This window comes from Palleniella muris (genome assembly GCF_004792655.1).
Taxonomy (GTDB): Bacteria; Bacteroidota; Bacteroidia; order Bacteroidales; family Bacteroidaceae; genus Prevotella; species Prevotella muris_A.
In genome coordinates this window covers 57,672-101,074 of record NZ_SRZC01000014.1, presented here as the reverse complement: position 1 = coordinate 101,074, position 43,403 = coordinate 57,672, and the positions used below count along the sequence as shown (strand labels likewise).

Genomic DNA, 43,403 nt, shown 5'->3' with positions numbered 1-43,403 from the left:
GAAACTGTCAGATACAATCAGAATGGCTCGCCACTCACAATTATGCGCAATGGCAAAAACGATAGCGGGCTGTACAAAACAATTGACAACCTTTCATTGCTGTATAATGGCAACAGGCTTAGAAAAGTCACCGACAAAGGAGAGCTATGCACAGCCAATGGAACAACTGATTTCAATGATGGCGCAGATGTTGCAACAGAATACACCTACGATGCCTGTGGCTCACTGACAAGTGACGCTAACAAAGGAATTGCAAAGATAAGCTACAATTATTGGGGCACACCAACACTTATACAGTTCACAAACGGCAGTCAGACTAAATACGTTTACGATGCTAATGGCGTAAAGTTAAGGAGAATCCATCTTACCGCAGTGGACAACATAGTAGTGCCTATCAATACAACCGTAAAACTTTCCGAAAACCAAATCCTGACAAGCGACACAACAGATTATCTTGGGGATTTGATATTCGAAAACGGGAAATTAGACAAGATTCTGTTCTCAGGCGGTTATGTCTCCTGCGACGACAATAATTCAAACAAATTCACGTTCCATTATTATGCGAAAGACCATTTGGGAAACAACCGTGCCGTGGTCAGCGAAAGCGGAGCCATAGAGCAGACAACCAACTACTATCCTTTCGGAAACAGCTTCGCGGATGTGGGAAAGAATCCTTCCTTGCAGCAGTACAAATACAACGGCAAGGAGCTTGACCGTATGCACGGGCTGGACCGGTATGACTATGGTGCGAGAAACTATGACCCGGTACTGTTACAATGGAACGGTGTTGACCAGTTGTGTGAGGACTATTACCCTGTCAGTCCGTATGTGTATTGCGCAAACAATCCTATAAGCAATATTGACCCTGATGGGAAAAAGATTGTATTAACAGGCAATCACGTTCAGAACTTAGCAGTATTGACAGAACTGCAAAAACTGACAAACGACCAATTGACCGTAAAACGCAACAGTGGTGTCGTTTTTATTCGCAAACATGGAAACTATTATAATACTAATTTAAATCTTGAGAAAGGCACAGAACTTATTTCTGAGTTGGTGAACCATGAGAGAACAATGGAGGTTGAACCTGGTGAATCAAATAAGGAAACTGACAAATATCGTATGGATGCCATAAATGGAAAGGGCACGGATGTGAAAGTTCTGTATAATTTTCAAATTCTTCCCACACTTCTTACAAGAGATGGGCGAACAGGCAAAAGATTCTATGAGAAAATTCCATTTCATATCGCACTGGGGCATGAACTGATTCATGGCCACAGGGCGATGAATGGAGTAGCAAAGAACCTTAATAAAACAGCAACGTATCAATACATGGATACTGATGGGGAACTTTACCAAACAACGGCACCAATGGAAGAGTTAGAGACTGTGGGTATTATAGGTGGCTATAAATTCACAGAGGATCTACTGCGTGAAGACCATGAAATAAAAGAGAGATTAAAGCATGAAAGTGAAATCCATTTTCAATTTAAAAACAAATGAATTATGAAAAATACAGTTTTATTTGCGGTGCTACTCTTTGTGGCATGTTGTTACATATCATGTAAGAAACATGAACCTTCCGAGAATGGTATCCTATGTCGTTACATATTAATAGACGAAAGATTAGGTGATAGGTATAGGCATTTTTTGATTGAGGTAACTGATAGCGGATTAATGAAAGTATCAATGGGGCTATTGCGAGATGAATTCTATAGCGAAATTTTATACGAAGATAGTGTAATGAATGGAACGTTATCTAAATATGATGTTTTTTCAGAGGTTGGAGATTGCAAGCAGAGGCAATTGACGGAAACAGAATTGGAACAAGTGAAAGTATGTGTTGCTAAAACTGCAAATTTAGAACCGTGCAATGTCTTTATTGAAATGGGGTTTAAAGATGCATTTGAAATTGTAGCTATTATAGGAGAAAAGAAATATGCTTATGTTGATGTTCCTTACGAGGAACTTACAACTTTACTTAATATCCTTTTGGATTTATCTCCTATAGATATAAGGAAAAAGTATAGTTTACCATTAGAATTTACAACAGTAGAAGAAGCACTAAAGCGTGGTGATTTTTTTCATGAGTCTTATCTTAATAACGTAAGGCGGAAATCTTGGTGGGAAAGAACAAAAGGGTGGTTTGAGTAATCAATTCCAAGATATGACAAATCAATGTAACAGTATTATGAGCAACTATGTATTCAAATGTGACTAATGCCGTTTATGATAATCCCAACGTAGGTGAAGGGCACTATAATGAGGTTGTAGGCTACAATTCTAACGGTGCATATACATTGAATTCACCAGCATGCCATCTGCTGTCGTTGGTGTCAGGCGTTCCCGAAAACTATATAAGGAATGCTCAAATAATGCAACGTGGCCTTGGACACTATTATCCATTATATAGTTCAAATGATGGAGGAGGCGCAATTATATTATATAGAATCAATCAAGGAAGGCTCTAAATTAAAGTACGAGGGCATGACAGAAAACGAGGCATTAGGAAGCGTTTTGTCGCACGAAGCTGTTCATTGTACTGATATTAATGAAATAGATGCTGATTTAAAGTATGAGTCAAAACATGGCAGGCATCCACGTCCTAATCGTGAAGATAAAACAAAAGAAATCGAAGACAAAATAAAGGAAGAACTAAAACGTCTTTGTGGAATGTAACAAATACGTTTTAATGCCAGCAATCGCAAGCATTTTAATAATTAAAATCACAAAATATGATTAAGTCCATTACAATAAAAATAACAGTCATTGTTCTGTTCATGACATGGTTTAATTCCCCGATAAACGCACAACGCTATTGGTTCCAGTGGATGAATGTCCCTGACAGTATTTCTGAAAAGCTGGTATCTGCATATGGAAGTTACGATGTGGGAGCTGGTCGTAATGTCTCTCGTTTAGGAAGCTATGATGATTTCGAATTTGAAAACGGAATATATGCCTATAAGGGTATGGGGCCTCATTACCCTGTTAAGAATTATCTTTACTACGACAAACAACTATTTTTTTTCATGCATCGTCATATCGTGACCCGTTGTCTTTCATGAAGGAGTGGAATACATATATTCGAAAACATGATATGCCAAGAGAAGACATTGCGTATTTATCGGCAACAATATTAGCTCATATTGGTCATGACAGTTACTCAGACACATTCAAAGATTCCATCGCATATTATGTAAATATCATGCTTGATTCTTGCAATATTAGCGAGATTAAGGCAACAATAGACTCTATTTCTTTAGAAAAAGTGTTTGCATATAACAACTTGGAAAGCATTGAGTATAAAGAGATTAAAATAGTCCCTGAGTTTTTGCGTGGCAAATGGTATGTCCAGACTCGGCTGCTGAAAAAGAGAGAAGATGGCGAAATTCGTTATAGTCAAAGGCCAGATGGTGATATGCCTGAAATAGAACTGTATAGCAATGGTGACGGAAAGATATGCAATGACGAATTGGATAATCATTTCAGATGGTCGTATAGAGGTGATGATATTAGATTTATGGATATAGGGCAAGGTCTTTTCCTCGAAAGAAACATCTCATTACGCTTAAACACCGCATTCCGGCATAACAACAAGCTATTCATAGAATTGAAGGGAAAAAACATTGTGTATGTGCTTTCTAAAAAAGATGGGGATGGTGTAGCTCCGGAAACAAAAGAGCCGACATATAGAATTAACAGAAAATTATCATCAAAAAGAGCGTGGCGCAAACGAATAAAAGAATGGTTTGATTAATTTTAGTCTGTCATTAAATACATCCATGGGAAGACATTCTGCATCATGTGACATGGTGATAAGTAGCTATTCAAATTATTTTCCAACAGTTACTTATTGAGGAGGAAAAACATTGATTTTTATACAGATACATTTCTGACACGATGAACATGTACACATAGAACGGAAGAACAAAAACCGGCGTTTTGTATCACAATCCTTGATACAAAACGCCGGCAAATCGTTCAGAAAGAGTAGTTGAATCCGAGGGAAAGATACTCCTTCAACTGGAAATATCCGTAATCTTCATCACGCTTTGTACTATCATCAAACCTTGGGTAGACAAAGAGCTTCGTGGAGATGAATCGTGAAACCTGCAACGTGAGAGTGTTCTCCCACTCCACCTGACTGCGCTTGTAAGACGTGAAACCATAAAGGCGTGTCTGCCATTTCACCATTTTCGAGAACTGCCATGTCAAGTCTGCAGTAAGCGTGGAACCGTAGTCCCATTGCGAGTGCTTGCCCACCTTCACGTCATCCACCAAATCGTGAACTCCATTTCTCAATGCACAGTCAAGACGGTCATAATATTTCAGATTGGCAGATACAGGAGAAATATTGAAAGTTCCCGTCAGCTTGTTGTTGCACCATGAGACTTTGTAGTCCATACCGAGAGAGAGGTTAAGATTCAACGGTGAAAGGAAATCTGAATACACCGTCTCATCATTGTTCTTGAATCCACGCGTGAACTGTGTCTGCGCTATCATCTGCAATGTATAGTACCAGCGTTTCGTTGCCTGCACGCCAAGTTTTGAGGTAAGACGGATAAGGTCTTCGCTACTCTTGTATTTATGTACAGAGTCCTCACGGGATGACTGCATACCAAGCTTCATTTCCAAATTGTTGTCCCACTTGACTTTGTCCTTGTCGTTATAATTAGCCTGCAATGTCACGGCTCCAATCATGGCATAGTTCGACTCTCCGCCTTTATGCCAGTTGTCTGAGACATAATTCTGGAGGAATTGCAACGAGTAATCACCAAAGAAAGTCCAGAAATTTGGCCTTACGACAAACAAGTCGACATTTCCGGCACCAACTGATGGCTCGGAATTGTCATTCTCTGTAGGTTTGAACACTTCGTCATCCTCAGCCTGATGCGTGAAATCAACATCCTTGTGCACAGGAACTGTCGGCGAGAAAACTATCCCACCATCCTTGCGCAACTTGCCTTCACTGTCCCTGACAAGTTCCGGATGTTCCAGGTATGTCCTCATCATCAGAGTGTCATAGGACATTGCAAGAGAGTCTTTGCTGTCCAAGGCAAAAATACGGTGGGCGACATCATAATAGTATGTCACCGGAAAGAGCTTCCTTTGGGCACATACATCGGCACAAAGAAGCATCAGCAGCAGGAAAAGGAATTGTTTTTTATACATTTATTCAAAATTATGAGTGCAAAGGTACTAATTTTAATTAATATTAGAGAATTAAGAATTGAGTTTTTTGGATAATTAGTTCTATTTTTGTAAATTTGCACGAATTTTATCTTATAGATAATAAAAGGCAGCATGCCGTAACGTTAAAATGACAATGCTGTGCACAGACAACGGTTTTCGTGGTGAACGGCATGGATATTTTCTGAAACAATAAAAAACAATCAAAAATAACAATGGACAAAAACACTATCACAGGATTTGTGCTTATTGCAGTTGTGCTCATCGGTTTCGGGTGGTACAACCAGCCTTCGGCGAAACAGATTGCCGAGGCGGCACGACAAGATTCTATCGCAAAGGTTGAGAAACTGAAAGCCGAGAACCTTAAGAAAGCGGCTGACGCTGCGGCACTGAAAGCAAAGGAGATTGCGGACAGCGACACTACAGCTCTGTTCTACAAGGCTCTCCGTGGCACTGCCAAGAATGTCACTCTCAAGAACAGCAAGCTCGAACTTACTTTCTCTACACAAGGGGCGGTGGTCAAGAAAGCTGTCATAAAGAACTTCAAGGATAAGGACGGCAACAAGGATGTCACCCTCTTTGAGGGCAAGGACCAGCAGCTGAAATACATGTTTGAGGGCAAAGAGCAAAACATCAACACTGCAGAATTGTTCTTCACACCTTCACAAGTGACAGACAGCACTGTGACATTCACTGCCGAAGCAGCTCCGGGCAAAGAGATTGTCATAGCTTACCAGCTTGGCAAAGACTATCTGCTCCACTCGCAGCTCCGTGTCATCGGCATGTCAGGAATGTTCTCGCCTTCAACGAAATATATGGACATCGAATGGACAGAACGCTGCAAGCAGCAGGAGAAAGGCTTTATTTTTGAGAACCGCTATGCTTCTCTGACATATCATTTCACAGACGGCGGCACTGACTATCTCAACGAGACCAGCCAAAAAGTCGATGAACCTATCGAGGAGGCTACAGACTGGGTGGCATTCAAGAACCAGTTCTTCTCTGCTGTGATGATTGCACGTGACAATTATCAGGAGAACGCACTCATGACAAGCATTCCACACGAAAAGGGCGGCGGTTATCTCAAGGATTATACAGCACGCCTGAAGACACAGTTTGACCCAACCGGAACACGCGCTTCTGAATTTGAGTTCTACTACGGACCAAATGATTTCCGACTGCTTCAGGATGTTGAGAAGGAGTCCACTTTCGGCAAAGACCTCGAACTGGAACGACTTGTCTACCTCGGATGGCCGCTCTTCCGCATCATCAACCGCTGGTTCACCCTCTATGTCTTTGACTGGCTCACAGCACTCAACATACCGATGGGCATTGTGATTATCCTTATCACTCTGATTCTCAAAGCCATCACTTATCCGATGGTGAAGAAGAGCTACATGTCCTCTGCAAAGATGCGTGTGCTGCGCCCTATCCTGAATGAAAAGACAAAGCACCTCAACAAGCCTGAGGACCAGATGAAGAAGCAGCAGGAAATGATGCTCCTCCAGCAGAAATACGGAGTAAGCATGATGTCAGGCTGCCTCCCAATGCTCATACAGATGCCTATCTGGATTGCGATGTTCAATTTCGTCCCTAACGCCATACAGCTCCGCGGACAGTCATTCCTGTGGATAGACGACCTTTCCACATACGACCCTATCATTGAATGGCACACAAACCTGTGGCTTATCGGTGATCACCTCTCACTGACATGTATCCTCTTCTGTATCGCAAACCTTGTCTACTCTTGGTTTACAATGCAGCAGCAGAAGGATCAGATGATTGGCACTCCGGAACAGCAGCAGTCAATGAAGATGATGCAGTACATGATGTTCCTCATGCCGCTGATGTTCTTCTTCATGTTCAACGACTACTCTTCAGGCTTGAACTTCTACTATTTCGTGTCATTGTTCTGCTCCGCTACGATTATGTTCGTGCTCCGCAAGACAACCGATGACGAGAAACTTCTTGCAAAACTTCAGGCTGTCTACAAAGAGAACGAGGCCAACCCTAAGAAACTCGGCGGACTTGCAGGCAGACTGCAGAAGATGCAGGAACAGCAGGCAGAACTTGAGCGCAAGCGTCAGGAAATAAGAAACAAACGCATGGGAAAATGATAAAGACATTAATCACAGCAGCATTGTTTGCCATGACAGCGACAACAGCAAACGCAGACATCATAGGAAAGGTGGACGCCAAGACTTTGGGAACAAAGGTCATGACACCTGAGGCATTGTGGGCAATGGGCAGAATCTCAGCCTCTGCTCCCTCTCCTGACGGCAAATGGGTTGTCTATCAAGTGGGCTACTATTCCGTAAAGGAGAACAAAAGCCACCATGTGCTGTACATCATCAGCACAGACGGTGGCAATGCAACTCTCCTTACACTATCTGCCGACAACGAGACCGACCCGTCATGGATTGAGGGAGGAAAGCGGATTGCATTCCTTTCCAACAACGGTGGCAGTTCACAGCTTTGGTCAATGAATCCTGACGGCACTGACCGCAAGAAACTGACAAACGACAAACTTGATATTGAGGGCTACAAGTTCTCCCCTGACGGAAGCAAGGTGATATTTGTAAAGTCTTTGCCTTACAACGACATCATACAACCTAAGCACAAGGATTTGCCAAAGGCTTCCGGCATGGTTATCGACGACCTCAACTATCGTCACTGGGACCATTATGTGACTTCCAATGCACATCCGTTTGTTGCAGATGTCAATGCCCGGCAGACTATCGGCGAAGGCAAGGACATTCTTGAAGGAGAACCTTACGAATGCCCTATGGCACCATTCGGAGGTGTGGAGCAACTCAACTGGAGCCCTGACTCAAAATCCATCGCATATACATGCAGGAAAAAGACAGGACGCGACTATGCTATCTCCACAGACTCTGACATCTACCTCTATGACACAACCACAGGCACAACAAAGAACCTGTGCAAGTCTGCGGGATTCAAGCAACCGGAGGTTGATGCCACAAAGACAATGGCAACGCAGGAGATAAACTCTGAGAAATATGCCGATGAGAACATGGGATATGACACAAACCCTGCATTCTCTCCTAACGGCAAATACGTTGCATGGCAGTCTATGGCACGCGACGGATATGAGTCCGACCGCAACCGTCTTTGCATCCTTGACCTTGCCACCGGCAAGAAAAGCTATGTCACAGAGTCATTTGACTCTAACGTGGATGATTTCTGCTGGAACACAGACTCACGCACATTATATTATATAGGTGTATGGCACGGATGCGTGAACCTGTATAAGACTGACCTCAATGGCAAAGTTGTGCAGCTAACAGATGACAAGATGGACTTCGGTTCTGTCAAGATGATGAAGTCAAAACTTCTCATGAGCCGTCACAGCATGTCACAAGGTGACGAGCTTTACATCGTCACTCCGGGCAAAAACATCAAGTCAACGGCTATCTGCCAGTTGACACACGAGAACACTGATTTCTACAAACAGCTGGAGTTCGGTGAGGTTGAGCCACGCTGGTCAAAGACGACCGACGGAAAGGACATGCTCTCATGGATTATCCTTCCTCCGAACTTTGACCCGAACAAGAAGTACCCAACACTGCTGTTCTGCGAGGGTGGTCCTCAAAGCCCTGTCAGCCAGTTCTGGTCTTACCGTTGGAATTTCCAGATTATGGCAGCAAACGGCTATATCATCGTAGCTCCAAACCGTCGCGGACTGCCGGGATTCGGTCAGGAATGGCTGGAGGAAATCTCAGGCGACTGGACAGGTCAGTGCATGAAGGACTATCTCACTGCCATTGATGACGCCTGCACGCTGCCGTACGTTGACAAAGACCGTCTCGGCTGTGTGGGAGCAAGTTTCGGAGGATTCTCTGTCTATTGGCTTGCAGGTCATCATGACAAGCGTTTCAAAGCGTTCATTTCACATGACGGAGCTTTCAACCTTGAGTCCATGTACACTGACACAGAGGAAGCCTGGTTCTCAAACTGGGAGTATGACGACGCACCTTGGAACCGCGACATGACAGCACGCGCAAAAAGGACTTACGACAATTCCCCTCACAAGTTTGTAGACAAATGGGACACACCTATCCTCTGCATACAAGGCGAGATGGACTATCGCATCAACACAAATCAGGGACTTGGCGCATTCAACGCTGCACGCATGCGCGGCATTCCTGCCCAATTGCTTGTTTTCCCTGACGAGAATCACTGGGTACTTAAACCACAGAACGGCATTCTTTGGCAGAGAACATTCTTTGGTTGGTTAAACAAATGGTTAAAAGATTAATTAAACAATGGAAAATACAGAAGAGAAAAAGGAGTCATTGAACTTCATCGAACAGATTGTAAAGAAAGACCTTGCCGAAGGAAAGAACGGCGGACGCTTGCAGACTCGCTTCCCACCGGAGCCAAACGGCTATCTGCACATCGGTCACGCCAAAGCAATTGCCATGGATTTCGGTGTGGCACAGAAATTCGGCGGTGTATGCAATCTTCGTATGGACGATACCAATCCACAGAAAGAGGATACCGAATACGTTGAGGCTATAAAGAGAGACATAGAATGGCTCGGCTTCAAATGGGGCAAACTTGTTTATGCTTCTGATTATTTTCAGGAGCTATGGGACTTCGCCGTATGGTGCATAAAGACCGGCAAGGCTTATGTTGACGAGCAGTCCGCTGAGACTATCGCAGCGCAGAAAGGCACACCTACAACTCCGGGCACAAACTCTCCTTTCCGTGACCGCCCTGTGGAAGAAAGCCTGAAACTCTTTGAAGAGATGAACAGCGGCAATATGGAACCGGGCAAAATGGTGCTGCGTGCAAAAATTGACATGACATCGCCAAACATGCACTTCCGCGACCCGTTCATGTACCGTGTGCTTAACATGGAACACTGGCGCACCGGCAACAAGTGGAACGCCTACCCTATGTATGACTTCACTCACGGACAGTCAGACTATCTTGAAGGCGTAACCCACTCAATCTGCACACTTGAGTTTGTTCCTCACCGCGACCTCTACGACCTCTTCGTCACTTGGATTAAGGAATGGAAAGGCGAGACCGACAACATCGAGGACAACCGCCCACGCCAGTTTGAGTTCAACAAACTGAATCTCAACTACACTCTGATGTCAAAGCGCAACCTCCTTATCCTTACAAAAGAAGGTGTTGTGAACGGTTGGGACGACCCTCGCATGCCGACCATCTGCGGCATACGTCGTCGTGGCTACTCTCCTGAATCAATACTTAAGTTCATTGACTCCATCGGATATACAACATTCGATGCTCTCAATGACATAAAACTTATGGAAGCAGCCGCACGTGCAGACCTTAACGAGCGTGCAACACGAGTGTCATGCGTACTCGACCCGGTGAAAGTTATCATCGAAAACTATCCTGAAGGACAGTCCGAGGAGCTGGAAGTCGTAAACAATCCGGAGCGTCCTGAGGACGGCACACACACAATAACATTCTCACGCGAGCTTTGGATAGAGCGCGACGACTTCAAGGCTGAGCCGGACAAGAAGTTCTTCCGTATGTACCCTGGCAAGGAAACACGACTGAAAGGTGCGTATATCCTCAACTGCACAGGTTTCAAGGCAAACGAGAACGGCGATGTTGAAGAGATTTACTGCACTTATGACCCTGATTCCAAGGCAGGCACTCCGGGTGCAGACCGTAAGGTAAAAGGTACGATCCACTGGGTAAGCTGCGCACATTGCGTACCGGCAGAGGTTCGCAACTATGAGTGCCTTTGGACATGCGAGAATCCGCGTGACGCTATCAAGCTGTATGAGAAAGAGAACGGTGTTCGTGGCATCGATGCTATGCGTCCGTTCATCAATCCGAACTCACTCAGCATCAACAAGAATGCTTACATCGAAAAGTTCGCACAGGGTCTACCTGCACTGTCATACTTGCAGTTCAACCGTATCGGCTACTTTAACGTCGACACAGACTCCACAGCAGAGCATCTTGTGTTCAACTCTACAGTAGGACTTAAGGAGAACAAGAGAAAGTAATCCATAACGCATACTGATTTGCATAGACTTAGAAACGTTTCATAACATGACTGAAATATTCGGATTTCTTTTAGACCAGTTGAACTATCTCAATGTGTTCATACTGATGACCATCGAGAGCACGTTCATCCCATTCCCTTCCGAGATTGTCCTCCCTCCGGCAGCATACAACGCCCATGCGACAGGTGAGCAGAATGTCTTTCTGCTCATCCTCGCAGCCACGGCAGGTGCTGACGCAGGTGCAGCTATCAACTATTTCCTGTCACTCTATCTTGGCAGACCGATGATTTATGCCTTTGCCAACAGCAAATGGGGACATCGGTGTCTGCTCAACGAAGAGAAAATACAGAAAGCAGAAAGATATTTTGACGAACATGGAGTGTTCGCCACACTTACAGGACGCCTCGTGCCGGTAGTGCGCCAACTCATCTCCATTCCTGCGGGATTGGCAAGGATGAACTTCTTCAAGTTTATCCTCTTCACCACCATCGGAGCCGGAATATGGAACTGCATTCTCGCCGCTATAGGCTGGTACTTGCAGACTATCGTACCAAAGGAACAACTGATGGACAAAGTCAACGAGTACAGCGAGTATATTAAAATAGCAATCCTCGGCATCATTGTCATCGCTGCCGGCTACTTTTTAATAAAGAAACTGCTCAAAAAGACAAAATAAAAGAAACTTAAACCTATAACTTATGAACAACCTGTCAAACCTCAACCCGAAAGATTTCAAGACAGAAATCAACGGAAAGAAAACCGAGCTGTATATCCTGCGCAATATCAAAGGATATGAGTGTGCCATAGCAAATTATGGCGGAGCCATCGTTTCACTCATGGTTCCTGACAAGGACGGTCAGATAGCAGATGTCATACAGGGACACGACAACATCAAGGATGTCATCAACTCTGCCGAGCCTTATCTCTCGACACTCATCGGACGCTTTGGCAACCGCATCTGCAAAGGTCGTTTCACTCTCAACGGCAAGGATTACCAGCTTGCCATAAACAACGGACCAAACGCCCTCCACGGCGGACCGACCGGCTACCATGCACAAGTGTGGGACGCCATACAGATGAACGAGCAGACTCTTGTCCTCAAACTCAATTCTCCATACGGAGACGAGGGATTCACAGGAGAAATGAGCATCACCGTCGAGTACACATGGACTGACGACAATGAGCTGATATTGGATTACATGGCGACAACAAACAAGAAGACCATCGTCAATCTCACGCATCACGCTTTCTTCTCCCTTGCCGGTGTCGCAAACCCTACACCGACAATCGACGACCTTCTCTGTGAGGTGAACGCTGATTTCTATCTCCCTACCGACGAGACATCCATCCCTACCGGAGAGATTCTCAAGGTCGAGGGCACACCGTTCGACTTCCGCACACAGAAGCCTATCGGACAGGACATTGACGCTGACGATGAGCAGATAAAGAACGGCAACGGCTACGACCACTGCTTCGTCCTCAACAAGAAGGAAGTCGGCGAGCTCTCTTTTGCTGCACGCATCGTAGAACCTAACAGCGGAAGAACCATGGAGTGCTGGACAACAGAACCGGGAGTGCAGATGTACACCGACAACTATGCCACAGGCTACGCCATACAGCACGGATGCACAGCACCGCGCCGTTCTGCTATCTGCTTCGAGGCACAGCATTTCCCTGACTCACCAAACCGCCCGTATTTCCCGCCGGTGGTACTCAACCCGGGTGAGGAATACACACAGCGTACCGTCTACAAGTTCGGCACACTGTAAGAGCAAGCATAAGTGGACAAAAGATGCCAAAGAAACTCATGGTACCTTTTGTCCATTTCAAGAACCACAATATTCACTAACAAAACATCACCTAACTTTTGAAACTTATGGAAACAGATTACATCAGAAGCCGCTTCATCAAGCATTTTGACGGAAAGACAGGCAACATCTACGCATCACCGGGACGCATCAACCTCATCGGTGAGCATACAGACTATAACGGAGGCTTCGTATTCCCGGGTGCAGTAAACTACTGCATCATGGCGGAAGTTCGTCCAAACGGCACAAACAAGGTACTCGCCTACTCCATCGACCTGAAGGACCGCGTGGAGTTTGACATCGACGACCCTAAAGGACCAAGCGCAACTTGGGCACGATTCATCTACGGCATGTGCCGTGAGATGAAAGCACTCGGCGTTGACGTGAAAGGCTTCAACACAGCCTTCGCAGGCGACATCCCACTCGGTGCCGGCATGTCATCTTCTGCAGCCCTTGAAAGCTGCTTTGCCTATGCACTCAATGATTTGTTCGGCGACAACAAAGTATCCAAGTGGGACATGGTACTTGCAGGACAGGCAACAGAGCACAAGTACATCGGATGCAACTGTGGCATCATGGACCAGTTTGCCAGTATGTTCGGGCAGGAAGGCAAGCTCATGCGCCTTGACTGCGACAGCCGTGAGTTTGAATATTTCCCATTCAACCCTGAAAAGGCAGGCTACAAGGTTGTGCTTCTAAACTCACGCGTAAAGCACGAACTCAGTGGCAGCCCATACAACGACCGACGCAACTCTTGCGAGAATGTAGTGAAAGCCGTAAACGAGAAATTCCCGGAGCTCAATGCAAAGACTCTCCGCAACTGCACATGGGAGCATCTTGAAGCTGTCCGCGACACCGTCTCTGCCGAGGACATCAAGCGCGCTACCTTCGTGCTCGGTGAGAAAGACCGTGTACTCGGAGTGTGCAATGCTTTGGAGAAAGGCGACTACGAGGAAGTGGGACGCCTCATGTACCTCACACACGACGGACTGTCCAAAGATTACGAGGTCAGTTGCGAGGAACTCGACTATCTCAACGACATAGCACGTGAGTGTGGCGTGACCGGCAGCCGCATCATGGGCGGTGGCTTCGGAGGCTGCACAATAAACCTCTTGAAGACAGACCTTTATGACAATTTCATAAAGACAGCAAAAGAGAAATTCTCCGCAAAATACGGCCACGAACCGATTGTCATCGATGTTGTCATTGGCAACGGCTCACGGAAAGTATGCTAACCCGCAACACAACGGATTCTGCTTAATAACACAAGCAACCATATCCACTAATCATACAATGCTCCGTCTGCAGCTGTAATGGCATTGCAGAGGGAGCATTGTTTTTTACCGGACAACAATAATAAAGTTACTTCCAAAGTCTGTAGAGTATCAATCTGTTTTTGTCAATATGCAAGCAAAACAGCATTATAGCGTGCAAAACGACAGGAATATTTGCACTTTTGGCAAACATAAAATCCAACAAACGTTAAAATACTATTTGTATAAGGAAAGATAAGACTTTGTATGGTCAAGCGTTACCTTTCACTAAGCCAAACGTTACCTTTTATCATGCAAAAGACAACCGTTCATTGTGTCACTGTTTACATTTTGCATTTGCAACCAAACTATTTTCAATAAACATCCTTTATTTCCCATAGCATTTAGTTAAGAAACCATAATTATGACCGTATAAATTCGTGGATATTATTATTTCTTATTACCTTTGCAATCGCTTTTGAGAAAGCAACGTATGGCAAGCTATCACGGCAAGTCATTTCCACACGGGCGAGTCTCATACGACCAGCTCCCTCGGAACTCCCCCAGGGCTTGATCGCAGCAAGGGTACTTGGTTGTAGCGGTGCGATGTGAGTAGCTCGTCCACCCGCCTCTTTAGCTCAGTTGGCCAGAGCACGTGATTTGTAATCTCGGGGTCGTTGGTTCGAATCCGACAAGAGGCTCACAAAAAGGAATCATCTCTGCGAGGTGATTCCTTTTTTAGTTAAAGATACACCACTTATTTACACAAAAAAGAGAAACATTTTGCTCACAAAGCCAGAATACATACAACTTAAGGCATACGCGCGCCTGCACGGTACAATTATGGGACTGCTATGGATTGCCGGTTTTGCATGCTTCGTTGGAAGCATCTCCGAGCCGGTTCTGTCCTTCTTCTTCAATTTCACAATCATCTTCATCCCATTCCTCGCAGCTTCCTTCGTACGCTACTACCGCGACAGAGTGTTGGGAGGAATGCTCAGTTTCCGGCGCGCCTACTGCTACTCACTGCTGATTTTCTTCTACGCAACGCTACTGCTTGCCATAGCACAGTGGGCATACTTTGAGTTCCTTGACCAAGGCAGGATGCTCGGAAGCATGACAAGAATGATAAGCACACCGGAATTCGCACCGGTTCTGGAAGCCTACAAAGTGTCCAAAGAGGAAGTCCTTGCACAGCTGAACATCCTCTCCGAGACACGCCCGATAGACTTTGCATTCACATTCATGTGGATGAACATCTTTTTCGGTGTAATCCTCAGCTGGTTCATCGCACTTTTCACCAAAAGAAGTGTGGCAAGAACCGGCAAACAGTAACACAGCCTTTGCCGTGAACAAGAGTGAATCTCGCTTCTTGAAGATGCGGCACAAAAACATAACAAAGAAATGAATCTTTCCGTCATCATACCACTCTTCAACGAGGAAGAGTCACTACCGGAACTGCATGCGTGGATAGCCCGTGTATGCAACGAAAACAAATTGTCCTATGAAGTGATATTCGTCAACGACGGTTCAACAGACCACTCATGGGATGTCATAGAGCAACTTGCCGCCAACAATCCTGAGGTGCGTGGCATAAAGTTCCGCCGCAACTACGGCAAGTCCCCTGCCCTCTTCTGCGGATTCGACCAGGCTGAGGGCGATGTAGTCATCACCATGGATGCCGACTTGCAGGATTCCCCTGACGAGATTCCGGGGCTCTACCGCATGATCAAGGAGGAAGGCTACGACCTTGTCAGCGGCTACAAGATGAACCGCTCCAAGGGTGACCCGCTATCCAAAACCATTCCTACCAAACTCTTCAACGCCACCGCACGGAAAGTGTCGGGCATACACAACCTCCACGACTTCAACTGCGGACTGAAGGCCTACCGCAAGGAGGTGGTGAAGAATATTGAGGTTTACGGAGAAATGCACCGCTACATCCCTTATCTTGCCAAGAATGCCGGATTCACAAAGATAGGCGAAAAGCTCGTGCATCATCAGGCGCGCAAATACGGCACATCGAAGTTCATGGGCTGGAACCGCTTTGTCAACGGCTACCTCGACCTCATGACACTGTGGTTTCTCTCAGCGTTCGGCCGCAAGCCGATGCATGTGTTCGGATTTCTCGGCTCACTGATGTTCTTTATCGGGTTTGTAGCTGTTGTACTGCTTGGCGCAGACAAGCTTTACTGCCTCTCGGCAGGCATTCCGCAGCGACTCATCACCGACTCGCCTTATTTCTTCATCTCCCTGACAATGATGATTATCGGCACACAACTTTTCCTTGCCGGATTCTTAGGCGACCTCATCTCCCGCACATCGCAGGGACGCAATGACTACCTGATAGAGAAAACCGTATAAGCACAAGCGGCAAGCGACCTTGCCATACAGCGGAACTTTCATACACAAAACCAGACACGTGAAAAGGAAACTTCTCATATTCTTGACAGCATTCTCTGCGCTCACAGCCACAGCACAGACAACGGAAGAGACACCGGACAATAAAGTGCCTTTCCTCGAAAGCATTTCCGTGGGCATAGACCTCATGGGACCGATAAGGCGCGCGATGAGTGACCGAGGTGAATACCAAGCCACCGTACAAGCCCACATAAAGGGATTGTTCCTGCCTACAGTAGAGGTGGGCTACGGCACAGCGGACAGATATGACGCCGATACGTACACTTCCTACAAGACAAAAGCACCATTCGGGCGCATTGGATGTGACTTCAACATCCTCAAAAACCGCCACGATGACTATCGGCTGACTGTCGGCATGCGCTACGGCATAACATCCTTTGACTACGATACGACAGCTCCCGTCCTTGAAGAGACGCCGCCAACCGGTGGAGAGACAGAACCCGGCGAAGACACCCCGGCACCTGCCAACAATGTAATAAAAGACTACCAAACGACCTCGGAGAAATGCACACTGCAATGGGTGGAAATAGTATTCGGTGCCGATGCGAAAGTCTGGGGACCGCTACACATGGGATGGTCACTGCGCTACCGCCGCAAGCTGAGTTGCTCCGACTACACAAACATTCCACTCTACGCACCGGGCTACGGAAGAGGTACGGAATCATCACGTTGGATGGCATTGTACAACATAAGCATCCAATTCTGACATAACAGAACACAAAACCTAAGCAAAACATTGGACAAGAACAAAAGACTCCTATGGCAGCTGCCGGCACTTGCACTCCTCATCGTCGGCACAGTCATCATCATACGCCAGCAGCAAACCATGCCTTATCAGCACGATGAAGGTATGGTTTTCGGCACATTCTACAGCATAACCTACCAGCACGACAAGAATCTGAAGAAAGAGATTGAGGCAGAGCTTCAGAAAGTGGACAACTCACTTTCAACATTCAACAAACGCTCCGTAATCTCAGCCATAAACCGCAACGAACGCGTGGAAATCGACCAAATGTTCCTCAATGTGTTTGACCTTGCGAAACAAATAAGCAAGGACACCGATGGTGCATTCGACATAACCGTTGCACCATTGGTCAATGCGTGGGGATTCGGATTCAAGAACGACTGCCCGCCGACAAAAGAAACGATTGACTCACTGCGCCAGTTTGTAGGATTCGGGAAAGTCTCACTCATCGGGAAAAGCATCAGGAAAAGCAACCCGGACATCATGCTCGACTGCTCCGCCATAGCGAAAGGCTACGGCTCGGATGTCGTGGCACGCTATCTGACCGCCATGGGAATAAAGAACTTCATGGTGGAAATCGGCGGAGAGATTGTCACAAAGGGAATCTCGCCTAAACGACTGCCTTGGAAAATCGGTGTGGAGAAACCTGTCGACGACTCACTCGCACAGAAGAAAGAACTGCAAACAGTGCTTGACATAACCGACATTGCCATGGCAACATCCGGCAATTACCGCAATTTCTACTACAAGGACGGAAAGAAATATGCACACACCATCGACCCAAAGACGGGCTATCCCGTACAACACAGCATCCTCTCTGCCACCGTCCTATGCAAGGAATGCGCACGCGCCGATGCCTACGCGACATCATTCATGGTCATGGGGCTGGAAAAAGCAAAAGAGGTGCTTGCACGCCATAGCGACATGAAGGCATACATCATCTATGACGATAACGGAAAATACAAGGTGTGGAAATCAGAAGGTCTTTGACTTGACTTAGTTAGCAGCGTAACATGCCGACAGCACTGACAATATATGACAAACTAATCGAACTGCCACTCTTCCAAGGAATGAGTGGCAGCGACTTTCAGGACATAGTGGCACGTGTCCGTTTTGACTTCCGGCGTTACTCGAGAAACACGACAGTGGCAAACAGTGGCGACCGTTGCGACGGCTTACTCTTCCTGCTTGACGGGGAATTGGAAATGGTCTCTACCTCCGCCGACCGCTCCTACCGTGTGACAGAGTTCATCATAATGCCCGGGGTTCTCGAACCGGAGCGCGCCTTCGGATTGCAGCAACGTTACCTGCACACATACAGGACACACTCAATATGTAATTTTCTGCACATCGGCAAGGATGATACGCTGCTTCTGTCATCAGAATTCATGGTTTTCCGCCTGAACCTTTTGAACATTATCTCCACACAGTCACAACGGTTCCAAAAAGAATTATGGCGGCATCATCCTGAAAATGACAGAGAAAAAATCCTAAGATTCCTCTCCACACATTGCACAAAGCAAACCGGAAAGAAAATCTTCCACATAAAAATGAGGCAGCTGGCTGCTGAGACCGGGTTAACACGAAACGAAGTCTCCAAAGTTCTCAATGAACTTGAATCAACTGGAAAGATTCAACTGCAGCGTGGAATCATCAATGTCCCCAAAATGGAAACCCTTTGGTTATGAAAGCAACGGTTTTTCTTTTGGTGACACTTTACCACATGAAACGCCGCCATAAAGAAAGCACACGGTCACGATTCGCATAATGAACCGTGACCGTGTGTTTTTTTGAAAATAAGGACGCCAATTTATCTCATTGCCCAATAGGTGCCGCCATTGACTGCCATGCGAACTTCATGGACTCCCTGGTCATTGAGGGACACATCCATTTGGTTGCCATTAGGTAATGTAGCCTTTATCGTGCCATCCGCATTGAAACGGAAAATCTCTGTACGCTTTCCGTCCTCCACTTGTGACCATGAGTCTTCTGCCTTGTCATAGACAAACAGGACAACACCGCCATCAGGTTTTGTTATCTCATACCCGTCCTTCAATGTCTTCACGGCATAGTACCTTCCGTCCTCGCCCATCACCTTCTTTGTCTTGCCGACATTGCTTGCAAGCGGATTGCTGCCGGACCAAAACTCTATGGTGTTGAAAAGCAGCACATCGGCAACTCCGGCAATGACATAGACTGGAGAGGTCAAGATGAAAATCACCTCATTAAGGAACTTGTTCTTCGTGGCACGTTGATTCCATGAAGAATACTTGTTGAACAGTGTGAACGAGCCCAGACAGGAATTCATGAGCAACATTGAAATCATGGCTACGGAAGCCAATTTTAGGGTCTTTTTTCTCATGTCTTCAAAATTTTAATTGTCATATATGGAAAATGAATTACAAGCGTGATACCCTGGATATTAGTTTCTGTAATATTCAGCCTTATTGCATCATTATAGGTGCAAAGATAGCAAAATACAATCAATCTCCAAAGGAATATGCCGTTTTTTTTAATAAAACTCCACTTTTTGCAACAAAATATCATATAGACAATATTTGCCCTTTATAATATAATGCGCGTACATTATATTATAAAGGGCAAACCAGACCCTACAAAGCAAGAAAGCGTGCAAGCACAAAGAAGAAGTCCGACAGGCGGTTGATGTATGCGAGGACATTCTCATCCAGTTCCACACCACTGTCGGCAAGGCGCAGTATGCTGCGCTCTGCACGGCGGCAGACTGTACGGCAGATGTGCGCTTGTGCCGAAAGAACCGTGCCGCCGGGGATTATGAATGAACGTAATGGTGGCAGCTGCTTGTCCATGTCATCAATGGCTTTTTCAACCGCGAGAACCATTTCCGCTGTAACGATGCACGAAAGATGCAGCGCGGTGGTGCTTGTGTCGGTGGCAAGATAGCCGCCAACAGCGAACAGTTCCTGCTGCACAGTGGCAAGTATATCAGTAATATTTTCTCCTTCCGGCTTGTCCTTGCACAAGGCGGCAAGCATGCCGATGTGTGAGTTCAGTTCGTCGATAGTGCCGTAGCTTTCCAGTCTGTCGCAGCATTTAGGCACTCTTTTGCCTCCGACAAGCGATGTTGTACCCTTGTCTCCTGTTTTTGTATAAATCATAAGCGTTTTGTTATAGATAAGAAACAGGGATGCAGACCGTAAACGGATGCACCCCTTGTAATCAGTTGCCGTTAAAGAATATGTACAGCCCTATCATTACCACCACAAGAGCTATCCATGAAACGATGACACCATAGGATGTTTTCTCGTCCACAGCCTTCATGGCATGTCCTTTCACTGCAGTCTTGTCGAAAATGCTGACCACAATCATCATGATGATGAGCACGCAGAAAAGGATGAAAGAGAGCATCATGAAGTGCATGGCCTCTGTCGCACCGGGGATAATCCAAAGATAGCAAACGCCTGTGGAGATGCAGAAGATCGTGCCGAGGGAGAGCACAAGGTTTGCCGCAAGAGTTGTGCAGCGTTTCCAGAAGACGCCCATGACGAACACTGCTGCCATTGGAGGTGCGATGAATGAGAGGACGGACTGGAACACGTTGAAAAGGTCCATGCCCTTGATGTTGTCGACAGCTATGGTTATGACAATGGAAATCAGCGCGCCAAGGATTGTCACGATGTGACCTGTGCGGGAAATCTCTGCCTGTGTGGCATTCGGGTTTACATTCTTGACGTAAATGTCCATTGTGAACACAGTGGAGAGGGCGTTCAACGAGCTGCCTATCGTTGAGACGAGAGCAGCTGTCAGCACTGCCATGACGAGTCCTACCATTCCCATAGGGAAAAGGTGGAGCACAAGTGTCATGTAGGCGTTGTCAGGCTCTATCGTAGCTGCTCCGAAGAATCCTGTGCGTGCGAGCGCAAAGCAGACTATGCCGGGGACGATATAGATTGCGACGTCGAGAATCTTGAGCCATCCTGTGAGGTTTGTACCCTTCTGGCCTTCGTTCAGATTTTTTGCCGCGAGCACCGGCTGCACCATCGACTGGTCTGTGCACCAGAACCAAAGTCCAGAGATTGGGTAACCTAAGAGAATCGGCAGCCAATAGTAGCCTGGCAGCTCTTCCTCTGAGCGGAAGAGATTCCAATACTCTGAAGGGACGATGTTCGGGTCGGCAAGTTTGCTTATGCCGTTCATGAAGCCGCCGTCGCCAAGTGTGCATACACCGACAATGGTGAGTGTTGCGGAGACGACGATGAGCAGCACCATCTGATAAACATTGGTGTATGCCACGGCTTTAAGACCGCCGAGTATGGTGAAGAATGCGGAGATTGCGAGGAGAATGAGTGCGGAGAGATACATCGGGATGCCGAACACCTGGCGTATAAGGACTCCGCCGGCGAAAAGGGTGAGTGCCAGCCATGAGATGAGGACTGTCACTATGGTGTACCATGCCAGAATGCTGCGTGTGGACTGGCCGAAACGGCGTCCCATGAACTCCGGCAAGGTGTTTATCTTCTCACCAAGGTAGCGTGGAGCAAAGACAAAGGCGAGAAGACCAATGAATATAAAGGCGTACCAAGCGTAGTTACCTGACACTATACCTGTTGTGAAGCCTGCAGAAGCTGAAGCAATGAGCATTGAAGGTCCGACGTTGGTTCCCCACATGGAAAAGCCTATGTGGTACCATTTCAGGGAACGTGAGGCAAGAAACTTGCCTTGTCCGTCACCGGACTTGCGGCTTGCCCACAGTCCGATAGCGATTAGGACAACGAAATATCCAATAAGGATAGCCCAATCAAGAAATTGTAAAGATTCGGAAATCATTTGATAGTGATTTTATTAGATTTGGTTATTAGGTTTTCAAATGCTTTTATAAACAGAAACAAGATGCAGGCAGGTTTCATGTTATAAATAACGAAACCGACCTGCAACATGCACTGTATCATAAGTTTGCATTGTAATCGTCCAACGCCTTGAAGAAGCAGTCGACATTGGCAAGAGGAGTGTGTGGCGGAGTGTCGCATCCTGACGACAGCACCACATGAGGGAACTCGCGTGTGCTCTCCAGCAGCTCCATTGTCTGACGGTACATCTCTTCCGGTGTTGACATTTTGAATGCTGACACCGGGTCAAGATTACCCATGACGAGTATGTCCTCTGGAGTCTCACGCGCCACTTGCGCAAGGTCGCACTTGTTACCAAGATGCAGACCGTGTGCGCCTGTCATGACCATGGCTTCTGTGCACTGCCCTGTGTTGCCACAGTTGTGCAGCACGATCATGAAATGCTCGTCCTGTAGCCGGTCGATGATGCGCTTGACGTAATTGGAGGAGAATGTTTTGCAGTCGTCGTTGGACATCAGCCCCGCTGCCGGCTCTGCCATCAGAACGCCCTCAACACCGGTGGCTTTCAATGCCGCCACATATTTGAGAATGAACAGTGTACATTTCTCCAACAGTTCGTGGGCAGCCTCCGGGTCGCTGTAAATCAGCATCATGATTTCTGACATGTCATACAGACGTCCGGCAAGCGAGAACGGTCCGATACATCCGGCAAAGACTGGACGATCGGAAATCTCACGGTGGGCGATGACATTGGCTTTGATGTACTCAGGCACACGTGCTGTGTTCAGTGACGGAACTTCAAGGTGATGTATGTCCTCCACACTGTTGAGCATGTGGCCTGTGACAGAAGGGATTTCATCCTCAGGAAATATCACCTCCGCACCGAAAGCCTCAGCCTCAACGGTAAGATCCATGATTACGGAAGCTGCATGTGTGGCATAACGGTCTGCAAGATAGCTCACCGCCTTGCCATGAATCTCTCCGTTGACCACAGCCTCCTTGACAGTATATCCAAGTTCTTCAATGCCGGGATGTGTCATCACCGGTATCGCAACACGGTCAGGACGTGCGATGATGTCCTGCCGCCATTTTATCATATCTATCATAATCTGTTTTTCTTTCTAACAAAAATGAAATCATCAGGACATGAGGCGTTTTGCAAGAGCAACAGCCTCATTGGCATTAGCGCTGTAGCCGTCAGCCCCTATCTCTCGCGCAAACTCCTCGGTGACAGGCGCACCACCTACCATAATTTTCACCTTTTTGCGGACTCCTGCAGCTTCAAGCGCCGCAAGACAGTCTTCCATGTAAGTCATTGTAGTTGTGAGCAATGCGGAAAGACAGAGAATGTCTGCTTCATTGTCAACCACCGCCTTGACGAATGTCTCAGCGTCCACATCGATACCGACATTGATGACCTCGAAGCCCGAGCCTTCAAGCATCGACGCCACAAGGTTCTTGCCAATGTCGTGAAGGTCGCCCTTGACTGTGCCGATGACAATCTTGCCGGCAGACTGCACGCCTTCCCCACTCGCTTCCATGATTGGTTTCAGGATGCCAAGAGCTGCTTTCATTGCACGACCTGCCATGAGGAGGTTAGGCACGAAGGCTTTACCCTCGGAGAAGCGTTGCCCCACAACGGACATCGCCTCAATCATCTGTGTGTTGATGAGTTCTGCCGGATTGGCGCCTGCTTCAATCGCTTTCTTCGTGGCTTCCACGGCAACAGCTTCCTTTCCTGCGATGATAGCGTCTTTCAGTCCCATCTCCGAAGACTCAGAAGCGGCAGGCTTCTCCTTGGCAGGAGTTTCCACTACCGGTTTTGCGGCAACCTGCGGCTTGTGTCCTCCTGTCACAGAGACTTCACCGGGACGATATCCGCTGACAAAGCAGCCTTCAGCCGGATTGACAAGTTCTGCAATCTTGCGGATATGCTCATGCGTCGTGCCACAGCAACCACCGATAAGGTTGACAAGATGCCCATCAATCATTTTCCACATCTGGCGCCGGAACTCCTGCGGTGTCGTAGGATAGTTTCCTTTTGCGTCAGGAAGCCCGGCGTTAGGGAATGCTATAATATAGTAAGGTGTAGCAGCACCGAGTTCAGCTATGACCTTCGCTGTCATTTCGATATCCGGATTGCAGTTGACTCCCACAGCTATGACATTGTCGTTCTTCAGCTTGCTGAAATATTCGATGATGTTCTGCCCTATCATGTTTGTGCCGTCGGCTGTGGAGAAATTGGCGCTGATAAGTATTGGCACTGTGACCTCAGATTCTTCCATGGCTTTGCCTGCTGCCTCAAGACCGATTTCAAGGTTGACAAGGTCGAACACCGTCTCAAAGATAATGCCGTCGACACCGGCCTTTATGAGTGCAGCCGCCTGCTCTTTGTACGAATCGAAAAGCTCTTGCCGCGTTATCTTCGCACTTTCAGGCATTGACAACGTCTCTCTTGTCGGCCCTATCTCACCAAGAACATAGCGTGGCTTCTCAGGATTGACAACTGTGAACGTGTCAGCCAAACTGCAAGCAAGGCTCACAGCTGCGGTGTTGATTTCCACAACTTTGCCTTCCAGTCCGCACGCCTTCAGGGAAACGCTCTGCGCATTGAATGTGTTTGCCGTTATGACATCTGCACCGGCAAGCAGGAACTTGCGGTAAATGTCAGAAATAATTTCCGGATGTTCTACGCACAGATACTCGTTGCTTTTGACATTCTCCAAACCATATTTCTGTATGGAAGTTCCCATGGCGCCGTCAAACACAAGCATGCGGCTTTCCATTGCCTCTGCAAGTGCAGGTTTGCTTATGGCTGAGGATGCAAGAGTCTTGTCGCTTGGCATTACAATCTGCTTTCCACCAATATGGAGAGGACGAAAACGTGCTGCAGGCTTTTTCTCGGCAAAAGTTGTCATGTCGCCTATATGCAGACACTCATCGGCCTTGCGCTCAACCTCTTTTGTTTGGTATTCCTCAACAATACGCAGTGCCTGCTCCACCTCATCCTCATTATGGAAATCCATTTCAAGATGTATGCCGTCACCACCGACATTGTCAAGCAACGGACGAAGCTGTTCCAAAGTCACCCAGCAAGCCATGATGCTCTTGCCTCCGGCGATAATCTTCTTGTAAAGGTCATACCATTTTGGATCTCCGCCCTGAGGCTCACCGACACCAGGAGTCCACTGGATAGCATTGAGTTCCTCGATTTCAAGCAGTGCAGGCAGATGGTGCATAGCGCCCACTCCGTCAAGATGATACAGAGTGTAAGGAATCTTTTGACACTGCTCACGCAGATAAGGCTGCACAAAGCGACGGTAATCATCCTCGGAAATCATTGTGGAGATGTCGCTCTGTATCTTTGTCATCTTGCCCGGTGCCCAAGAAGAGAAATAGCAGAAAGCCATTTCGTCACCTTCACGGATTATGTCGTACAGCTCGTCAAACACTTTGAAATACACATCGTTGATAAACTGCAACTGTTCTTCCACGACTTCCGGTTGCATCACCGTATCAAGCAACACCTTGTCAGTACCCTTCAGTGCTGCAAGCACATCAAGTCCCTCCATGAGGTCAGGCATTCCCACATAATAATTGCCGTTTGCCTTGCGTTTGCAGGCTTTCAGCAATTCCTTGTGGATACGCAACTGTTCATTGTTCGGGTCAAATGTCAGTTTGTCACTGAAATTCGGGTTTGGATGAATCCATATTGTGTCCTCACCACCCTCTACACGAGAGCCAAGGATTGATGCCAAGGAACCGGGACCAAGCTGGGTGTTGGCAACAGGCAGCATATCAGCCTTGAGACATGAATGCCCGACATACCAATCAAGGAAGCCTGCGCGCCACTCCGGGTCAAACCAACGCTGGTTGCCGTCCTTTGCCTTTGGTGCTCCGGGAAGTCCGAAAGCACCTGTACCATAATTGTTTCGGGCAGCCTCCGTCAGGTGGATTGGCTGTTCCCCCGAATACGGACCATGTGGGGCAACTCCTTCCTGGAAATGCTCCCACATGTTCACAACTATACCCTTATGATTCCACCAATTAACATAATGTTTTTTGGTTTCCTCAAGATTCTCTTTCCAAGTCTTCATTCTTTATGAAAAATATTTTCTAAAAAGATGGGTATGAAAAATCATTTGCTTAATTTCCCTACCCATCTTTTATTTATCATTATAAATATTTCAACAAACAGTCTACATCATTTATGAATATAGACTATTCATGACATTATTATCTTCATATTTACTTATACAGAGGACCGAAGTTCTCACATGCACGGTAGTCCGCACCTTCCTTATCCATGCCGAAAGCATTCCAACAAGCCGGACGGAAAATGTCCTTATCAGCAATATTGTGCATACATACAGGGATGCGAAGCATTGAACAGAGTGTGATAAGGTCAGCACCGACATGACCATAAACAATGGCACCATGATTTGCTCCCCAGTTGTTCATGACTGAATATACATCCTTGAAAGCATCCTTTGAAGGGTCAAGGCGTGGCGCGAACCATGTTGTCGGCCATGTCGGGTCAGTACGCTTGTCAAGCATGTCATTGACATCCTTGTCAAGTTCCACTGTCCATCCCTCTGCAAGCTGAAGGACAGGACCGAGACCTGCCACGATGTTTACGCGGAGCATGGTCATTGGCATGCCACCCTTGGTAAGGAAATGTGAAGAATAACCGCCGCCACGGAAATAGTCACGGTCAGCAGGCATCCAACTTGTAGCGTTCAGACAGTTCTCCATATCCTGCTCCGTAATCTCCCAATGTGGCTTCATTGTAGGATTACCCTCCGCATCTGTCATCGCACCTGTTGCGTCAAGAGTTGTAGCACCAGAGTTAATAAGATGAATAAAGCCATCAGCTGCAGCACCCTCAGGACGCTTTCCGCTCACACGCTCTACTGCTTCCGGGCTCCAATATGTACGGATGTCAGAGAACATTGCTCCCTTGTTTGTAAGGAGATGTCCGAAAAGCATTGACATACCGTTCAGGAAATCATTCTCCGTTGCAAGAATCTTTGACTCACGCGGACCGTTCCAGTCGAAACTTGTGCAGAGCATTGACTCCGGGAAATCGAAGTTCGGCTTGTAGTCTGTCCACTGGCGCTGTCCCTGCACACCTGCAGCAATAGCATTATGACCAAGAGCCTCTTCCAAATATCCCATTTCCTTCAGTTTGGCAGAGCCGCACATAAGGTCGCGGATAATCATCATGCACTTTACGGTAAACTCCCAGTCAGCATCCTTTTCCTCACGGTTCTTGCCTTTTCCCTTTCCATTGAAAGTTGTCATCGGTGTGCCCGGGAAGAGAGCACGGTCCTCATTATAGTCATGTCCCTCATTGGTCTTGCAGAATTTCTCAACCCACTGCATGGCTTTCTCAAACTCTTCATGGTCATAAATTCCGTAGTCCACACGACGCAGTATCTCTACAAGTGACACATACTCAGTGCGCATGCCAAAATAATTCTGGAGGAAATCTGCATCAACGATTGAACCGGCAATACCCATACATGTGTTGCCAAGGCTCAGGTAAGATTTTCCACGCATTGTTGCCACAGCCTGTGCTGCACGTGCAAAACGCAGAATCTTCTCTGCCACATCAGCAGGAATAGTATTGTCAGACAAATCCTGGACATCATGCCCATAGATTCCATAAGCAGGAAGCCCCTTCTGTGCATGTGCAGCAAGTACGGCAGCGAGATATACAGCTCCCGGACGCTCTGTTCCGTTAAAGCCCCAGACAGCCTTTGGGTGTGTAGGATCCATGTCCATTGTCTCAGAGCCATAGCACCAGCATGATGTCACAGTGATTGTTGAGCCGACATTCTCACGCTCAAACTTCTCCTGACAAGCTGCAGCCTCTGCGACACGCCCGATAGTTGTGTCAGAAATGACACACTCCACCGGCGAGCCATCACCGTTCTTAAGATTCTCACTTATAAGTTTTGCCACTGCATTAGCAAGTGCCATTGTCTTTTCTTCAAGACTTTCACGAATGCCACCCTGACGAGCATCAATGGTCGGGCGGATTCCAATTTTAGGATAGTTAGCCATAAATATAATAATTTGTATTTGTTTTGCTTTATAATTTAATTTGTCTCAATAACAATGTTTTGTCATTTCTTCTTTACAGGAATGAACAGCACAAGGGCGAAACCTACGATGAATATTGTCATCGTGCCAAGCACAATGGCAAGGTACTCATGCAATCCGGGATTAGGAAGCCCTATCCAGTTCCATGCCGAAATCCATGCTATGACAGCAAAGCCACAGAGCACACCAATGACAGCATGAATGTTCTTGACCTTTGTCGAAAGATAGCCAAGCAGGAACAGTCCAAGCATTCCGCCGGAGAAGATTGATGACAATTTCCACCATGCATCAAGGATGCTGTCCACATTCACCAAAGCAAGGGCAACACATATTCCAAGGACTCCGATAAGGACTGAACCGAGCTTCAGAACCATAAGATGCTCCTTGTCACCAATACCCCGGCTATGGTCATGTCCCTTACGGTGAACGTGCTTGCGCATACGCATCCAATAATCCGTCAGAAGGATTGTCGAACATGATGTCACCGAGGTTGCAACCGTTGACATGCCGGCAGCGAACACACTGGCAATGAGCAGACCTGTCAGACCTGTCGGCAATGAGTGAACCATGAAATAAGGAAAGACATAGTCCGTCTTGCCTGCCGCCTCGAAAGCAGCAACTTGTGCATCCGGGAACACTTTATAGTAACTGAACAAGCAGGTGCCTATCAGAAAGAACAATGCTGACACAGGAATATAAAGCCAACCACCGAAAAGTGCAGCGTTCTTTGCCTCACGCTCTGTCTTTGCCGTATGGTAACGCTGAACATAGTTCTGGTCTATGCCATAGTTCTGGAGATTGATGAACACGCCATAAATCAGGCACACCCAGAAAGTTGAGTGTGAAAGGTCAGTCAAGGAGAATGAGCCCAAAGAGAACTTGTTCCTTCCTGCTTCATCAAGTGTGTCCCACCCTATCTGAATAGCCTGCATCGGCCCTTCCGGCATGGAGAACATCAGCACGCCAAGGCATACCAATGCACCACCTATTAATATAAAGCCCTGAATCGCCTCCGTCCATATCACAGCCTTCATACCGCCAAGCATCGAATAGAAGATGATTGCAATGGAGGTTATGATAATTACGGTACGCAAATCCCATCCCATCAGAATGTTCATAGGCATTGCCAGCAGGAAGAGTATGGAACCCATACGCGCTACCTGTGTCAGCAAATAACATGCCGAAGCATAGATTCTTGCCCATGGACCGAAACGCTCTTCAAGAAAAGCGTAGGCCGACACACTGTCATGGTTCCTGTAAAAAGGCACAAACCATTTTGCCGCTATCCAGCAGGCTATGGGTATGCTTATTCCAAAGACAAACGGGTTCCAGTCCGAAGCATAGGCCTTTCCCGGATTTCCAAGATACGAGATACTTGAAACGAATGTGGAGAAAATACTCATTCCCACAACCCATCCGGGAATACTCCTTCCTGCGTTTGTAAATTCCTTGGCACTGGTGTCCTTGCTGTAAAACAAGCTGCCCATCAGGACTATACCGCCTGTAAATACAAGGAAAACTAAAACATCGATTATGTGCATAGCAAAGATTGTAAGGTTAGTTGTGTATGTGTTTTTATAGTTTCAGTTTGCCATGCTCCATATTCAGTTTTGCAAGGGCTATCGTAACCTTGTCACGCTCCGGTTTGTCAAACTTGTAGAAAGGAGAAGCCACAAAGTCGTCATCAATCACGCCAAGCTGCTGGCAAGCGCACTTCAATCCCTTCAGATAGCTTGAACCATGACGGCCAATAGTATATATGGTGCGGCTTATCTGCATAATGATACTCTGCAGCTCCACAAGTTTCTCCACATCCTTTTCCTTTGCTGCATTGTACATTGCAACATACAGTTCAGGGAACATGTTGGCACCACCGTTGACGCCACCGTTAGCACCCATCATCACACATTCGCCTGTCATCTCCTCAGGACCGCAGAACATCATGAAGTCCGGATTGACCTTGCGTGCCTCATACATGACACTCTGGAAATAAACACCATTGGCGGAAGAGTCCTTCAGACCGACAACCTGCTTCATCTTTGCCAGACGGGCAACTGTCTCCGGAGCGAAATTAACCTTCACATGGGATGGCATGTTGTACAGGAACACAGGAAGAGGAAGCTGTGGCACAAGCTCTTCATAGAACTGAGCCAGCTCAGGTTGTCCTGTCGCAAAATAATACGGAGGGGCAGAGACAAGACCGTCTGCTCCGCATTCCTTTGCTATGTTGGCAAGGTTGACAGCCTCAACGATTGACGTTTCTGTGATACATACAAGTATCGGCAGACGACCGTTGTTTATACGGCATGACTCACGAATCATCTGTTCGCGGACACTGAACGACAATGACTGCTCCTCACCTGTCGTGCCAAGGACAAAAAGACCATGGACACCTCCTGCAATGAGATGCTCTATCAGGCGTTCAAGACTTGGGACATCGACGGTCTCGTTATCAACAAGGGGTGTCACAAGGGGTGGTACAATACCGCTTAGCGGTGTTTTCATCAAATCTATCATAATTCAAATAAGTTAGTTATTGTTATAGTTTGATTGCAAAATTAATAATTTTTTCAAAGAAAAACGCATAATCCACGCTAAATTTGTGTTAATTCAAAAAACTTTTGTACTTTTGCAGAGAAATGAGAATAGATATTATAACAGTATTGCCGCAAATGCTTGAACCGTTCATGAACGAAAGCATCTTGGCAAGAGCACAGAAAAAAGGGCTTGTGGAGATACATGTCCACAACCTTCGTGACTATACACTTGATAAATGGAAGCGTGTTGACGACTATCCGTATGGCGGATTCGCGGGCATGGTAATGCAGATAGAGCCTATCGACCGCTGCATCTCCGCCCTGAAGGCTGAGCGCGACTATGACGAAATCATATTCACATCGCCTGACGGAGAACAGTTCAACCAGCATGTCGCCAACGATTTGTCAATGAAGGAGAACATCATCATCCTTGCAGGACATTACAAGGGAATAGACCAGCGAGTGCGTGACCACCTCATCACACGCGAAATCAGTATAGGCGATTTCGTGCTGACAGGCGGAGAACTGCCTGCCGCCGTCATGGCTGACGCTATCGTCAGACTCATCCCCGGCGTAATCGGGGATGAACAGTCTGCCTTCTCTGACTGTTTTCAGGATGACCTGCTGTCCGCCCCTATCTACACACGCCCTGCCGAATACAAAGGCTGGCGAGTGCCGGACATCCTACTGTCGGGGCATGAGGCGAAAATCAAGGAATGGGAAATGGAGCAGGCTATAGCAAGAACAAAAGCCCTACGCCCTGACCTTTTGAAATAATCCTCCACATCAATTTCATGACAAAAAGGCAAAGTGCATATTGTCAAGACATTAAGTATTATCCTTAAAGAAACAATTCACTAAAATCAAAACATAAAACCTATATCAAATGAACCTAATAGAACGCTTTATTAACTATACCAAATTTGACACTCAGTCGTCAGAAGAGTCGCAGACTGTGCCAAGCACGCCGGAAAAGCAGATGGCATTTGCACGTTATCTTAAAGAGGAACTCGAAAATGAAGGCCTTGATGATGTCGAGATGGACGAAATGGGTTATGTCTACGCAACCCTGCCATCAAACATCAAGAAGGAGGTGCCGACTATCGGTTTCATCGCCCACTACGACACTTCTCCTGACTGTTCAGGTGCTAACATCAAGGCACGCATAGTGGAGAACTATGACGGTGGGGACATCGTGCTTTCTGAAGGCATAGTCTCCTCCCCTGCCAAATTCCCGGAGCTGCTGCAGCATAAGGGCGAAGACCTCATTGTGACAGACGGCACAACACTGCTTGGTGCTGATGACAAGGCGGGCATTTCCGAAATCATTCAGGCAATGGTATGGCTTAAAGAGCATCCGGAAGTGAAGCATGGCAGGATTCGTGTCGCCTTCAACCCTGACGAAGAGATTGGTATGGGTGCACACCATTTTGACGTTGAGAAATTCGGATGCGAGTGGGCATACACCATTGACGGCGGGGACCTTGGCGACCTTGAGTACGAGAATTTCAATGCTGCCGGAGCAAAGGTGACAATAAAAGGTGTCAGCGTGCACCCCGGATATGCAAAGGGCAAGATGCTCAATGCCAACATCATAGCAATGGAATTTGCAAACATGATGCCTGCCGACGAACGCCCTGAGACAACAGAGGGGTACGAAGGCTTCTATCATCTCCTGCACATTGACAGCGGCATTGAATGTGCAAAACTTTCATATATCATCCGCGACCATGACCGGCAGAAATTTGAGGACCGCAAGATTTTCATCAAGAAAGTTGGAGATCAGCTGAACGAGAAATATGGCGAAGGGACTGTCACTGTCGATGTCAACGACCAGTACTACAACATGAAGGAGAAGATTGACCCTCAGATGCATGTCATCGACATTGTGCTCCACGCCATGCAGGAATGTGACGTTCCGCCACGCGTGGAACCTATCCGCGGCGGCACTGACGGTGCACAGCTGTCTTTCAAAGGATTGCCATGCCCTAACATATTCGCAGGTGGCGTGAACTTCCATGGTCCTTACGAGTTTGTTTCCTGCCAGGTAATGGAAAAGGCAATGAACACTATCATCAAGATATGTGAGATAACAGCGGAATATAACGACTAATCCTAATGTCCATAATAGCAGGGCTACGAACTCCGTAAAAAAGCATTCACGAAAGGTAACCTTTTGTCCGGCAAAGGGTTACCTTTTGTATAGTGAAAGGTAACATTTCGCCTTGCCAAGTGTTACCTTTTGCAACACATGCCAACGCCTCACCTTTTGAGACCTATCTGCACGAATGTTTCACAACGAGAGGTTACGTTTGATTTTACCTGCCACCGATATAATTTATAAGACACAAGGCTGTCCGGCAAAATTGCCGGACAGCCTTGTGTCTTATAAATACCTTGTATGTAAAAAGCAAACTTTCAGCCGGTTACACCATGGCATACACGATGTCCATGATACTCTTGCCGAGCTGATCAGCCTCTTCCATAGAGTGTGCTTCTGAGTAAACGCGGATTATTGGCTCAGTGTTTGACTTGCGGAGATGCACCCATTTGTCAGGAAAATCGAGCTTAACACCGTCAATATCATTGACTTGCACATCCTTTTCCTTGGCATATTTCTCCTTCACCTGCACCAAGATGGCATCGACATCAGTGTCAGGAGTAAGGTCGATACGGTTCTTAGCTATGAAATATTCAGGGAATGTGGCACGCAATGCGCTTGCTGAAATGCCTTTATGCGCCAATGAAGAAAGGAAAAGTCCTATTCCTGTCAACGCGTCTCTGCCATAATGGCTGTCCGGATAGATTACACCGCCGTTGCCTTCACCTCCTATCACTGCACCGACTTCCTTCATCTTTGTAGTCACATTGACCTCACCTACTGCCGCAGCTGTGTATGTGCCTCCGTGTGCCTCTGTCACATCACGCAGCGCACGTGTGGAAGAAAGGTTGGAAACGGTATTGAGTGCCGGCAACGATGTGCCTTCCTCTTTTGCGTTTTTCTCCATTTCGGAAAGGATGTAGTCAGCGACAGAGACAAGAGTATATTCTTCACCGAACATTTTTCCGTCCTCACAGATAAATGCAAGACGATCGACATCCGGGTCAACAACTATACCCAAGTCATACTTTCCTGTTTTCATTTCGTCCATAATGCCAGTGAGGTTTTTCTCCAATGGTTCCGGATTATGCCGGAAATCGCCGTCAGCCTCCTTATTGAGGAAAGTGTAGCCTACCCCAAGGCGTTCAAGAAGTTTCGGCAGTATGATACCACCCACAGAGTTGATTGAGTCGACACAAACATTGAATTTTGCCTTCTTGACAGCTTCAACGTCAACAAGTTTCAGGTCAAGCACGCTCTGTATATGGCGTTCATCAAAATTTTCTTCTGTGTATTGTCCAAGATTGTCAACATCAGCGTAGTCAAAGGCCTCTGCTTCCGCTATGGAAAGAACCTCATTACCTTCTGTGGCGTTGAGGAATTCGCCATGACGGTTAAGCAGTTTCAAGGCGTTCCAATGGCGGGGATTGTGGGATGCTGTGATGATGATGCCACCGTCTGCATGTGCCATTGTCACAGCAAGTTCCGTTGTTGGTGTTGATGCAAGTCCGATGTTTATAACATCGAATCCCATTCCCATAAGGGTTCCGCACACAACATTCTTCACCATCTCACCGGAAATGCGCGCGTCTCTTCCGACAACAATCCTGTTTGTAGGCGTATACCTCTCCTCTTCCTGTGTGGATTTGCGTATGAGTGTGGCATAAGCCGAGGTGAACTTCACGATGTCAAGAGGATTAAGAGTATCCCCTGCCGGACCGCCGATTGTTCCACGGATACCGGAAATTGATTTTATCAGTGACATTATTTATTCTTTATCTTCTTTGGAATCTTTTCTTTGGTAAGTTATTTCATAATAGCAAGGATAGACACTTGCCGACGCATACTGGTGCCCCTGTGTGGAAGGAACTATGATGCGCACCTTTGCAATCTCTTCGTCCTCAGAGGTTTGCCTGCCGACATTAATGTAGCGCAACGGCACAAGCCAGCCGCTTGGCGCAGCAGTACCATAAGCAGATGTCATGGCTGTTGCATAAAGACTTGTGAAAGAGCCGGTGAAAGAACCGTAAGAATTTGTCACACTAAGTTCTTCCGGTATGAGACTGACGGAATAACGGCTGTCCGTATTCGTCAGCTGAAGGGTGTCTGTCAGGATGTTATACTCATTGAAACGGCACAAAAGCACTGTTGTCTCACCATTCTTCACTTTTTCACCAGGACCTTTACGCACAATCTGCATATAGATGCCTGTGGACTCAAACAGCACAAACTCATTCTTCGCAGTGTCAGTTTTCTCGCCGTTATTTGTGAAATCAGTCTCGGAAATCACACTAATTGGCTTGTTGAAAACAGATTGTGACACTGATGTGTTTCTTGCAAGGAATTCGGAAATAGCTGCATTTTCCTTCTTCTTCATATCAGCGTAGGTCTCGGTGTCATTACAGCTGAACAACGCAAAGACAGCAACTGCGAAACAGAGATTGTAGAGTAGTTTTCTCATTGAATGATTCTATTAATTAAATGTTTGTTCTGCAAAAGTAGCAATAATTTGCGAATAAACATTTAGTTATTATGAATTATTAGTATTTAAATTCAGCAATGGCGTGTCTGACAACTTTTTCTGCCTCCTCAAGAGAGCAAAACAACCTGCCACCGGCAGCGTTCAGATGCCCTCCCCCGTTAAAGAATTGTTCAGACATCTTGTTGCATGGGAAATCATCCACCGACCGCAGGCTGACCCATATAAGGTTGTCCTTTTCCGTATCTTCCCGCAATGATATGGAAAGTTTCATGCCACGAATCTGCAATGGCATATTGACAAGACCTTCCGCGTCACCTTTAACGAAATTGAATTTCCTCAGTTCTGCACGTGATAATGTGAAATACGCACTGTGACCGTCATCAGAAACCACGAATTTCTGCAGTATATGTCCCCACAGACGCATTCTATTCACAGAGAAAGTCCAAAATACATTGCGGTAGATTTTGTCTTTGTTTATGCCATACGAAAGGAGTCTGGCTATGACATTATACACCTCCGGGTCAGCGCTGTTGTATGTAAACGCACCGGTGTCTGTCATCATTCCGCAATAAACGCACGTGGCAATCTGCTTGTCTATACAGCATTCAGTGTCCACATAATCAAAGGTCTGCCACAATCCGTCCTCCTTATCCTTTTCCAATGCTTCTATAACATGGAAAACCATTTGGGATGTCGAGCACATTTCCGGAGCAGACCATGTCCATGCGGTATTTATGTCCGGTGAAAGATGATGGTCTATCATGATTTTCTGTGCGCCGGACGAAGAGATAGCCTTTGACATCATCTCGCCTGTCCTTTCTACTGTATTATAGTCAAGGCAGAAGATTATGTCGCTAATCTTCAGCATCATCTCCGCTTTTTCCTGATGCTTGTTGAAGCGAATGATCTCCTGTGTGCCGGGAAGCCATTGCAGGAAATCCGGATATGCGTCAGGAATTATTACGGAAACTTCCTTGCCCAGCTTTGAAATATATCTTGCAAGGGCAAGCGAAGAGCCGATAGCGTCACCATCAGGGTTGTGGTGACATGTTATAACAATATTCTGAGCTCCGTATATAAGTTTGCGGAGCTCAGAAACATATTCAGTTGTCAGTTTACTTAATGGTGATGTCTGTTTCAAAATTCAAAATATATTTGTTTCTTAGAACAGTTTGTTGGGATATGTGCCATCATCAACAAGTGATGCGATTCTTGCCACAGTGTCAGGACGATCCTCAGCGTATGTCACTCCAAACCATTTGGAAGTGGTGTCAAGAACCTTGCATGTCGCTGTACCTTCATTGATGAGTTTGTTCACCATCAAAGGAATGAAGAACTCTGATTTGAGGTTCTCGATGTTTGCAGGGTCAGAGAGGAATTCCTTGAAATACTCTTCAGAATACTCGAAGTAGTCAGGAGTGAATCCCCACATATTCATAGAAACCGGAGTGTTTTCATCTATTGTTATCCATTCGCCGTCTTCTTTGTTGTCTGCACGGAATGCCACTGCGCCGTTATCCAGTTTACCGATTTTGGTACGCTCGACACATGTCGTAAGGTTGCCGTTTTCGTCTTTTGAGCAGATGCCACGTGACACGGTTCCGTTTTCAGAAAGAGTGTTGCCGACACGGAAACCAACCATAGAGTATTGCCCCTTTGCATCCTCAGGAAGTTCTGCAAGGAACTTTCCTATAACCTTGAATGCGTCACGGTTATAGAAATCATCGCAGTTGATTACACAGAAAGGTTCTTTGATGACATCCTTGCCCATAAGGACCGCATGGTTAGTACCCCATGGCTTCTGGCGTCCTTCCGGACAGGTGAATCCCTCAGGCAAAGCATCGATGGACTGGAAGCAAAGCTCGCATTTCACCTTTCCTTCATATTTGGAAAGTATCTGTGTGCGGAACTGCTCCTCAAAGTCTTTGCGGATGACCCATACAATCTTTCCGAATCCGGCTTCTATGGCATCATAGATACTGTAATCCATGATTGTCTCGCCATTAGGGCCGACACCGTCTAACTGTTTCAAACCACCGTAACGGCTGCCCATACCGGCAGCAAGTAGGAATAATGTAGGTTTCATAATTGTATTTGTTTTTGAGTTATTATCTATTTGTCAACTTGTAAGTTTGTCCGAAGACTATGTCTTTCTAAAAGAATCTCACCTCAGCAATGACTTGCGCCCCAACTTGTGCATTAAGCCTGTCTTTGAGCTGTGTACGCATCATGCCGAGTTCTGCCCGCATCGCCGGATTAGTTATTTTCACCATTAATGTCTGGTTTTTTATGAATTTCTCTCCGGTGTACCTTGTCACCAACGTTCCTGCAACCTCTTCCCATGAATTTATAAGGCGGCGTTGCAGCAGAGGGGTTTCAAGCCCTTGTACACGTAGTATCTCCAGAACGATGTCACTGACGAGTTTCTCTTTTTTTCGGAACATATTAAGTATGCATATTTAATATGGTGTATCGTTTGCTAACACTATTGCTATGACACTTTCCCTTCCGTGACATGGAATATCTTGTGGTCGAGTGTGGTATGGCGCAAGATTTCATCCAAATGGTCGCGGTTTGTATCGGTGATGAATATCTGCCCGAACTGGTTTCCTGCCACAAGTTTGACTATCTGCTCCACACGGGAAGTGTCAAGCTTGTCAAAGATGTCATCAAGCAGGAGCAAAGGAGTTGTGTTGCTTGATGTTTTACGGAGGAAATCGAACTGTGCCAGTTTCATCGCTATCACGAAAGTTTTTGCCTGTCCTTGGCTCCCCTCACGACGTAGCGGATAGCCGTCTATCGTCATTTCAAGGTCATCCCTATGCACTCCATGCAAAGAATAACCGACGGCACGGTCTTTATGTCTGTCACGCCTGATTACGTCCAATAGCGGTCCGCGCTGGCAATGAGAGACATATTTCAGTCCGACAGTCTCATGATTTCCCGACGTGCGGCAGTATATCTGCCGGAACAGTGGTGTCAGCCGTTCTATAAAATCATCTCTGAATGTGTATATGCGTTCTCCCTCTCGCGCCATCTCTTCTTCCCAAAGTTCCAAAAGCGCAACATCCGGCTCGTCCTCCATTTTCAACAACGCGTTACGTTGCTGCAATGCTGTGCCATAGCGTGTCAAAGCATCCATATATTCAGGTTGGCACTGCGCTATGACGACATCCATGAACCGCCTTCTGCACTCACTGCCTCCGTCTATCATCACCGTATCGCCCGGGGACACTATAATAAGAGGTATGAGGCCGATATGCTGCGAAAGGCGTTTGTATTCTTTTTTATTGCGCTTGAAATGCTTGCGTGTTCCACGCTTCATGCCGCAATAAATCTGTTCTTCGTTGCCTTTGTCGTCCTCATAAATACCGTCAAGCATGAAAAATTCCTCATCGTGACGAATAATCTGTGAATCGGCAACTGACGAATGGCTCTTACAGAATGACAAATAATACACGGCATCCAAGATGTTTGTCTTCCCCATGCCGTTGCTGCCAATCAGACAATTAATATTAGGTGACAATTCAAGTGTTGCCTCCTTAATATTCTTATAATTGATAATTGCCAGCTTCTTAAGTCTCATTCTTAACACAAATTTGACGCAAAGTTAACATTTTTCATGGTAAAAAACAAAAAAAGTAGCATTAAATTTCATTATGTGAGATAATTTCACTAATTTTGCGTCCGAATTGTGGTATATTCCAAAAAGATACAAACAGAAAAACGCGATTTCCAACTTTCACAACTACAAGACAAGAAAATAAAAAAACAAACAATATGGAAAAGAAAACCGAACAGCAGGCTCAGCCTACAGAGTCTCTAACAAAAACAGAAGCATTCGTAGTAAAGTACAAGAAAGTAATTGGCATCAGTTTTGTGGCACTTATCGTGGTTGTCGCAGGCGCAATACTTATGAATACTTTCTATTTCCAGCCACGCCAAGATGAGGCAAGCACTGCCATGGCTAAGGCTCAAGACCTTTTCGCTCAGGAGCAGTACGAGAAAGCCCTGAATGGTGACGGAAACAACCTTGGTTTCCTGAAAATCGCTGAACAGTACAGCTGCACTGACGCCAGCAACCTTGCAAATCTCTATGCAGGACTTTGCTATGCCAACCTCGGCAAGGCTCAGGAGGCAGAAAAACACCTCAGCGATTACTCTACATCAGATGATGCAATGGTCTCTCCTGCAGCAGTAGGCGCACTTGGCAATGTCTATGCAAAGCTCAACAAGATTGACGACGCTATCTCTGCACTGAAGAAAGCTGCAAAGATGGCTGACTCCGAGTCTGAGACAGGACGCAACCAGTCTCTCTCTCCACAGTTCCTCCTCCAGGCAGGTGAGCTTCTTGAGAGCCAAGGCAAGAAATCAGAGGCTCTTGACATCTACAAGGACATCAAAGCTAACTATGTCAACTCTGCCGTATATCGCGAAATAGACAAGTACATCGAACGTTGCACTGAGTAAGACATGGCTACACGAAATTTCTCCGATTACGACAAATCCAAAGTACCTAATGCCGAAAACATGTGTTTCGGCATTGTGGTTTCCGAACGTAATCCGGAAATTACCAACGCCCTGCTTGAGGGAACAGTAACAACGCTTGAAGGATTTGATGCCCTTCCGGAAAACATCCATGTGAAGCGTGTGCCGGGAACAATGGAACTTGTCTATGGCGCACACCAGATGACACTGAATGACGGATATGATGCTGTCATAGCATTAGGGTGTGTAGTGAAAGGCAAAACCCATTCCTTTGACTGCGTAGTAAACAGCGTTACAGCAGGCTTTGCACAACTGAACGCAACAAGTGCAGTACCTGTAATCTTCGGCATTCTTGCCACAGAAACCATGGAAGACGCAAAGGAAAGAGCAGGCGGCGCACTTGGCAACAAAGGCGAAGAATGTGCCGTAGCAGCAATTAAAATGGCTAAATTCTGATGATATTAAAAGAAATATTAGAAAAATACACATTCAGCGAGATTTTCACAGAACTGTGTGAAATGATACCTGATTTGAATCGTAAGCGTCCTGAGATACAGGAGGCTTACGATTTTTTGTTGGCTCAACAGCCTGTGACTTCAAAAAAGAAGATAACATACCAGCTGATAGAAGCACAGGACAGTGACGATTGCTTCGTAGGAGCCGAAGACCGTTGTTTTGAAGCGCAATGGAACGTGATCATAGGCAAAGAAGTCATCATTGATAATGATGTCGAAATATCTCTTTTCGAAATAGCATGCAACGCTTTCCTGTGCATACTTCTCATAGGTTTCAAGCCACGACGCTTCACGGAACTGAACGAAGAACTGTTGGAAATGCTAAGGTAATGTCCGCTTATTAGCAGTCTTAATAAACAAAAACCGAAAAACAAAAACATCACTATGCTAAAAACACATATTATACTATCCTTGACTTCCATTCTCATCCTTGCCTCTTGCAATGATAAGCAGGAAAAGCATGACATCATTGTGCCTGCCCCACAAGTGGAAACAAAGAAAGGCACACAACAGATGAAAGATGTCAGACAGGAGCGCAATGTGAAATGGCTTGGCAAAGACTATTCCGTCTCTGTCATGAGGACTGCTGACAAAAGCCTCCCGCTTATAAAAGATGAGAACGGACAAGAATATTATGACAATGCCATAGACGTGAAAGTACTGCGTGCCGATGGTACAAAAGCCTTCAACAAGAAATTCACGAAGCAAGACTTTATCCCCTATGCCGGCAACAACAATATCACAAAAAACGGAGTGCTATTGGGCATCGTATTGGAAAAAGTGGAAGACAGCAACCTTGTCTTTGCAGTAAGTGTCGGCTATCCTGATATGCAAAGCGACACCTTTATCCCTCTTGTTATGAAAATCGGCAGAACAGGCAATATGTCAATAGCTTTGGACACACAGATTGACCATAATGCCGAAATCGGCAACGAAGACGAGGATGGAGTATGACATTTCCAAACAACAATATTTAAATTATACCATAACAATACAATTCCGGCTGACAGCCATCTTTAAGGACTGTCAGCCGGAATTGTATTAATATTATTGTTGTCCGGTAAAAAACAATGACAAGCAATAAAGCTCTTGTATATCCCCATCTTATGAGGTTCTTTCTTCAAAATGGACTTGTCTTGGGAACCGCGTCAGCGGTGACAAGAAAGATGCCGTGGGTCGCAACCCACGGTTGTGATACAAGCACCGGACAGCGACCGATTTATCGGTCGAACAACCCGGAAGCACTCACCTTCATTCGACCGACAAATCGGTCGCGCACAGAGCGTTACTGTATTCCGTGGGTACGACCCACGGCTACTATACCAAACCGCTAACGCGGTTCTCTGCCCGGAAATATCCGTACATAACGTACACAATCAGAGATATATTTTGCGTTTTACCGGACACCAATATATTAATATAGCGAAAGCATCGCTCCGTCATTTCTTCCTCACAGGGTCACAAGTTACATCAACACCGAGTTTCTTGAAAATCTTACGGTCAACCTCCGATAACATCACAGTGGTATGTACCTGCGCCCCCTCCAACTTCGGCAGTTGCTCAAGAGCCAAACGGCAACGCTCATCACGCGCCGTAAGGGCAGAAAGCACGACAAGAACCTCGTCGGTGTGCAGGCGCGGATTGCGTCCTTTCAGGTAATTCATCTTTGTATGCTGTATCGGCTCTATCAAATCCTGCGGGATAAGTTTCACCTCTTTCTCCATTCCTGCAAGATATTTCATTGAATTCAGCAGCAGAGCTGCAGAACATCCAAGCAGTTCCGAAGACTTTGCAGTGATTATTGTACCGTCCTCCAACTCTATTGCAGAAGATGTGTGCCCAGTCTGCTCAGCCTTCTCCTTAGCCGCAACGGTAGTCGCACGATATGCAGAGTTTATGCCGGCCTGCTTGAACAGCAAAGCGATCTTCTGCACCTCACCCGTAACCTCCTTGCCTTCAGCCATAAGGTTGAGTGCTGCATAGTAACGGCGGATAATCTCCTGCTTTGAAGCCTCACAGCAGACCTCGTTATCACAGATGCAATAGCCTACCATGTTCACACCCATATCTGTAGGCGACTTATACGGGTTCTCGCCATAAATGCCCTCAAAAAGAGCATTGAGGACAGGGAAAATCTCAATGTCACGGTTATAGTTGATAGCCGTCTTTCCATAAGCTTCAAGGTGGAACGGGTCAATCATGTTGACATCATTCAAGTCTGCCGTTGCCGCCTCATAGGCTATGTTCACAGGATGCTTCAAAGGAAGATTCCAAACAGGGAAAGTCTCAAACTTGGCATAGCCGGCGGTTATACCGCGCTTATGCTCATTGTACAGCTGCGAAAGGCATACCGCCATTTTGCCGGAGCCCGGTCCGGGAGCTGTCACTATCACAAGAGGACGTGATGTCTCAACATAATCATTCTTGCCGAACCCCTCGTCAGACGCGATAAGGTCCACATTGTGAGGATAACCGTCAATGAGATGGTGCACATACGATGTGACCCCTATCCTCTTCAGGCGGTTGCGGTAGTCGTCAGCAGCACGCTGACCGTTATAGTGGGTAATGACCACAGAACCAACAACAAAGCCACGGTTCTGGAATTCGGCACGCAAGCGGAGCACATCCTCGTCATAGGTTATGCCGAGGTCAGCACGCACCTTGTTCTTTACAATGTCTTCCGCTGATATGACGATGACTATCTCCGCCGCACCGCTCAACTGCTGCAACATGCGCAGTTTGGAGTCCGGCTGGAATCCCGGCAGGACGCGTGATGCATGGTGGTCGTCAAAAAGTTTTCCGCCTAACTCAAGATAGAGTTTGTTGCCAAACTGAGCAATCCTTTCCTTGATATGCTCACTTTGGGTGGTAATGTACTTGTCGTTGTCAAATCCGTATTTCATATCTTTCTC

37 protein-coding genes, 1 tRNA gene and 1 pseudogene are annotated in these 43,403 nt (G+C 46.5%); 23 read left to right on the top strand and 16 right to left on the bottom strand.

Annotated elements, in window-relative coordinates; translation table 11 throughout:
• The 5 genes from E5358_RS09550 to E5358_RS09530 all read left to right on the top strand — a co-directional run.
• Positions 1-1,503 (top strand): RHS repeat-associated core domain-containing protein (locus E5358_RS09550; protein ID WP_277821239.1); only part of this gene is annotated, 1,503 nt, incomplete at its 5' end.
• A gap of 3 nt (positions 1,504-1,506) precedes the next feature.
• The gene (locus tag E5358_RS09545; protein ID WP_135939963.1) at positions 1,507-2,154 is read left to right on the top strand and encodes a hypothetical protein; all 648 of its coding nucleotides are present in this window, start codon (positions 1,507-1,509) and stop codon (positions 2,152-2,154) included.
• 333 nt (positions 2,155-2,487) lie between these two features.
• On the top strand, positions 2,488-2,679 hold the full coding sequence (locus E5358_RS09540; protein ID WP_277821238.1) for a hypothetical protein: 192 nt from the start codon (positions 2,488-2,490) through the stop codon (positions 2,677-2,679).
• 56 nt (positions 2,680-2,735) lie between these two features.
• Positions 2,736-3,065: a hypothetical protein gene (locus E5358_RS09535; protein WP_135939961.1), complete on the top strand. Its 330-nt coding sequence runs from the start codon at positions 2,736-2,738 to the stop codon at positions 3,063-3,065.
• Positions 3,066-3,097: 32 nt separating this feature from the next.
• A complete protein-coding gene (locus E5358_RS09530; RefSeq protein WP_135939960.1) occupies positions 3,098-3,757 on the top strand; it encodes a hypothetical protein in 660 nt (219 codons plus the stop codon).
• Positions 3,758-3,981: 224 nt separating this feature from the next.
• On the opposite strand, the gene E5358_RS09525 is transcribed toward E5358_RS09530, so the two are convergent.
• Positions 3,982-5,172 (bottom strand): DUF3078 domain-containing protein, encoded by a 1,191-nt coding sequence (locus tag E5358_RS09525; protein ID WP_135939959.1) that lies wholly within the window; start codon positions 5,170-5,172, stop codon positions 3,982-3,984.
• A gap of 233 nt (positions 5,173-5,405) precedes the next feature.
• Here E5358_RS09525 and yidC point away from each other — a divergent pair, with 233 nt between their 5' ends.
• From yidC to E5358_RS09465, 12 genes are all read left to right on the top strand, one after another.
• The gene (gene yidC / locus E5358_RS09520; RefSeq protein WP_135939958.1) at positions 5,406-7,307 is read left to right on the top strand and encodes a membrane protein insertase YidC; all 1,902 of its coding nucleotides are present in this window, start codon (positions 5,406-5,408) and stop codon (positions 7,305-7,307) included.
• Positions 7,304-9,469, top strand: coding sequence for a dipeptidyl-peptidase Dpp5 (gene dpp5, locus E5358_RS09515; protein WP_135939957.1), 2,166 nt, complete (start codon positions 7,304-7,306; stop codon positions 9,467-9,469). The genes yidC and dpp5 overlap by 4 nt, the downstream gene beginning before the upstream one ends.
• A 7-nt stretch (positions 9,470-9,476) precedes the next feature.
• Entirely contained in the window at positions 9,477-11,207 is a 1,731-nt protein-coding gene (locus E5358_RS09510) for a glutamine--tRNA ligase/YqeY domain fusion protein (RefSeq protein ID WP_135939956.1), read from the top strand.
• A gap of 46 nt (positions 11,208-11,253) precedes the next feature.
• Positions 11,254-11,883 carry a DedA family protein gene (locus E5358_RS09505; RefSeq protein WP_135939955.1) on the top strand — a complete coding sequence of 210 codons (630 nt, stop codon included), beginning with the start codon at positions 11,254-11,256 and terminating at the stop codon, positions 11,881-11,883.
• A 22-nt stretch (positions 11,884-11,905) separates the two neighbouring features.
• On the top strand, positions 11,906-12,976 hold the full coding sequence (locus tag E5358_RS09500; protein ID WP_135939954.1) for an aldose epimerase family protein: 1,071 nt from the start codon (positions 11,906-11,908) through the stop codon (positions 12,974-12,976).
• Between the two features lie 107 nt (positions 12,977-13,083).
• Entirely contained in the window at positions 13,084-14,250 is a 1,167-nt protein-coding gene (gene galK, locus E5358_RS09495; protein WP_135939953.1) for a galactokinase, read from the top strand.
• A gap of 645 nt (positions 14,251-14,895) precedes the next feature.
• Positions 14,896-14,969: transfer RNA gene (locus tag E5358_RS09490), tRNA-Thr, on the top strand.
• A gap of 82 nt (positions 14,970-15,051) precedes the next feature.
• On the top strand, positions 15,052-15,603 hold the full coding sequence (locus E5358_RS09485) for a DUF4199 domain-containing protein (protein WP_135939952.1): 552 nt from the start codon (positions 15,052-15,054) through the stop codon (positions 15,601-15,603).
• 69 nt (positions 15,604-15,672) lie between these two features.
• Positions 15,673-16,632, top strand: coding sequence for a glycosyltransferase family 2 protein (locus tag E5358_RS09480; RefSeq protein ID WP_135939951.1), 960 nt, complete (start codon positions 15,673-15,675; stop codon positions 16,630-16,632).
• A gap of 58 nt (positions 16,633-16,690) precedes the next feature.
• Entirely contained in the window at positions 16,691-17,395 is a 705-nt protein-coding gene (locus E5358_RS09475) for a DUF6048 family protein (protein WP_135939950.1), read from the top strand.
• 30 nt (positions 17,396-17,425) lie between these two features.
• Positions 17,426-18,424: an FAD:protein FMN transferase gene (locus E5358_RS09470; RefSeq protein WP_135939949.1), complete on the top strand. Its 999-nt coding sequence runs from the start codon at positions 17,426-17,428 to the stop codon at positions 18,422-18,424.
• A 23-nt stretch (positions 18,425-18,447) separates the two neighbouring features.
• Entirely contained in the window at positions 18,448-19,122 is a 675-nt protein-coding gene (locus tag E5358_RS09465) for a Crp/Fnr family transcriptional regulator (protein ID WP_135939948.1), read from the top strand.
• Positions 19,123-19,244: 122 nt separating this feature from the next.
• Here the strand turns inward: E5358_RS09465 and E5358_RS09460 are convergent, their stop codons facing one another.
• The 8 genes and pseudogenes from E5358_RS09460 to E5358_RS09420 all read right to left on the bottom strand — a co-directional run bounded on the left by E5358_RS09460 (position 19,245) and on the right by E5358_RS09420 (position 30,885).
• Complete coding sequence (locus E5358_RS09460; RefSeq protein ID WP_135939947.1) at positions 19,245-19,796, bottom strand: DUF3332 domain-containing protein; 552 nt, start codon at positions 19,794-19,796, stop codon at positions 19,245-19,247.
• A gap of 250 nt (positions 19,797-20,046) precedes the next feature.
• Positions 20,047-20,571 (bottom strand): cob(I)yrinic acid a,c-diamide adenosyltransferase, encoded by a 525-nt coding sequence (locus E5358_RS09455; RefSeq protein WP_135939946.1) that lies wholly within the window; start codon positions 20,569-20,571, stop codon positions 20,047-20,049.
• Positions 20,572-20,632: 61 nt separating this feature from the next.
• Positions 20,633-22,240 carry a sodium:solute symporter family transporter gene (locus E5358_RS09450; RefSeq protein WP_135939945.1) on the bottom strand — a complete coding sequence of 536 codons (1,608 nt, stop codon included), beginning with the start codon at positions 22,238-22,240 and terminating at the stop codon, positions 20,633-20,635.
• 118 nt (positions 22,241-22,358) lie between these two features.
• Positions 22,359-23,366 carry a uroporphyrinogen decarboxylase family protein gene (locus E5358_RS09445; protein ID WP_135939944.1) on the bottom strand — a complete coding sequence of 336 codons (1,008 nt, stop codon included), beginning with the start codon at positions 23,364-23,366 and terminating at the stop codon, positions 22,359-22,361.
• Between the two features lie 33 nt (positions 23,367-23,399).
• Positions 23,400-26,162 (bottom strand): annotated as a pseudogene (locus E5358_RS15105) (homocysteine S-methyltransferase family protein); the annotation flags it as partial.
• A 346-nt stretch (positions 26,163-26,508) separates the two neighbouring features.
• The gene (fucI, locus tag E5358_RS09430; protein ID WP_135939943.1) at positions 26,509-28,329 is read right to left on the bottom strand and encodes an L-fucose isomerase; all 1,821 of its coding nucleotides are present in this window, start codon (positions 28,327-28,329) and stop codon (positions 26,509-26,511) included.
• 62 nt (positions 28,330-28,391) lie between these two features.
• On the bottom strand, positions 28,392-29,909 hold the full coding sequence (locus tag E5358_RS09425) for a sodium:solute symporter family protein (RefSeq protein WP_135939942.1): 1,518 nt from the start codon (positions 29,907-29,909) through the stop codon (positions 28,392-28,394).
• A 34-nt stretch (positions 29,910-29,943) separates the two neighbouring features.
• Positions 29,944-30,885 (bottom strand): dihydrodipicolinate synthase family protein, encoded by a 942-nt coding sequence (locus E5358_RS09420; protein ID WP_135939941.1) that lies wholly within the window; start codon positions 30,883-30,885, stop codon positions 29,944-29,946.
• Positions 30,886-31,007: 122 nt separating this feature from the next.
• Here E5358_RS09420 and trmD point away from each other — a divergent pair, with 122 nt between their 5' ends.
• The gene (trmD, locus tag E5358_RS09415; protein ID WP_135939940.1) at positions 31,008-31,682 is read left to right on the top strand and encodes a tRNA (guanosine(37)-N1)-methyltransferase TrmD; all 675 of its coding nucleotides are present in this window, start codon (positions 31,008-31,010) and stop codon (positions 31,680-31,682) included.
• A gap of 109 nt (positions 31,683-31,791) precedes the next feature.
• Entirely contained in the window at positions 31,792-33,018 is a 1,227-nt protein-coding gene (gene pepT, locus E5358_RS09410; protein ID WP_135939939.1) for a peptidase T, read from the top strand.
• 313 nt (positions 33,019-33,331) lie between these two features.
• Here pepT and glmM read toward each other — a convergent pair whose 3' ends face one another.
• The 6 genes from glmM to recF form a co-directional block, all read right to left on the bottom strand.
• Positions 33,332-34,771: a phosphoglucosamine mutase gene (glmM, locus tag E5358_RS09405; protein WP_135939938.1), complete on the bottom strand. Its 1,440-nt coding sequence runs from the start codon at positions 34,769-34,771 to the stop codon at positions 33,332-33,334.
• A 3-nt stretch (positions 34,772-34,774) separates the two neighbouring features.
• Positions 34,775-35,467, bottom strand: a complete 693-nt coding sequence (locus E5358_RS09400; protein ID WP_135939937.1) for a BamK family beta-barrel-assembly machinery protein — start codon at positions 35,465-35,467, stop codon at positions 34,775-34,777.
• A gap of 79 nt (positions 35,468-35,546) precedes the next feature.
• The gene (locus tag E5358_RS09395; RefSeq protein WP_277821237.1) at positions 35,547-36,629 is read right to left on the bottom strand and encodes a DHH family phosphoesterase; all 1,083 of its coding nucleotides are present in this window, start codon (positions 36,627-36,629) and stop codon (positions 35,547-35,549) included.
• A 21-nt stretch (positions 36,630-36,650) separates the two neighbouring features.
• Positions 36,651-37,574 (bottom strand): sugar phosphate nucleotidyltransferase, encoded by a 924-nt coding sequence (locus E5358_RS09390; RefSeq protein WP_135939936.1) that lies wholly within the window; start codon positions 37,572-37,574, stop codon positions 36,651-36,653.
• A gap of 67 nt (positions 37,575-37,641) precedes the next feature.
• Entirely contained in the window at positions 37,642-37,932 is a 291-nt protein-coding gene (locus E5358_RS09385; protein WP_135939935.1) for a DciA family protein, read from the bottom strand.
• Positions 37,933-37,979: 47 nt separating this feature from the next.
• Entirely contained in the window at positions 37,980-39,074 is a 1,095-nt protein-coding gene (gene recF, locus E5358_RS09380) for a DNA replication/repair protein RecF (protein WP_135939934.1), read from the bottom strand.
• A gap of 194 nt (positions 39,075-39,268) precedes the next feature.
• Between recF and E5358_RS09375 the strand changes: the two genes are divergently transcribed.
• The 4 genes from E5358_RS09375 to E5358_RS09360 are packed head-to-tail and all read left to right on the top strand — an operon-like array spanning position 39,269 to position 41,445.
• Positions 39,269-39,958 (top strand): tetratricopeptide repeat protein, encoded by a 690-nt coding sequence (locus E5358_RS09375; protein WP_135939933.1) that lies wholly within the window; start codon positions 39,269-39,271, stop codon positions 39,956-39,958.
• Between the two features lie 3 nt (positions 39,959-39,961).
• Positions 39,962-40,432: a 6,7-dimethyl-8-ribityllumazine synthase gene (gene ribH, locus E5358_RS09370; protein ID WP_135939932.1), complete on the top strand. Its 471-nt coding sequence runs from the start codon at positions 39,962-39,964 to the stop codon at positions 40,430-40,432.
• The gene (locus E5358_RS09365) at positions 40,432-40,821 is read left to right on the top strand and encodes a hypothetical protein (protein ID WP_135939931.1); all 390 of its coding nucleotides are present in this window, start codon (positions 40,432-40,434) and stop codon (positions 40,819-40,821) included. The genes ribH and E5358_RS09365 overlap by 1 nt, the downstream gene beginning before the upstream one ends.
• Positions 40,822-40,875: 54 nt before the next feature.
• A complete protein-coding gene (locus tag E5358_RS09360) occupies positions 40,876-41,445 on the top strand; it encodes a DUF4738 domain-containing protein (RefSeq protein WP_135939930.1) in 570 nt (189 codons plus the stop codon).
• A 485-nt stretch (positions 41,446-41,930) separates the two neighbouring features.
• Here the strand turns inward: E5358_RS09360 and E5358_RS09355 are convergent, their stop codons facing one another.
• Complete coding sequence (locus tag E5358_RS09355) at positions 41,931-43,394, bottom strand: DUF1846 domain-containing protein (protein ID WP_135939929.1); 1,464 nt, start codon at positions 43,392-43,394, stop codon at positions 41,931-41,933.
• Positions 43,395-43,403 lie beyond the last annotated feature (9 nt).

Excerpts from the sequence above, each read along its gene's own strand:
- E5358_RS09535 (WP_135939961.1), top strand. The coding sequence starts at position 2,736 with ATGATTAAGTCCATTACAATAAAAATAACAGTCATTGTTCTGTTCATG.
- E5358_RS09365 (WP_135939931.1), top strand. The coding sequence starts at position 40,432 with ATGATATTAAAAGAAATATTAGAAAAATACACATTCAGCGAGATTTTC.
- E5358_RS09375 (WP_135939933.1), top strand. The coding sequence starts at position 39,269 with ATGGAAAAGAAAACCGAACAGCAGGCTCAGCCTACAGAGTCTCTAACA.
- E5358_RS09420 (WP_135939941.1), bottom strand. The coding sequence starts at position 30,885 with ATGATAGATTTGATGAAAACACCGCTAAGCGGTATTGTACCACCCCTT.
- E5358_RS09445 (WP_135939944.1), bottom strand. The coding sequence starts at position 23,366 with ATGATAGATATGATAAAATGGCGGCAGGACATCATCGCACGTCCTGAC.
- galK (WP_135939953.1), top strand. The coding sequence starts at position 13,084 with ATGGAAACAGATTACATCAGAAGCCGCTTCATCAAGCATTTTGACGGA.
- E5358_RS09360 (WP_135939930.1), top strand. The coding sequence starts at position 40,876 with ATGCTAAAAACACATATTATACTATCCTTGACTTCCATTCTCATCCTT.
- pepT (WP_135939939.1), top strand. The coding sequence starts at position 31,792 with ATGAACCTAATAGAACGCTTTATTAACTATACCAAATTTGACACTCAG.
- fucI (WP_135939943.1), bottom strand. The coding sequence starts at position 28,329 with ATGGCTAACTATCCTAAAATTGGAATCCGCCCGACCATTGATGCTCGT.
- E5358_RS09530 (WP_135939960.1), top strand. The coding sequence starts at position 3,098 with ATGCCAAGAGAAGACATTGCGTATTTATCGGCAACAATATTAGCTCAT.
- recF (WP_135939934.1), bottom strand. The coding sequence starts at position 39,074 with ATGAGACTTAAGAAGCTGGCAATTATCAATTATAAGAATATTAAGGAG.
- dpp5 (WP_135939957.1), top strand. The coding sequence starts at position 7,304 with ATGATAAAGACATTAATCACAGCAGCATTGTTTGCCATGACAGCGACA.
- yidC (WP_135939958.1), top strand. The coding sequence starts at position 5,406 with ATGGACAAAAACACTATCACAGGATTTGTGCTTATTGCAGTTGTGCTC.
- E5358_RS09390 (WP_135939936.1), bottom strand. The coding sequence starts at position 37,574 with ATGAAACCTACATTATTCCTACTTGCTGCCGGTATGGGCAGCCGTTAC.
- glmM (WP_135939938.1), bottom strand. The coding sequence starts at position 34,771 with ATGTCACTGATAAAATCAATTTCCGGTATCCGTGGAACAATCGGCGGT.
- E5358_RS09400 (WP_135939937.1), bottom strand. The coding sequence starts at position 35,467 with ATGAGAAAACTACTCTACAATCTCTGTTTCGCAGTTGCTGTCTTTGCG.
- E5358_RS09455 (WP_135939946.1), bottom strand. The coding sequence starts at position 20,571 with ATGATTTATACAAAAACAGGAGACAAGGGTACAACATCGCTTGTCGGA.
- E5358_RS09385 (WP_135939935.1), bottom strand. The coding sequence starts at position 37,932 with ATGTTCCGAAAAAAAGAGAAACTCGTCAGTGACATCGTTCTGGAGATA.
- E5358_RS09500 (WP_135939954.1), top strand. The coding sequence starts at position 11,906 with ATGAACAACCTGTCAAACCTCAACCCGAAAGATTTCAAGACAGAAATC.
- E5358_RS09465 (WP_135939948.1), top strand. The coding sequence starts at position 18,448 with ATGCCGACAGCACTGACAATATATGACAAACTAATCGAACTGCCACTC.
- E5358_RS09505 (WP_135939955.1), top strand. The coding sequence starts at position 11,254 with ATGACTGAAATATTCGGATTTCTTTTAGACCAGTTGAACTATCTCAAT.
- E5358_RS09450 (WP_135939945.1), bottom strand. The coding sequence starts at position 22,240 with ATGATTTCCGAATCTTTACAATTTCTTGATTGGGCTATCCTTATTGGA.
- E5358_RS09355 (WP_135939929.1), bottom strand. The coding sequence starts at position 43,394 with ATGAAATACGGATTTGACAACGACAAGTACATTACCACCCAAAGTGAG.
- trmD (WP_135939940.1), top strand. The coding sequence starts at position 31,008 with ATGAGAATAGATATTATAACAGTATTGCCGCAAATGCTTGAACCGTTC.
- E5358_RS09525 (WP_135939959.1), bottom strand. The coding sequence starts at position 5,172 with ATGTATAAAAAACAATTCCTTTTCCTGCTGCTGATGCTTCTTTGTGCC.
- E5358_RS09545 (WP_135939963.1), top strand. The coding sequence starts at position 1,507 with ATGAAAAATACAGTTTTATTTGCGGTGCTACTCTTTGTGGCATGTTGT.
- E5358_RS09480 (WP_135939951.1), top strand. The coding sequence starts at position 15,673 with ATGAATCTTTCCGTCATCATACCACTCTTCAACGAGGAAGAGTCACTA.
- E5358_RS09540 (WP_277821238.1), top strand. The coding sequence starts at position 2,488 with ATGACAGAAAACGAGGCATTAGGAAGCGTTTTGTCGCACGAAGCTGTT.
- E5358_RS09425 (WP_135939942.1), bottom strand. The coding sequence starts at position 29,909 with ATGCACATAATCGATGTTTTAGTTTTCCTTGTATTTACAGGCGGTATA.
- ribH (WP_135939932.1), top strand. The coding sequence starts at position 39,962 with ATGGCTACACGAAATTTCTCCGATTACGACAAATCCAAAGTACCTAAT.
- E5358_RS09460 (WP_135939947.1), bottom strand. The coding sequence starts at position 19,796 with ATGAGAAAAAAGACCCTAAAATTGGCTTCCGTAGCCATGATTTCAATG.
- E5358_RS09510 (WP_135939956.1), top strand. The coding sequence starts at position 9,477 with ATGGAAAATACAGAAGAGAAAAAGGAGTCATTGAACTTCATCGAACAG.